This is a genomic window from Kitasatospora sp. NPDC058190, from assembly GCF_042883685.1.
Taxonomy (GTDB): Bacteria; Actinomycetota; Actinomycetes; order Streptomycetales; family Streptomycetaceae; genus Kitasatospora.
Genome location: NZ_JBHVVI010000003.1, coordinates 112,737 through 168,039 on the forward strand (window position 1 = coordinate 112,737; position 55,303 = coordinate 168,039).

Sequence of the window (55,303 nt, forward strand, 5' to 3'; positions counted from 1 at the left end):
TGAAGGTGGTGACGGCCCGCCCGGGGTCGATCCGCACCCAGCTGCCGAGCACCGTGCCGTCGGTGCCGAACGGGGTCTGCTCCAGGCCGGGCAGCAACGGCAGCAGTCGGGGGCTTCCGTCGGCGAGTCGGCCGGCGGCGGCGGTGGCGGCGATCACGGGCGGTTCGGCGGCGCGGCCGAGGGTGCCGGTGAGCGGGTCGAACTCGTGCAGGACGAGGCCCTGCCCGCCCGGGCGCGGCGTCCAGTAGCCCGTGCCGTCGCTGAGGACACGGTGCTCGGCGGGCAGCCGGGTGTCGCCGGGGTGCAGCGGCCGCTCGCCGGTGGTGCGGCCGCCCCCGGGCAGCGGGAGGGACGGGGCGGCCGGCTGGTGTTCGCCGTAGCGGTAGCCGGCGATGGTCTCGCCGCCGAGTGCGACGGTCTCGTCCGGACGGCTGGACCAGTAGCCGACCTGCTTGCCGTCCTGGTGGTAGGCCACCAGGAGTTCACCGTCGACGAAGCGCAGCCGGGGCCGGTTCCAGTTCTCCAGCTTGGGCACGCGCAGGGTGTGCTCCAGCACGATGCCCTGGGGGCCGACCACCACGGCCTTGTCGAGGCGGGCGAGGATCAGGTTCGGCCAGGCGTCCTCGACGATCAGGCCGGTCAGGCCGGTGGTGCGGTAGCCGGGGGCGTCGTTCTGCCCGCCGGTCTCGGGGTCGTTGGGGTCGGCCGGGTCGGCGAGCTTGGCGAGCGCCTCCTCCAGGGCGGGCCAGCCGAGTTCGTCCAGGATGCCGGCGCCGAGGGCCCGGGCGAGCAGCCCGGCGACGTCGAGCGCGGCGATCTTCTCGGCGGCGGCCGGGGCGACCGCGCGGATGGCCGTGCGGTACTGGGTCAGCGAGCGGACCAGGTCGGCGGCGCCGGCCAGGCCGCGGGCGGCGGCGAGTTCCTCGGCGCGCTCCTCGGCCCACTCGGCGAACAGCTGGCGCATCAGCCGCAGCGCGGGCACCTGGCGCTTGACGGCCGTCTCCCACGCGGGCGGGGTGGCCTGGCGCAGCAGCGGACGGAAGCGCGGGTCGGCGGCGACGGCGGCCAGGCGGGTGCTGTCGGGGCCGCACTGCTCGACCCAGCCGCGCAGGTCGGGTTGGTCCCTGGGCGACGGGTCGGCGACGGGCACGCCTGCGGCCAGCAGCAGGTCCAGCAGGCCGGGTTGGGTGTGGCTGGCGCGGATGCCGGTGAACAGGTCGACCGGGACGGCGTCGGCGCGCAGCCGCTCGGCCATCCGACCGGCCAGGGCGATGGTGGCGGGGCAGCTGGGCCGGGCGCGCCAGCCGCGGCCCAGGTGGTGGCACCAGCGCTGGAGCCAGGCGGCGGCGGGCTCGGCGTCCTCCGCGCGCGGGCCGGTGAGCAGCTGCTCGGCGCCGGTCTCGGCGAGCACCTCCAGCCAGGCCGCGTCGTGCGGGGCGGCGTCGGAGCCGGCCGGGTCGGGCAGCAGCTCCAGCAGACGGGCCCGGACGGCGGCGTCCTTCCGGCCGAGCGCGACCAGCGGGCCGTGCCAGGACTTCCAGAAGGCGGCGGGCGCCCGGTTCACCGCCGGGGAGTCCAGCAGTTCGGCGAGCAGCTCGTGTTCGTGCTCGGCGCGGTCCAGCCCGGCGGCCCGGATCAGCGCACGGGCGTCCTCGGCGACCCCGGCGTAGGGGGCCATGCCGGCCGCGGAGCGCTCGGTGCACAGCTGGCGGAAGCGCTGCCAGGCCGTCAGCGGATCGAGCCGCTGGGCGAGCTCCTTGACGTACTGGCGCAGGGACTTGACGGTGAGCGCGCCGGCCAGGGCGAACTCCAGGAAGACGGCGCGCAGCCGCTCCTCGTCCACCGCCAGGTTGTGGGTGCGCTCGGCCTCGCGGGCCTTGCCGAACCAGGCGGCGGCGTAGCTCTGGTTGCCGTGGGCGAGGAAGATCCGACCGACCTCCTCGCAGAAGGTGGGAAGGAAGTGCGGCACGGCGCGGCCGAGCCGGGTGGCCAGTTCGTCGAAGCCGTCCTTGGCGGCGCCGGGCTTGGACCTGGCCTGGCGGGCGAGCCGCTCCAGCTCCTTGACCAGGGCGAGCGCGTGGTGTCCGTTGGCCGGGTCGTGGACCAGCGCCCAGGCGGGGAAGCCGAGCGCCTCCTGGCGGACCTGGCCGACCTCGGCGGGCTCCCCCTCGGGGACGAGGCCGAGGAACTCCAGGGCGAGGTCCTCGGCCCGGCCGAGCGCGCCGGGGACCAGTCGGACGATCCGGCGGCCCTCCAGGGCGGGGTGGGCGTAGCCGCGGGCGGTCAGCACGTCGGCGGAGCTGCCGGGGCGGCCGGCGCCGGGCAGGGTGCCGGACGGGAGCACGGCGCCGGCGTCGAGCAGGGCCTCGGGCGTGGCGGTGTCCTGGTTCGGGACGGTGGTGGTCATGCGGCTTCCTCCCCTTCGATCGTGCGGCCCGCGTACAGGGCGGCGGCCATCCGCATGCCCTCGGACCAGGCCACCGGTCCGACCTCGGCGAGCGGCAGGGCCCGGCCGTCGGGGCGCGCCCAGCTGAGCGCGCCGGTCTCGCAGGCGTCGTACTCGTAGTAGTCGCCGACCCACACCCGGGCCTCGACGGTCCGGCCGTTCTCGGTGATCGGCTGCACGGCGGAGCCGCCGCGGACCCGGCACCCGAGCCGGTTGCAGCGGCCGACCAGTTCGCGCAGTTCGCGGTAGCGGCCGCCGGCGTAGGTCGTGACCTCGGTGCCGGCCGACGGCTCTTCGGGCCGGTGCCAGACCTCGCGGTAGAGCTGCTGGACGCGCTGGGAGACGCCGAGTTCGACGGCGAACTCGCGCAGCTCGTCGAGGTCCTGGAGCAGCACGGGGTGGGGTATCAGGACCTCGCCGTCGGTGAGGCGCACGGTGTCGCCGTCCAGGTCGACCAGGCCGAGGCCGCGCTCCGGGTCCGCTCCGCGCAGGAAGCCGGCGACGGCGCCGTCGGGGCCGGTGACCACGAGGTCGCGCAGGACGGCCTGCCAGGCCTCGTCCGGCCAGACGGCGGTGATCACGGCGGCCGGCACCGGCAGCGAGCGCACCATCCACCGCTCGACGTCCTCCTGGCAGCGCCGCTCGTGCGCGGCCAGCCACTCGGCGAGCTGCTTGAGCTGGGCGACCACAGGGTCGTCACCGAGCTTCGACGGCAGGGACTTGAGCTCGCGGCCCGCCGCGTTGCGGCACACCACCTTGCCCTCCCCGTCGAGCGTGACGCGGTACCCTCCCGCGCCCGTCTCCACCCATGCCACAGCCGTGCTCCTCCCACCCGGGGACGTCGCTCTGATCACCTGCTGACCAGCGATGCGAGGAACGTAGCGAGGGCCACTGACAGCGCGACGGGCGGGGCGGGGACGGGTGGTGGGCCGCAGCGATCAAACCACTCGAACGGGTGGTCGAGACCATGGCCAGGGGAAACACCGGTAGGCGGCACCACCCCGCAGGGAGTGGCGCCGCCCGGCACGGCCGCAGTGTCGTCAGCCCAGCGGCGCAGTGTCGTCGGCCCAGGGGCGCGGCGCCGTCAGCCCGTCGGCGCCCTGGGGACGATGACCGGGGCACCGTCGCCCGGGGCGGTGAGCACATGGCTGTCGATGTCGTACAGCGCCCGCACCAGCGGCGCGTCCACCACCTCGCGCGGCGGCCCGCAGGCGACCACCGCGCCGTCCCGCAGCGCGACCAGCAGGTCGGCGTAGCGGGCCGCCGCCGCGAGGTCGTGCAGGACCATGACGACCGTCCGCCCGCCCGCCGCGACCTCGCGGACCAGTTCCAGCACCTCCACCGCGTGCCCGAGGTCCAGGGCGCTGGTCGGCTCGTCCAGCAGCACGACGGGGGCGTCCTGGGCGAGGACCATGGCGAGCCAACAGCGTTGGCGCTGGCCGCCGGAGAGCCGGTCGAGCCGGCGGTCGGCGAGGGCGTCCACCCCGGTGGCCCGCAGGGCCTCGGCGGTGAGCCGTTCGTCGTCCGGCGACCACTGGCGGAACAGGCCCTGGTGCGGGTGGCGCCCGTAGCGCACCAGCCCGGCCACGGTGACCGCCTCGGGTGCCTGCGGGCTCTGCGGCAGCAGGGCGACCCGGTGGGCGGCCCGGCGCGGGCGCAGCCTCCAGACGTCCTCGCCGCCGATCAGGACCCGACCGCCGTCGGGCCGGTGCAGCCGGGCGACGGCCCGCAGCAGGGTGGACTTGCCGCAGCCGTTCGGCCCGACCACGGCCACCACCCGCCCGGCGGGCACGGTGAGGTCGATGCCGCCGAGCACCGGGCGGCCGGGGCCGTAGCCGACGGTGAGGCCCTGGATCGTCAACTCCATCTCAACTCCCGCGGATCGTCCGGAACTCAGGACGCGGAGAGCGCCTTGCCGAAGTCGCCGATGACCACGTCGGCCGCGAGCGGACCGCCCCGGGTGGACCAGACCGAACCGTCCACGGTGACGGTGCGGTTGTTCTTCACGGCGTTCAACTCCTGGTAGGCGGGCTTGGACTGGACGTCCTTGAGCGCGGCCTTGCCGTCGTCGGTGAGGGTGGACAGGAACAGCCAGTCGCCGTCGATCTCGGAGAGCTTCTCCAGGCTGAGCGCGGGGCTGTGGGCGTTGCCGTCCTTGTCCTGGGCGGTCGGGCGGGTGAGGCCCATGTCGAGGGCGACGCCGCCGGCGAACTGCTTCTTCTCCATCCAGCTCGGGCCGGTGGGGTTCCAGCGGACGATGGAGACGGCGGCGCCCTTGTTCCTGCCGAGGTCGGCGCCGGCCTCGGTGGCCTTGGCCTGGTAGTCGTCGATCACCTTGTTCGCCTGGTCGAGCTTGTTGACGGCGTTGCCGATGCCGCGGAAGGCGAGCTTCCAGTCGTCGGTGGGCGCCATGGTGACCAGGGTCGCGGGGGTGATCTCGCGCAGCTGCCTGAGCATCTGCTCGTCCTGCATGTCGCCGGCCAGGATGAGGTCGGGCTTGGCGGCGATCACCTTGTCCATCACCGGCTGCAGCAGGTTGCCGACCACCGGCACGCCCTGAACCCTGTCCTTGAGGTACGCGGGCGGCTCGTTGAGCCCCTGGCCGTTGGTGATGCCGACCGGCTTGACACCGAGGGCGAGCACCGCGTCGAGGTCCTCCTGGGTGAGGGTGACGATCCGCTCGGGCTCGGCGGGGACCTCGACGGCCTTGCCGGTGGCGTCCTTGACGGTGCGCTTGTTCGCCGAGTTCCCGGAACCCGAGGAGTTCGCGGAGTTCGCGGAGTTCGCGGAGTCTCCGGAGTTCGAGGAGCCGCAGCCGGCGAGCAGGAGGGCGGCCGCCCCGGTGACGGCCAGCACCCGGGCCGCACGGCGGCGGACGGGGCTGAGCGGGCTCTGGGCGTACGGCATGGGTGCCTCCGGGGCAGGGGTGGTACGGGAGTTGGGCGGCGTCCGGGCAGCTCGGCACGACGGCGGTGCCCCACGGGACGCCCCGTTCATTAGGTTAGCCTTACCTTATGACATCGTCGCAAGCGGGCGTCCACGAAGCGTCCGTCGCCAGCGCGCCCGACGCTCCTCCCCCGCCACCGCCGGCCCGCCACCGCAGCGCCTGGCCGGTCGCCGTCGGAGCGGTCGCGGTGCTGCTCGCGCTCGCCGCGCTCTCGCTGTCGGTCGGCGCCGGGGAGGTCGGCCCCGGAGGCGTACTGGACTACCTGCTGAACCGCGACGGCGCCCGCGCCGACCACCGGCTCGCCCTGGTGATCGGCGACCTGCGACTGCCCCGCACCCTCACCGCCCTGCTGGTCGGCGCCGCACTCGGCGTCGCGGGCGCCCAGTTGCAGTCCGTCACCCGCAACCCGCTCGCCGAGACCGGCCTGCTCGGCGTCAACGCGGGCGCCTCACTCGGGGTGGTGCTCGGCATCGCCGTGCTCGGCGTGCAGACCTCCTACGGGTACCTCGCCTTCGCCTTCGGCGGCGCCGTCCTCGCCAGCGCCCTGGTGCTGCTGATCGCGGGCAGCCGCGGCGGGTCCCCGATGCGGCTGGTGCTCGGCGGCTCCGCCGTCGGCGCGACCTTCGGCGGCATCACCGGCGTCCTGATCGTCAACTCCCCGGAGGCATACGATCGTTACCGGGTCTGGGTGCTCGGCTCGCTGGCCGGGGTGCAGGGCTGGACGACCCTGCGCCAGCTCGCCCCCGTACTCGGCGCCGGGTTCCTGCTCGCCCTGCTCACCACCCGCCCGCTCAGCGCGCTGGCCCTCGGCGACGACCTCGCCCGGGGCCTCGGCCACCGGCCCGGCGCCACCCGCGCGACGGTCGCCCTCGCCGTCACCCTGCTCACCGCCTCGGCGGTCGCCCTGGCCGGGCCGATCTCCTTCCTCGGCCTGCTCGCCGGGTTCCTGGCCCGGGCGGTCGCCGGGCCGAGGGTCGGCCGACTGACGCTGCTCGCCGGCGCGTTCGGAGCCGCCGTGCTCACCGGCGCGGACGTGCTGGCGCGACTGGTGGCCCGGCCCTTCGAGGCGCCGGTGTCAGTGATCGTCGCCCTGATCGGCGCCCCCGCGCTGATCGCCATCGTCCGCTCCCGCCGCTCCGCCGCCCTGACGCCGGCCGACCCGGCCGAGGACGCGATGACTTCCGTACGACGGGCCGAACCGGCGCCCGCCAAGCCCGACTTGGCGCTTCGGTACGGCGCTTGGTCGCTCCTGATCCCCCGCCGCTCCCTGCTCGCCGCGCTCGGCCTGGCCGCCACGCTGCTCGCCGCCGTGGTGGTCTCCGCGCACGCCGGGCAGAGCGAGCTCGACCTCGGCCGCACCCTCCAGGCCGTGTTCGGCTACGGCGAACGGCTGGACGTGCTGCTGGTGCAGAAGTTCCGGCTCGGCCGGATCGTCGCGGGCCTCGCCGCCGGCGCCGCCCTCGGCCTGGCCGGCTGCCTCACCCAGACCCTGGCCCGCAACCGACTGGCCACCCCCGAACTCCTCGGCGTCAACGACGGCGCCACCGCCGCCGTGCTGATCTCCGCCACCGCCTCGGGCTCCTTCGGCGCGTGGTGGGCCGGGCCGCTCGGCGCGCTGGCCGCCGTCCTGGTGGTCACCCTGGTCTCCGGCGGGCTCGGCGCGCGCGGCTACCGGGTGCTGGTGGTCGGGCTCGCGATGTCCGCGCTCGCCTCGGCGGTCATCCAGGTCGCCATGGCCCGGCGCTCGCTCAACTCGGCTGGCTCGCTGTACGTCTGGACCTCCGGCAGCCTCAACGGGCGCGACCACGCCGTCGCCGCGCCCGTCCTGATCGGGCTCGCGGCGCTGGTGCCGCTCGCCCTGGTGGTGGCCCGACGGCTGGCGGTGCTGCGCTTCGACGACAGCGTGGCCGCCTCGCTCGGCGTCGACCCGGGCCGGGTCCGGCTCGCCTGCCTGCTGCTGGCCGTGGTGCTCGCCGGACTGGCGGTCGGCGTCTGCGGGCCGGTCGGCTTCGTGGCGCTCGCCGCGCCCGTCATCGCCGGGCGGCTGGCCGGGCCGACCCGCGTGCCGGTGCTCGGATCGGCGCTGACCGGCGCGCTCCTCGTCGTGCTCGCCGACACCGTGGGGCGGGTGCTGATCGGCGGGGTGGAGATCCCCGTCGGCATCGTGACCACCGTCCTCGGCGGGCCCTTCCTGCTCTGGGTGCTGCTCGGGCGCCGCCAGGGTGCCGTCTGACCTGTTTGAGGAGTAACCGTCTTGAAGAACCACCCGCTCGTCGCGCCCGATCCGGACGACCCCCGCTACCGCCTCGTCACGTTCATCCACCGGGGCCGGGACTGCGACGGCGTCCTCGCATTGCTGCACACCGTCACCGACAAGGACCGGCACGCCGGGGACCTCACCCCGCACCTGATGGCCCGCGAGGGCGAGCAGTGGCGGCTCACCTACCGGCTGCGCGCCGACCACCGGGCCTCCTACCAACTCCACCCCTTCCGGGGCGAGACCCCCGGCACCACACGGGCCGACTGGCTGCGCGTCCTCGACCAGGCCCGCCCCGACCCGTTCGACGGCGAACCCCGACTGCCGGCCCGCGACGGACGCCATCCGTCCTCGGTGCTCAGCCTGCCGGAGGCGCCCGCCCAGCCGTACGTCCAGCGGCGGGACGGCGTGCCGCGCGGGCGCACCCTCGCCCACACGGTCGCCGGGCGGCGGGTGGACGTCCACCTCCCGGCCGGGCACGATGCGGGGCCGTACCCGGTGGCGGTGCTGCTGGACGGCGAGATGTGGGGCGGGGTGCTGTCCGTCGGCGACACCTTCGACAACCTGACGGCGGACGGCGTGATCCCGCCCACGGTGGCGCTGCTGGTCCACACCATGGGCCCGGCACGGCCGGCGGACCTGAGCTGCAACCCGGCCTTCGTCGACCTGCTCGCCGACCGGCTCCTCCCCCGGGCGGCAGTCGAGTTCGATGCCGCGCTGGCCCCGGCCGCAACCGTGATCGCCGGCCAGAGCGCGGGCGGCCTCACCGCCGCCTTCGCCGCATTCCGGCGGCCGGACCGGTTCGGCAACGCGCTCTCCCAGTCCGGCTCGTTCTGGTGGCCGGACGGAACGGAGTTCGACGCGGGCAGCGAGTGGCTGACCCGCCAATTCGCGGCCGGGCAGCGGCGGGCGGCGCGGTTCTACGTCGAAGTCGGCCTCCAGGAGTGGATGCTGCTCGCGCAGAACCGGCACCTGCGCGATGTCCTCACGGCCCGGGGGTACGAGGTCGAGTACCGCGAGTTCAACGGCGGCCACGACTACGCCTGCTGGCGCGGCGGCCTCGCTGATGGCCTCGCGCACCTGCTGGGGTCACCCACAAGGACCATTTAGGTCGATTCGCATACCTCCCAGACCCTTGGGGATCTAGCGTCGGAACCCACACCGAGTGACCTGGGGGGTCAGCGATGAACGCGTCCTCGTCCGCCACGCCGCCGCCGATGTCATGGCTGTACTGCGGCAACCAGATCAAGCTCTGGCGCACCCGCGCTGGAGTCAGCCGCGAGGACCTGGCGGCTCGGGCCGGGTACAGCTACGAGAGCCTCCGATCGATGGAGGCCGGGCGGCGCAAACCGTCGCTGCACCTGCTACAGGTGGCAGACGAGTTCTGCGACGCGAAGGGGCTCCTCGTTTCGGGGGCGGACTACCTGAAGCCCGAGAAGTACCCGCACTTCGCTGAGGACTACATGCGATACGAGGCAGAGTGCATTGTCATCAACTGGTTCGCAACACTGCTCATTCCGGGCCTCCTACAGACGGAGGAAACCGTCCGGGCCCTCCTCCTCTCGAACTGGCCACCGCTGGACGACGAGACCGTCGAGGAACGCGTCGCAGCACGGCTTGAGCGCCAGGTCCTGTTGAAAACCCAAACCAAGTCGTTCAACTTTCTGATCAGCGAAGCAGCGCTCCGCCATCCGATCAGTAGCCTTGACGCACACAAGCGCCAGTTGCTCCACCTGCTCACTGCAGGCAATCCACGCCACATCGAAATCCAGGTAGTACCAAGCTGCGGCGCGCACCCCGGCTTGAACGGACCATTCATTCTGCTGGACACTGCGGAGCATCAGCGGCTCGCCTATGAGGAAGGCCATGCAATGGGGATGCTCCACGCCGACCCGGGAAAGGTGGAGCTCCTGAGCCAACGCCATGCAATGATCCTTCGGCGAGCCCTCAACCCCGGGGCCTCGGCAGAGTTCATCGGCAAGTTGGCGGAGGAGCTATGAACACCCAATTGACCTGGTTCAAGTCCAGCCACAGCAGCACCGAGGGCGGCGCCTGCGTCGAGATCGCCCTCACCCCAGCCGCCGTCCACGTCCGCGACTCCAAGGACAGGACTGGCCCACAGCTCTGCTTCACCCCTGAGGCGTGGACCGACTTCGTCCAGCTCGCCCGAGACGTTTCTCCTCTGGAGCGCTGAATCCACCGGTAGAGCCGAGGGATTCCGATACGAGCGTCCACTCCGCTCGTGCTAGCGTCCCCGGGGCGGCGCAGCGGCACCGCCCCGGACGAGATGTGCGCCGTACCCGGTCCGCCAAGACGACGCACTCAGGGAGGCGTCATGGCTGTCGGTGCACCGGTCGCTCGTCCGCTAGACGTGCGGTGGATCCACGGCTCGCCGTCCGCGAAGCACAACACGGACGCGGACATCCAGGTCCACGAGTACGACGAGCACACCGTCATCCTCCGGCAGAACAAGGCGGTCAACTACGAGGCGCCGTTCCTGTTCCTGCTCTTCGGGGCGGAACGTGCCGTGCTGATCGACACCGGGGCGACGGCGGAGTCCGAGTACTTCCCGTTGCGTGCGACCGTCGACGATCTGATCGCGAAATGGCTCACCCGCAACCCGCGGGACGAGTACCGGCTGCTCGTGCTCCACACCCACCCGCACGGCGACCACATCGCCGGCGACGGCCAGTTCGCCGACCGGCCCGCAACCACCCTGGTCGGTGCCGATCTTCCCACGGCCTGGCCGTACTTCGGCTTCGACCGGGACGCCGAGGCGGTGGCCCGGGTCGACCTCGGCGGCGGGCGGGTGCTGGAGTGCCTGGCCACCCCGGGGCACCACGAGGCGGCGGTCACCTACTACGACCCGTGGACGGGCTTCCTGCTCACCGGCGACACCGTCTACCCCGGCCGGCTCTACATCAACGACTGGCCCGCCTTCGGTCGCACCGTCAAGCGGCTGGTCGAGTTCAGCGAGAGCCGCCCGGTGACGTACGTCCTCGGCTGCCACATCGAGATGACCCGCACCCCGGGCGTCGACTACCCGATCCGCGCCACTTACCAGCCCGACGAACCCCCGCTCCAGCTCACCGTCGACCACCTGCACCGCATCCGCGCGGCCGTCGCCGAACTGGGCGACCGGCCGCGCCGCCACCCGCTGGACGACCTGATCCTCTGGCCGAACGGCTGAGGCGGGTCAGTCCCGATAGGGAACGAGCGCCGACACGTCCAGGTCGAAGTCGAACGGCTCGGGGATGTGGATCCGCTCGCCGAATTCCCTTTCGGTCCTGGTGTGGTAGCGATCGCGATTCGGCTCGGAGAACAGGGTGACTGTCTTCTGCCGTGGGTCAACGATCAGATAGAGCGGGAAGCCCATACGAGGGTAGTCGCGGACCTTCCCGGCCCAGTCGTTGTCCGGGTTCGACGGGGAAACGATCTCGACCGCGATCAGAGCCAGTTCCGCAGGGATGTTGTGCCCGGCAAGGTCGACGACGTCTACGGGCAGGTAGGTGAGATCCGGGTTCCTCACGGCTCCGACCTCTGACGAGAACAGGTCGCGGTTGCCGGTCGGAAAGTACCCGGCCGGACAGTGGGCCTCGAACTGTCGTTGGACGAGGGCGAGGTTCAGCTGGTGAATCGACGACGAAGACGCCTGCATGACGATGACGTCGCCGGACAACTCGACCTTGTAGCCGTCGGGAAGGCTCCGTCGGGCCTCTTCGAGAAGACGGTAGCGCTCGGGATTCATGCGATCTCCTCCAGTGCTCCAGCCACCGTACGACAGCAAGGGCAGACCGGGAGGACATCACATCCCCTGCCCAAACGTGTCTTGACTGGAATGCTGGCCGACATGACTAAAGATCACGTTGGCCGGCTCGTCGGCGCTGGCTTCGGGCTCGTCTTCATCGAGGCCAACGCGGGAGCACTGCCGGCAGGGGTGGCCATCCCCCTGCGCCTGATCGGTGTGGCCACGTTCCTCGGGCTCGTCCTCTTCGGACGGCGCCGGCCCCAAGCGACCGAGAGCGGTGGCGGATCCACGGGCACGAGCTTCGGCGGACGGTACTGGCTGGTCGTCCTGGCCGAGGTGGTGGCGGTCGCCGCCGGGCTGGCGGTGATCAACCGAGTGCTGCACACCCCACAGGCGACGGTGGGGTGGATCGCCGTGGTGGTCGGCGTGCACTTCGTCGGGCTCGCGACCGTTTGGCGCAGGCCTGAACTGCGCACGCTCGGTGGCGGGATGGCGGCCTGCGGGGTGGTCGGCCTGGTGCTGGCCTTCTGCGGCGCCGCCGCCGCGCTCGTCGCGCTGGTGGCCGGGATCGCGCCCGGCGTGCTGCTGCTCGGGTCGGTGTGGTGGTCCGGCCGGGCGGCGGTTGCGCCCGGCCGGACGAGCTGAGGTCAGTCGGACGGGGGTTGGGCGGGTAGCCGCGCGGCCAGTAGGGCTCCGGCGGCGACCAGGGCTCCGGCGAGAGCGAGCGCGACACGGTAGGGAGCGGGGTCCGGGCCCTCTGCGAGGGCGCCGAGCAGGGCGGCCGTGGCGGCGATTCCGAGGGCGCCGCCGAGGGTGCGGAGGATGGTGAAGAGGGCCATCGCCCGGCCCATGGCGAGTGGGGGGACGTCGGCGAAGCCGGCGATCTGGACGGTGAGTACGGCGGTGCCCAGCACCAGCCCGACGGCGAACATCAACGCCCGTACCACCCAAGGGTCTTCGGCGAAGCCGAGCGAGGCCAGCACCAGCGCCGCCAGCAGCAGCGCGGGCAGCGCGAGGCGGCGCGGCCCGAGCCTGGGCAGCAGCCGGTCGACGACCTGGGAGGCGGCCATCAGGCCGATCGCCTCCGGGAAGACGCTCAGCCCGGCGTCCAACGCCGAGGCCCCGCGGGCGGCTTGGTAGAGCAGTGGGAGGACGAAGAGCGCGCCCATCAGCCCGGCCGAGGTGAGCAGGGCCAGCCAGCTCGCCGTGCCGAAGGTCCGGTCGCCGAGCAGTCGCAGGTCCACCAGCGGTGCGGCGGAGCGGAGTTGGGACCGTACGGCGGCGCCCAGCAGGACCGCCCCGAGGAGGCCGCCGAGCGCCACCCCGGGCGAGCACCAGCCGTGCGCCGGACCGAAGCCGAGGGCGTAGGTGAGCAGGCCCAGGCCCGGGGTGGCGAGCAGGAACCCGGTGGTGTCGAAGCGGCCGGCCGGGGGTTCCTGCGCGGCCCGCAGGCCGAACAGCCCGATCAGCACGGCCGCCGCGCCGATCGGCAGGTTGACCAGGAACAGCCAGTGCCAGGAGAGGTGTTCGGTGAGGAAGCCGCCGAGCGGGGGGCCGAGGGCGGGCATCAGGGCGGTGGGCACGATCAGGATCCGGCCGAGGCCGGCCCGCTCGTGCGGTTCGAAGGCGCGGAACAGCAGGGTCATCCCGACCGGGGTGAGCAGTCCGCCCGCGATGCCCTGCACCGCCCGGGCAGCGGCCAGCGGGCCGAGGCCGGGCGCGGCCGCGCACAGGGCGGAGGCGAGGGTGAAGGCGGTCAGCGCGCCGAGGAAGACCCGCTTCACGCCGTACCGGTCGCCGAGCCAGCCGGCCACCGGCAGGCCGAGGGCGAGGCCGACCAGGAAGGCGGTCTCCACGGAGTTGGCCGCCGAGACGGGCCGGCCGAAGTCCTCGGCGATGCGGTACAGCGCGGGATTGACGATGGTCGAGTCCAGCCCGTTCATGCACATCGCGGCCGTGTGGACGACGACCACCGCGGCACGCCCCGCGAGCAGGGCGCGCGCCGGGGACCGGACGGCCGGATGGGTCACCGGTCGGTCCAGTGCGCGGTGATCCATGCCAGCGCGTCGGAGCGCTCGCACGGGCCGTGCGCGACGCCCCAGCCGGCCGGGACGGCGGCGAAGGCGGGCCACAGGGAGTGCTGGCCCTGGTCGTTGACGAGGGCCAGGAACTCGCCGTCGGCGTCGAAGGGGTTGGCGGGGGCGTCACTCATCGGGAGCTCTCCAGTCGGTCGGCGATCACGCTCGCGATGTGCGCGATCGGGGCGGGCAGGGTCATGTCCTTGTGGGAGCAGGCCACATCGGTGCTGACGATCCGGCCGGAGACGTACGGGGCCCAGAGTTCGGGCACCAGGGTGTCGTCGACGGTGTCGACGGTCGCGCGGAAGAACAGCACGTCGCCGTCGAAGCGGCGGTGGTCGTAACCACGGACCAGGTGGTTGGTGTTGAGGTAGATCTCGTTCAGTGCCGTCACGGTGACCTCGTCCAGGCCGGCCAGCGGGCTGCCCTCGCGACTCAACAGATCGATGACGGCCTCGAGTTCGAGCGGTTGGCCGTCGAGGTCCGCGGGCCCGAAGCCGCCCATGGTGAGCAGCGCCTCCAGCGCCTCGGCCTGGTCGGGGACGGGCAGCGCGCGGAAGCCCTCGGCCGGGTAGGCGTCCAGGATGGCCAGCAACTCGACCTGCCGGCCCAGCTCCTGGAGCCGGACGGCCACGGCGTGCGCGATGATCCCGCCGGTGGACCAGCCGAGCAGCCGGTACGGGCCCTCGGGCTGGATCTCGCGCAGCCGGTCGGCGTAGTGGGCGGCCAGCTCCTCCATGGTGGCGGGCAGCGGTCGGCGGGCGGTGGCGGCGCCGACGCCCTGGGCCTGGAGGCCGTAGATCGGCACGTCCGCCGGGAGGTGGCGGATCAGGCCGGTGTAGCACCAACTCAGGCCGCCCGCCGGGTGGACGGCGAACAGCGGGCGCTTTCGCCCAGGGGCGACGGGACGCAGCGGAAGCAGCACGTCCAGCGCGTCGGCGTCCTCGGTGGCACCTGACAGTGCCGCGTCGAGCGCGGCCACGCTGGAGACCTGGAACAGGGTGCCGATGCCGACCTCCAGTCCGAGCACCTCGCGGATCCGGCCGGCCAGGCGGACCACCAGCAGCGAGTGGCCACCGAGCGCGAAGAAGTCGTCCTCGACCCCGACCGACGCCAACCCCAGGACCTCGCCGAAGAGTTGGCACAGCTGCTGCTCGCGCGGGCTGCGCGGCGGCCGTCCGGCCCCGGCCGGCGGGGCCTCGGGGGCGGGCAGGGCCCGGCGGTCGAGCTTGCCGTTCGCGGTGAGCGGCAGGCGGTCGAGCAGTACGACGGCCGAGGGCACCATGTGGGCGGGCAGTTCGGCGGCGGCGTGGGCGTGCAGTTCCTCCGGCCCGGCGGCGCCCACCGCGTACCCGACCAGCCGCTTGTCGCCCGGGACGTCCTCGCGGACCACCACGGCCGCATCGGCGACTGCCGGGTGGGCGGCCAACACCGCCTCGATCTCCCCGAGTTCGATCCGGAAGCCGCGCAGCTTGACCTGCTGGTCGGCGCGGCCGAAGTACTCCAGGACGCCGTCGGCGCGGCGGCGGGCGAGGTCGCCGGAGCGGTACATCCGGGTGCCGCGCTCGCCGAACAGCTCGGCGTACGGGTCGGCGACGAAGCGGGTGGCGGTGAGCTCGGGGCGGCCGAGGTAGCCGCGGGCCAGGCCGGCCCCGGCCACGTACATCTCGCCGGTGACGCCGGGCGGGACGGGCTGCAGCTGCTGGTCGAGGACGTAGACGCGCAGGTCGGGGATGTTGACGCCGATGGTGCTGCTGCTGGTCGCGGCGGCACCGGCCCGGTCGAGGGCGATGTACGAGACGTGCACCGTGGTCTCGGTGATGCCGTACATGTTGACCAGGGTGGGCGCGTTCTCCGGGTGGCGCGCGTACCAGTCCTCCAGTCGGGCGAGTTCGAGCGCCTCACCGCCGAACACCACGTAGCGCAGGGCGAGTTCGGTGCCGGGTCGGTCCCGGTCGGCGGCGCTGAGCTGGTAGAAGGCGGACGGGGTCTGGTTGAGGACGGTGACGCGCTCGCGGGCGAGCAGGTCGAGGAAGGCGGCCGGGTCGCGGCTGACCAGGTGCGGGACGACGACCAGGCGGCCGCCGTACCGCAGGGCGCCCCACAGCTCCCAGACCGAGAAGTCGAAGGCGTAGGAGTGGAAGAGGGTCCAGACGTCCTCGGCGCCGAAGCCGAACCAGGGGTCGGTGGAGCCGAACAGCCGCACCACGTTGCGGTGGGTGACGGGCACGCCCTTGGGTCGGCCGGTGGAACCGGAGGTGTAGATGACGTACGCGATGTCGTCGGCGCGCAGCGGTCGGGTGCGTTCGTGCTGGGCCAGTGGGACGGCCGGGTGGCGATCCGACTCCGACCCGTCGACGAGGAGTCGGGGCACCGCGTGGGCGGGCAGCCGGGGTGCGGTGGCCCGGTCGGTGAGCAGGGCGGCCGGGGTGGCGTCGGCCAGCATGTAGGCGAGGCGGTCGGCGGGGTAGTCGGGGTCGAGCGGGAGGTAGGCGGCGCCGGACTTGGCCACCGCGAGCAGGGCGACCACCAGCTGGACGGAGCGCGGCAGGGCGAGGGCGACGATGGCGCCGGGGCCGATGCCGTTGGCGGCCAGCTGCCGGGCCAGGCGGTCGGCGCGGGCGGCGAGTTCGCTGTAGTCGAGCCGCTCGTCGCCGCAACTCACGGCGACGGCCGACGGGTTGACGGACGCGGCCGCCTCGAACAGCTCGGGCAGGGTGGCGTCGGTCGGGGCGCCGACCGGGTCGCCGTTCCACTCGACCAGGGCGCGCAGCCGCTCCTCCTCGCTGATCAGCGGGAGTCGGCCGATCGGGGTGTCGGGGTCGGTGGCGGCGGCGGTCAGCAGTCGGGCGAGGCGTTCCCCGAGCGCGGCCACGGTGGCGGCGTCGAAGAGGTCGGTGCGGTACTCCAGGAAGCCGCCGATGCCGCCGCCGGGCAGCTCGCCCGCGTTGAGGGTGAGGTCGAACTTGGCGGTGCCGCTGGGGATCGCGGTGAGCTCGGCGGTCAGGCCGCCGCCCAGTGCGGTGGGCTCGTCGGGGCGGCTCTGCCAGGCGAGCATCACCTGGAACAGCGGGTGCCGGGCGAGTGAGCGCGGCGGGTTGAGCTCCTCGACCAGGCGGTCGAAGGGCAGGTCGGAGTGCTCGTGGGCGGTGAGGACGGTCTCGCGCACGCGTTCGAGCAGGTCGCGGAAGGAGGGGTCGCCGGACGTGTCGGTGCGCAGGACGACGGTGTTGACGAAATAGCCCACCAGCTCGGCGGTTTCGGCGTCGTCCCGACCGGCCACCGGGGTGCCGACGGGGAGGTCGGTGCCGCAGCCGTGCCGGGTGAGCAGCGCGACCAGCCCGGCCTGGACGGCCATGAAAACGGTGCTGCCGGAGGCCTGGGCGAGCCCGGCGAGGGCGGTGTGCGCCTCGGCGTCGAGGGTGAAGGGCACGGTGGCGCCCTGGTGGCCGGCGACGGCCGGGCGGGGGCGGTCGGTGGGCAGGTCCAGCTGGTCGGGCAGACCGGCGAGGGCGGCGCGCCAGTGCTCGGTCTGCCGTACGGCCAGCGGGGTGGGCCCCTCGGCGGTGCCGAGCAGCTGCCGCTGCCAGGCGGCGTGGTCGGCGAACTGGATCGCAAGCGGCGGCAGTTCGGGCGCGCGTCCGGCGAGCCGGGCGGTGTAGGCGGTGGCCAGGTCGCGGACCAGCGGGGTGGTGGAGGCGCCGTCGCTCGCGATGTGGTGGAGCAGCAGGAGCAGGGTGTACCGCTGCGGCCCGTGCGCGAACAGGGTGGCGCGCAGCGGAGGTTCGGCGGCGAGGTCGAATCCGTGGCGGACGGCCTCGGTCAACCGGCCAGCGCCGTCGTGCAGTTCGACCGGTGCGGCGGGCAGGATCCGCTGGTAGGGCGTGCCGTCGGGCTCCTCGCCGTAGACGGTGCGCAGGACTTCGTGCCGGGCGGTGAGGTCGCCCAGGGCGAGGGTGAGCGCGCGGCGGTCGAGGGGGCCGGTGAGGGTGAGCGCGAGCGGGATGTTGTAGGTGGGGCTGGGGCCCTGGAGGCGGTGCAGGAACCAGAGGCCGCGCTGGGCGGGCGAGAGCGGCATCCGTTCGGTGCGTGGCACGGGGAGCAGGGCGGGGTGCGGTTCGGGGACCAGGGCGGGGTGCGGTTCGGGCGCCGTGCCGACCCGCTCGGGCGCCGTGCCGGCCTGGAGGAGGCCGGCAAGGGCGGCCGGGGTCGGGTGGCGGAAGACGTCGGCGAAGGCCACCGGCGCGGCGAAGGTCTCGCGCAGTCGGGCGGCCAGGCGGCCGGCGAGCAGGGAGTGACCGCCGAGGTCGAAGAAGGAGGCTTCCCGGCCGGGTGTGGTCGGCAGTCCGAGGACGTCCGCGAACAGCCCGCAGACCAGCTCCTCCTGCGGGGTGGCGGCGGCCGTGCCGGTGGCGGCGGCGGGCTCGGGCAGGGCGCGGTGGTCGAGCTTGTCGTGGGCGGTGCGTGGTAGTTCGTCCAGCAGCAGGACGGCGGCCGGGACCATGTGCGCGGGCAGCCGGGCGGCGAGCGCGGCGCGCAGCCCCTCCGGGTCCGGGGTGCTGCCGGGCGCGGGGACGGCGTAGCCGAGCACCCGCTTGCCCTGCGGGCCCGGGCGGGCGATCACCACGGCCTGGGCGACGTCGGGCAGTTGGGCGAGGACGGCGGCGATCTCGCCGGGTTCGATCCGGAAGCCGCGGATCTTCACCTGGTCGTCGGCGCGGCCGAGGAACTCCAGGGTGCCGTCGGGGCGGCGGCGGGCGAGGTCGCCGGTGCGGTACATCCGGCTCCCGGGCGGGCCGAAGGGGTCGGCGAGGAAGCGTTCGGCGGTGAGGTCGGGGCGGCCGAGGTAGCCGCGGGCCAAACAGGCGCCGGCAACGTACAGTTCGCCGGTGACGCCGTCGGGGGCGGGGCGCAGCGAGCCGTCCAGGACGTAGGCGCGGGAGCCCCGCACGACCCGGCCGGCCGGAGCGCCGGCGGGGCCCGGGGTCCAGGCGTAGGCGTCGACGGTGGTCTCGGTGGGGCCGTAGAGGTCGATCGGGTGCAGGCCGGGGACGGCGGTCAGGCGTTGCCAGAGGGTGGGCGGGGTGGCTTCGCCGCCGACCGCGAGGACGGCGGGGCGGTACCGCTCCTCGTCCAGGATGCCTTCGGCGAGCAGGACTTCGAGGTAGGAGGGGGTGAGGTCGAGGTAGTCGATGCGCTCGCGGTGGAGGTGGGCGGCGAGGGCGGCCGGGTCGCGGTAGGTGGCGTCGTCGAGCAGGTGCAGTTCGTGGCCGTGGACCATCCACAGCACCGGGTCCCAGGAGGCGTCGAAGGCGAAGGAGGCGCTGTGGGCGATGCGCAGCCGCTCGCGGCCGGTGCGGCGGACGGCGGGGACGATGTGGTCCTCACCGAGGCCGGCGTGCAGGTTGGCGAGCGAGGCGTGGGTGACGACCACACCCTTGGGGCGGCCGGTGGAGCCCGAGGTGTGCAACACGTAGGCAGGATCGTGGATTTGGGGCGCCGGCGGGGCGGTCTCCGGCTCGCCGTCGACATCCTCCGGCCGTACGGCGGGCAGGCCGGGCGGCAGATCGAGGGCGGCGAGCGTCTCGGGGGTGCCGAGTGCACAGACCGGGCGGGCGTCGGCCAGGACGACGGAGAGCCGTTCGCGCGGGTGGGCGAGGTCGAGGCTGACGCAGGCGCCGCCGGCCTTGAGGACGGCGAGCATCGCGACCAGGGTGTCGGCGCCGCGCGGCAGGGCGAGTGCGACGGGCGAGCCGGCCCGGACGCCGAGGGTGGTCAGGCGGTGGGCGAGACGGTTGGCCTTGACATCAAGTGCGCGGAAGGTGAGGGAGGTTGAGCCGCAGCGGACGGCGACGGCGTTCGGCGTACGGGCGGCCTGGGCGGCGAACAGCTCGGGTACCGTCTGCTCGACCGGAGGCTCGGTACGGCCCTCGGTGACGCGGCGCTGCGCGTCGGCGTCCAGCAGGTCGATCCGGGCGATCGGCGTCCGCGGAGCGGTGAGCAGCAGCTCGGCGAGGGCGTCGAGGTAGCGCAGCAGGCCGTCGCGGTGTGCGGCGAGCGAGGCGGCGCCGTGGCGGGCCGGGTCGGCGTCGAGGACGAGGCGCAGGGCACCGTCGGGGCCGGGCGAGACGTTCACGGCGAGGTCGTCCACCGGACCGGCGGCCAGGTTCCGGACGGTGCCAGGCAGGCCCGCCAGGTCGAGGTCGCCTTCGAAGGCCTTGATGTTGACCACCGGGCCGAACAGGGCGCGGCGTTCGCCGGTGAGCCCGAGGTCGCGGTGCAGGTCCTCCAGAGGGTAGCGCTGGTGGCGGCGCGCGGTGCGCAGCTCGCGGACCACCTGGCGCAGCAGCGCCTCGGCGGTGTCGGCGGGGCGGACGGTCAGGCGCAGCGGGAGGACGTTGGCGGTGGCGACGGGGGTGCGCAGGGCGACCGGGCCACGGCGGTTGGCGAGCGGGAGGCCGAGCAGGACGTCCTCGGCGCCGGTCAGGCGGTGCAGGTAGCCCGCGGTGGCGGCGAGGAGCAGTTCGGCCCAGGTGGCGCGGGCGGCGGTGGCGGCGCGGTCCAGGCGCTCGCGGGTGCCGGCGGGGAGGTCGGCGGTGAGGCGCAGCGGGACGGGGGTGCCCGTGGAGGTGGTGGTGGCGGCGCTGGAGGAGGTGGTGGCGGTGGCGGTGGAGGCGTCGGCCGGGGCGTCGGTGTGGGTGTTGGGGAGCGTCGCGGCGGCGTCGGTGCCGGCGAGGTGGGCGGACCAGTGGGCGCGGTCGGCCCGGTACTCCTCGCCGTCCCGGTAGGCGGCCTCTTCGGCGACGGTCTCGGCGAGGGCGGCGAAGGGGCTGGGGCCGGGCTCGACGCCGGTGACGAGTGCGGTGTAGTGGGCGGCGACGCGTTCGCCGAGGAGGGTCAACGCGTAGGCGTCGACGGCGAGATGGTGGATCCGGCGGTACCAGAGGTGGCGCTCGTCGGCGAGCCGGATGAGGGCGTGGGTGAACAGCGGGCCGGTCGCGAGGTCGACCGGGCGGGCCAGGTCGGCGCGCATCCAGGCCTCGGCCTCGGCGTCCGGGTCGTGGGCGGCGCGCAGGTCGAGGTGGTGCAGCGGCCAGCGGTGGCCGGGGCGCAGCCGCTGGCGCGGGGTGCCGTCCGAGCCGGTGACGACGACGGCGCCGAGCGCCTCGGCCTCCGCCACCGTCCGCCGCAGGGCCGCCTCGAAGGCCTCCTCGTCCAGCGGGCCGGCGATCTCAACGGCGTCGCCGGTGTTGTAGACCGGGCTGGCGGGGTCGAGCGACTGGGCGTACCAGATGGCGGCCTGGGCGGCGAGCAGCGGGATGTCGACGGGCTGCGTCGCGCCGGCCCGGGGCTCGTCGGCCCGGAGTTCGTCAGCCTGCGTCGCGAGGGTCTGGGTTTCGGCGGCCTGGGTTTCGGCGGCGGGCATGATGCGGAGATCTCCTCGGAAATTCGGAACGAGCGGTGCCGGGCGGCGTGGTGGCGATGGCGTGGACGGCGGCGGGCCTGGCGGGGGCCGGACGAGCGGGGGACCGGGCGGGCCGGGGCCGGTCAGGCGGGGGCCGGTCGGTAACAGCGCACAGGCAACAGCCGACAGCTTTCAGCAAACAGATTTCATCATCTGTTCGCTGAAAGCTGTTCGTTGTTCGCTGTTCGCTGTTCGCTGCCTGCCGCCGTCCGCCGTCACCCGCCCGTCAGCACCACCGCCGCGCCGGTCCGCAACGGCCAGAGCAATCCCCAGTGCGGCAGCCTGAGCTGCAGCACCCGGTCCCCCGGCCCGAGCGGATAGGCGGCCTGCAGCTCGCGCACCCGCCGGTCCGCCTCACCGTGGGTCAGCCGGACGGCGACCGGGCGCCCGCCCGGCCCGTACCTGACGCAGAGCAGGTGCTGCGGGGTGAGCGCGCGCGGCGGATCGGTGTCCAGTTCGGCCTCCGTGTCGAGCCCGGACAGCGCCCCCAGCGCCCCCGGTACCCCCTCCCCCAGCACACAGACCGGCTCGTTCTCCGCGAGCAGCCACTCCCGCCGCCCGGGCGGATCCGCCGGGTCCAGCCACAGATACGCCGCACCCGCCTTGGCCACCGCCAGCAACGCCGTCAGCAACTCCTCCGGGCGGCGGGCCGGTGCCAGCCCGACCACCGCCCCCGGTCCGGCACCACGTCGGGCCAGGGCGCGCGCCAGCCGGTTGGCCGAGGCGTTCAGCTCCCGGTACGTCACCACCGCACCGTCCACGAGCACCAGCGCCGGCGCCTCCGGAGTCCGTGCCGCCTGCGCCTCGACCGGGCCCACCACCGTGGTGGCCGGGTACTCGACCACCGGGCCCGGCCGCGTCGGCCCCGCCAGGACGAGCCCCTCCGCCGAGACGCCCGCCGAGAGGCCCGCCGAAACCCCCGCCGGACAGCCCGCCACCTCGACCCCCGCAGCCTCTGCCCCCGCCACCCTCTCGCCCGTCTCCCTCTCGCCCGTCTCCCCCGAGCCCGTCTCCCCCGAGCCCGTCTCCGGTACGACCGCCGCCATCAGGCCGCGCCCAGCAGCCCGGCCCAGGCCTCGATGGCCGGACGCGCCGCGAGCTGGACGAAGGTCACCTCGGCGCCCTCGGCCCGCCAACGATCGGCGAGCGACATCAGCCGGATCGAGTCCAGGCCCCAGTCGGCCAGGTTCTCGTCCAGCGGAATGTCCGCCGGGTCCTCGCCGAGCAGGTCGGCGACCTCGGCTCTGATCCGCTCCACCGTGAAGCCCACGCCCGTCACTTCCCCTCCGTCCCTTCCAGCGTCCCGATCACGGCCTCCGCCGTCGTGACCACCCCGCAGCGCCCGGCGATCCACTCCAGCGCCGCGCGGTGCTCCGCCGGCCCGAAGTCGGCGACCGCGTCGGCCACCACGAAGGCCTGCAGGTCCCGCATCCAGGCGTCGCAGGCAGTGGCCTGCACGCCGATGTGCGCGTAGACGCCGGTGATCACCAGCTGGTCCCTGCCCTGCTCCCGCAGCAGCCGCTCCAACTCGGTGCGCACGAAGGCGCTGTACTTCCACTTGGTGAGCACCGTGTCGCCCGGCGCCGGGGCGACGGCCTCGGCGATGGCCGTGGCGCGCGGGTCGTCCGGGATGCCCGGCCCCCAGAAGTCCTGTTGGAGCCCCCGCTCGGCCGGGCTCTGTCCGCCCGGCTGCGCCGTGTAGACGACCGGCACGCCGCGCGCGCCCGCTGTCCTGGCCAACGCCGCGACGTTGCCGAGGAGTTCGGGCACGGGAGCGGCCTCGCTGCCGAAGGCGACCAGGAAGTGGTTCTGCAGGTCGTGCACCAGCAGCACGGCGCGCGCCGGGTCCACCGTCCAGGAGACCCGGTTGGCGGGCAGCTCCGCGACGAGCGGCATGGGATAGCGGGGAATGCGGGGCAGGCCCACGGTGGTCGTTCCTTTACGGCTGGAAGTGGGGAGATCAACTGGCGTGCAGGGAGGCCGCGATGGCGGCCCGCAGGTCCTTCTTGCTGACCTTGCCGATCCCGGTGGCGGGGAAGGCCTCGACGAACTCCACCCGGTCCGGCACCTTGTAGTCGGCCAGCCCGCGCCGGCGCACGAAGCGCTTCAACTCGACGCCTCTCGGCGGCTGTTCGTGGCGCTCGGCGCGGAGCACCACGTACGCGCAGGTACGCTCGCCCAGGTACGCGTCGGGCATCGACACCACCGCCGCGTCGTGCACGGCCGGGTGGGCGAGCAGGTGGTTCTCGATCTCCTCGGCGGCGACCTTCTCCCCGCCCCGGTTGATCTGGTCCTTGGCCCGCCCCTCGACCACCAGGTGGCCGGTGGGCAGCCGGCGGACCAGGTCCCCGGTGCGGTAGAAGCCGTCCGCCGTGAAGGAGTCGGCGTTGTGCCCGGGCGCGTTCCAGTAGCCGCGGATGGTGTACGGGCCGCGGGTGAGCAGGTGCCCGGTGGTGCCGTCGGGCAGGTCGCGGTCCTGGTCGTCCACCACCCGGACCTCGTCGTCCGGCGAGATCGGGCGGCCCTGGGTGGTGGTGACCAGCTCCTCCGGGTCGTCCAGGCGGGTGTAGTTGACCAGCCCCTCGGCCATCCCGAACACCTGCTGCAGCGCGCAGCCCAGCACAGGGCGCACCCGACGGGCCGCCTCCGTACTGAACTTGGCGCCGCCGACCAACAGCACCTCCAGGCTCCCGTAGCCGAGCGCGCCGCGCTCGGCGGCGTCCAGCCAGAGCAGCGCCAGCGGCGGCACCAGGCCGGTGATCGTCACGCCCTCGCGCTCGATCAGCGGGAAGGCCGTCTCCGGGCCCGGCTGCGGGCAGAGCACCACCCGGCCGCCCGCGTACAGCGTGCCGAGCGAACCGGGCGAGCTGAGCGGGAAGTTGTGCGCGGCGGGCAGCGCGCACAGGTAAACGCTGTCCGCGTCGAGGGCGCACAGTTCGACCGAGCCGCGCAGCGAGTAGATGTAGTCGTCGTGGATGCGCGGGATCAGCTTCGGCACGCCTGTGCTGCCGCCGGAGAGCTGCAGGAAGGCGACGTCCCCGGGCTCGGGTTCGGCGGCAGGGCCCGGCCCGTCGCAGGGCACGTCCGCCAGCCGTTCGTGCTCCCCCGCGTCCTCTCCGGCCACCAGGACCAGCCGCAGCGAGGGGTTCTCCGCCCGTACCCGGCAGGCGAGTTCACGGTAGTCGAAGCCGCCCTCAACAGCCGGGACGACGTACCCGACGGCCTCCGTGAAGGAGCAGAAGTAGCCGATCTCGGCGTAGCGGTGCGCGGGCAGCGCGAAGACCGGCAGCGCGCCGATCCGGAACAGCGCGAAGACCACCTCGAAGAACTCGGCCGCGTTGGGCAGTTGGACCACCACCCGATCACCGGCCCGGATGCCCCGGGCGAGCAGCCCGGCCGCCATCCGGTCGGCGCGGCGGTCGAGTTCGGCGTAGCTCCAGCGCCGCTCCCGCCCCGCCGCCGAGTGCCCGCCCGGGTCGACGAGGGCGATCCGCTCGCCGTGCGCGGCGGCGCGCTCACGCAGCATCCGCCCGAAGGTCTCGCCGCGCCAGTACCCGGCGGCCCGGTAGCGCTCGGCGAACTCGGCGGGGTACGGGGTGAATCCGTCCGGGGGCGTCACCGGGCCACCCCCGCCGCATCCAGGAAGGTGCGGAACTTGGCGCTGGTCTCGGCGAGTTCGTCCTCCGGCAAGGACTGTTCGACCACCCCGGCACCCGCGTACACCCGCAGCGTCCGCTCGTCGGCCTCCGCGCAGCGGATGGTCACCACCCACTCGCCGTCGCCGGTCTCGTCTCCCCAGCCGACCATCCCGGTGTACAGGCCCCGGTCGAAGGGCTCGACCTCGGTGATCACCCGGCGCGCGAGGCCTGTCGGTGTCCCGCAGACCGCCGGGGTCGGGTGCAGCGCGCACGCCAACTCCAGGGCGGAGAGCGCCGGATCGGCCAGCTCGCCGGTGACCGTGGTCGCCAGGTGCCACATCGCGGCGGTGCGCACCAGGGTGGGCCGCTCCGGCACCTCCAGGTCGCGGCAGTACGGCGCCAGCGCCTCGCGAACGGCGTCCACCACGACGGCGTGCTCGTGCAGGTCCTTGGGCGACTCCAGCAGCGCGGCGGCGCGCCGCACGTCCTCGCCGAGGTCCTCGCCGCGTGGCACCGAACCGGCCAGCGGATTGGCCAGCACGGCCGTTCCCCGGCGGGAGAGCAGCAGTTCGGGGCTCGCGCCGATCAGGGTGCGGCCACCGCCGGCCGGCACCGCGAAGGTGTAGCCGCCCGGGTCGCGGCGGGCCAGCCGTTGCAGGATGGCGGGCAGGTCCAGTGGCTCGTCGGCGGTCAGCTCCAGCGTGCGGGCCAGCACCACCTTGCTCAGCTCCCCGTCGCGCAGCCGGTCGACGGCCGCCGCGACGCCCGCCCCGTACGCGTGCGGCTCGGGCACCGGGCGCACCCGCCACTCGGCCCCCTCGGCCGGCGGTGCGGGCAGCGCGATCAGCGGGTCGTCGCGCAGCGCCCCGGCCGCGCGGACCCGGGCGGGGACGGCGAGTTCGGCCCGGCTGTCCCGGTCGAAGGCCACCGCCCCGACCACCAGCGGCCGTTCGACCCCGGCGCGACGCGCCTCGGCCAGCGTCTCGGCGACCCGCACGGGCAGCGGACGCGCGTCCTGCGGCACCCGGGCGTGGACCCCGGCGGCGAGCAGGGTGCGGGTCGGCGAGGCGAAGAAGGCCTCACCGGCGGCGGCCCGGTACTGCCCGAGCAGGCCGCTGGCCGCACCGATGACGGCGTGGTCGGGGCCGTCGGCGGGCGGCATCCCGGCGGCGGGCCCGACGGGGGCGTGGTGCACCGTGGTCACGGTGTTTCTCCAGTCTGGGACGGTCTCTACGGTCTACGGAAGGCGACTCAGGCGCGCAGAGTCGCGCCGCCGTCGACATACAGGTCGTGCATGGTGATGTGCCGGGCCCGGTCGGAGGCCAGGAAGACCACCGCCTCGGCGATGTCGGCGGGCGCGGCGATCCGGCCGAGCGGGATCCCGACCCGCCAGGCCCCCAAGTCGCCCTCGATCACCCGTCGTTCGGCCGCCTCGGCGTCCTCGCCCCACAGTGCCCGCTGCATCGCGGTGTCGGTCGACCCGGGTGAGACGATGTTGCAGCGCACCCCGGAACGGGCGAGCTCCAGCCCGAGGCAGCGGGTGAACACGGTGGCCGCCGCCTTGGACGCCGCGTACGCGGCCATCCCGGCCCGCGGCACCCCGGCGGCGTTGGAGCCGACGGTCACGATGGCACCACGCCCGCGCGCGGCCATCCGCCGCCCGACGGCCCGACCGGTGTGGAACACCCCGGTGGCGTTGACGGCGAAGGTCTCCGCCCAGTCCTCATCACTGAGTTCGACGGCCGAACCGGGCCGCAGGACCCCAGCGACGTTCACCAGTACACCGACCCGGCCGAGTTGACCTTCCGTCACCTCGACGGCACGGTCGACGGCTTGCGAATCCGCGACGTCCAGCACGTACGGGTGAACGGCGGAGGACTCCGCAGCCAGCTCGGCGAGCGGACCGGAGTCCCGGTCCAGCGCCGCGACCACGGCGCCCTCGGCGGCCAGTGCCCGGGCCACGGCCGCACCGATGCCCTGCCCGGCCCCGGTGACCATCGCGACGACACCGGCGAATTCGGACTGCTGCACAGGACATCCCCTCCGACCAGCTTTGTTAGGCAAGCCTAACCTAACACAATTGTTCGCCTACGCCGAGATCCTGTGCGACAACGTCAACTCGCCCCGGATGCACGGAACCGGATACACGGAAGCCGCCCGACCCCGGCAGGGGACGGGCGGCCTGAGATGCCGAGTCGGTCGACCGGGCGGCGCGACTACCGGCTCTCGGGGAGGTTGCCGGCGTAGATCCAGTCGTAGCCGTCGTAGCCCGGGCCGTCCAGGTGTTCCGCCCGGCGCAGACCGGCGCGCAGGGCGACGTGCTGGGAGGGAAGGTTCTCGGGGCGGACGCGGGCGATGAGCGATAGCCCGGGCACGGCGGAGACGGACCACCCCACGACGGCCGTGGCGGCCTCGGTCGCGAAGCCCCGGCCCCACGCGGCGGGGGCGAAGCGGTAGAAGAGGTTGAGGATGGGCCGGCCCGCCAGCTCCACGGGTTTGACGCCGCAGAAGCCCAGCACCGGCGAGGCGTCGCGCTCGCGGACCGTCCAGTAGCCGTAGCCGCAGGCCTGCCACCCGGCGTCCCAGCGGGCGTAGCGCTCCTCGGCCTCGGCGCGGGAGGTCAGCACGTCGGAGGGGTTGTGGACGCAGGTGGCCGGGTCCCGGTGGATGGCGAGGACGGCGTCCAGGTCACGAGCCGAGGGGCGCCGCAGCGACAGCCGACTGGTGGTCAGTTCCTCGTGTCCGCTCATGCGGTGATGGTACGGACGACATCAACGGGCAGCCGGCGGCGGGGTGAGTCCGGCGCAGCCGCGGAGGCCGTCGCGGCGCTTGAGGGCGGCTTCGGCGGTGGCGCCGGTGACCGGTTGGGGGATGCCCTTGTCGTCGATGGTGGCCGGGGCGAAGGCCTCACCGGTCACCTTGCCGTCGGCGGCGAGGGTGAGGGTGGTGACACCGGTCTCGTTGGAGTTGGGGTAGTTGGAGGTGCCGTACCAGAGGAAGTTGCCGAAGCCGTAACCGATGTAGGTGTTGCCGAGCATGCCCGAGCCGACCATGGTGTGGGCGTGGGTGCCGACCACGGCGGTGGCCCCGACGGAGGCGAGCTTCTTGGCGACGGCGGTCTGGGCGCCGGTCGGGCAGGCCTTGCCCTCCTCGCCCCAGTGCAGGTAGACGAGCACGACCGGGGCCTGCTGCTTGGCCGACTCCACCGCCTTGACCAGGGCAGGCACGTCCAGCGCCGAGGCGATGCCCGGCTTGTCGGCGCCGGCCCGCCACTTCTGGTTGGTGATGTCCTCGACCTGGCTGGCGGCGACCACCGCGACCTTCACCCCGCGCACCGTAGTGACGTACGGGGCGTACGCCTCCTTGGCGTTGTGCCCGACGCCGATCACCGGGATCGGCGAGGAGTCCTTGGCGGCGAGGGTGTCGGCGAGGCCGTCGGCGCCGAAGTCGACGGCGTGGTTGTTGGCCATCGAGACGATGTCGACGCCGGAGTCCTTGAGCACGGACAGCGCCTTGGGCGAGGTGCGGAAGGTGTACGTCTTCGGCTCCGGCGCGCCGCGGCCGGTGATCGCGGTCTCCAGGTTGAGGACGGACAGGTCGGCGTCGGCGAGGGTGCGGGACATCGGGCCGAGTGCGGGCTCGGGCGGCTGGACGGACAGCCGGGCCTCGGTGCGGCCCTCGAAGTGGACGTCCCCGGCGAAGGCGACGGTGATGCTGCCGTCGGGCCGGGGCGCGGAACTCTTGCCGGGGGTCGAGGCGGGGGCCGTGCCGGAGGGCGTACCGGGGGGCGCGGCGGCCGCGGCACCGGAGGGGGCCGCCGGGGCGGGCGCCGGGTCGTCCGGCCCGCAGGCGGCGACGGCGGTCAGCCCGACGAACAGCGCGACGGCGGCCGCGGCACGGCGCATGAGTGGTTCCCCCCGAGAACGATGCAAGAGCGGTCAGCCTACGCCACCGAATCACCACGGCTCGGGCCCGCACCCACAACATTCCGGACACAAAAGCGCACCGACAGCCCCGGTCGCCGCACCGACGACCACGCCGACGACGACGCGGGCGGCCGGATCGACAGCCGCCCCGCCCGTTGGCCCACCCGTCCCAATCCCCCGCCCCACCCGGCCACCGCGTCCCTGGCGCCCCGGCCGGTCGGCGCGCAGCGTGGAGGGGAGGCGGCAGATCCACGCCGGAGGTGGTACGTGATGGGCAGCAACCAACCCGCCGGCAACCAACCCGCCGGCACCCGACCGGTGGGCATCCGGCCCGTCGGCTCCCAACCCGCCCCCGGCCGGGCGCGCCGGATCGTGGTCGGGGTCGACGGTTCGGCGCCGTCCAAGGCGGCGCTGCGCTGGGCGATCGGGCAGGCGGTGCTCACCGGGGCCACGGTGCACGCCGTGGCGGCCTGGGAGTACCCCTCGCTGTACGGCTGGTTCGCACCGATGGTGGACGACGGCTTCGAGCAGACCGCCCGCCGGACGCTGTCCGCCGAGGTCAACGAGGTGGTCGGCCCGGAACGCTCGGTGGAGGTCCGGGAGAGCCTGGTCCTCGGACACGCCGCCGAGGTGCTGCTGGAGGCGGCCGAGGACGCGGACCTGCTGGTACTGGGCAGCCGCGGCCGCGGCACCTTCGCCCGGACGCTGCTCGGCTCGGTGTCGACCCGCTGCGCGGTGCACGGGGTCTGCCCGGTGGTGATCGTCCGCGCCGACGGGACGGCCTCCGCGCCGCCACCGCCGGAGGCGGCGGTCGGGGAGCAGGCCCCGGGCGCCGTCCGCACCAAGGACTGGCAGCTCAGCCTGCACGTGGTCGAGGACCGCGACACCACCCGGGTGCACGCCGTGCTGGACGCCGACGGCAACGTGCTGCACAGCGACGCCCTGGCCCGCCGCAACCCCCACGACACCCCGGCCCCGGCGGTCGGCGACGAGTTCGCCGTCGGCCGCGCCCTGGTCGACCTCGGCCACCAGCTGCTGCGCGCCGGCGTGCACAGCGCCACCGGCCCCGCCGAGGAGTGAGCCAGGCGAGCGAGCACGGGGAACGAGCACGAGCACCGGAGCACGGAGGACTGCGCAGCACCCGGGCGGGTACGCCATGCTGAACCGCGACACCCCGAACCGGAGGAGCCGCACCCCGGCCATGAACACCCCGCCACCGAACAACGCACCGGCGAACACCCCGCCGCCGAACACCCCGCCGAACACCGCGCCGCCCGCCCCCGACTTCACCCCGGTCCAGCGCGCCCGCGGCCGCGCCCTGCGCCGAGCGCAGCTGCCGTGGGCGCTCGGCGGACGGCTGGCCGGCCTGGCGCTGCCCCTGCTGCTCGGCCTCACTCCGGCCGGCGCTGCCCTGGTGACCGCCACCGGCCGCTGGTTCGGCGGTTCCCGCACCGCCGCCGTCCTGGCCGGGGCGGCCGCGCTGATCCTGCTCGGCCAGGCCCTGCAGCTGCCGTTCGGCGCCCGGGTGCGCTCCGTGCGGGCCCGGTACGGCCTGGTGACCCAGGGCTGGGCAGGCTGGGCACTGGACGTTCTGCGCGGGCTCGCGCTCACCCTGGTGCTGCTCCTCCCGCTCCTGTTCGGCCTGTTCGCCCTGACGGACTGGTCGCCGCGGCGCTGGTGGCTCCCGGCCGCGGGCGCGGCGGCGCTGCTGACCGCCGCCCTCTCCTTCCTCCACCCGCTGCTGATCGAGCCGGTGTTCAACCGCTTCACCCCGATGCCCCCGGGCGAATTGCGCACCGCCCTGCTGGCGCTGGCCGCGCGGGACGGCGTGCGGGTGCGGGACGTCCTGGTGGCGGACGCCTCCCGACGCACCACCGCGCTGAACGCGTACGTCTCCGGGCTGGGCGCGACCCGCCGGATCGTCGTGTACGACACCCTGCTCTCGACTGCCGACCCGCGCGAGGTGGAGCTCGTGGTGGCGCACGAGCTGGGGCACGTCAAGCACCGCGACGTGCCACTCGGTACGGCGCTGGGCGCGGTCGGCGCGGCTGTCGCCGTGGCCGTCCTCGGGCTGCTGAGCACCTGGCGTCCGCTGCTGGACGCCGCCGGGGCGCGCGACGCGGCCGATCCGCGGGCGCTGCCGCTGCTGGCCGCGCTCGCCTCGCTGATCGGTGCCCTGTCGGGCCCGGCGCAGTGCGCGGTGAGCCGCCGGATCGAGGCCAGGGCGGACCGGCACGCGCTCGAACTGACCGGGGACGCCGAGCAGTTCGTGGCGATGCAGCGCAGACTGGCACTGGCGAACGTCTCCGATGTCGACCCGCCGCGGGTGCTTGAGCTACTGTTCGCCACTCATCCGAGTGCGACCCGCCGGATCGCGGCCGCCCGCGCCTGGCAGGCCGCACCGGGACGGCCGGCGGGCGAGGCGTCGAGCGGGACGGCGGGCGACGCCGCCGACGAGCCGCGCGCGACCCCGGGTGAATCCGTTGTATAGTGCAACAAATTCCGAGGAGGTAGGAACGCCGTGCCCGGCCGCCAGTCGTCCATCGACACCATCCAGCGCGAGCTGACCGCCTTCGCCCGCCGTGCCCGGCACAAGGCCTCCCAGCTGCACCCCGACCTCTCCCTGGTCACCTACAGCATCCTCGACCTGATCACCGAGCGCGGCGGCTGCCGGGCCGCCGACGTGGCCGCGCACTTCATGCTCGACAAGTCCACCGTCAGCCGCCAGGTCACCGCCCTGGAGAAGCTCGGCCTGCTGCGCCGCGAGGCCGACCCGGACGACCAGCGGGGCCAGATCCTGCGCGCCACCGAAGCCGGGCTGACCCTGCTGCGGGACGCCAACGAGCAGCGCCGGATGGCCTTCACCACCCGCTTCACCGACTGGTCCGACGAGGACGTCGCCCGCTTCGCCGCTTACCTGGCCCGTTACGGCGAGGAAGGCTAGCCCGGCCCACGGCACCGCCGGACACCACACCCGACGACACCCCCGACACCGCCGGACACCACCCCCGACACCCCCCGGGGTGCGCCCCACCGCCCCCACGGTGTACAGAGGAGAGGTGCCCCTCCGGCAGCGTGCCGAACAGCCGCGTCCCCGCGCCCGCCGCCGCGCCTGGCGGCCCGACCGCCGAGTGCTGACGGCGCTGTCGCTCGCGCTGATCATCCTGATCACCGTCGTCGACATCCTCTCCCCGCCGGAGATCCACCTCGGCCCGCTGCTGATCGTCGCCCCCGCCCTCACCGCCTCCTTCGCGGGCGCCCGCGCCACCGCCGGGGTCGCCCTACTCGCCCTCGGCGCGCTCACCTTCATCGGCGCCGTCCGGGACGGCCTGACCAGCGCCAACATCGAGACCCAGCTCGGGGCGCAGGTCGTCGTCTCGGCCCTGATCGTCGGCCTGCGGGTGCTGCGCGACCGGCACGAGCGTGAGCTGGCCCGGGTCCGCTCGGTCTCCGAGGCCGCCCAGCGGGTGCTGCTGCGCCCGCTGCCGGAACGGATCGGGCCGCTGCACCTGGCCTCCGTCTACCTGGCCGCCGAGGCCGAGGCGCAGGTGGGCGGCGACCTGTACGCGGCCGCCCGCACCGCCACCGGCACCCGGCTGCTGGTCGGCGACGTGCGCGGCAAGGGCCTGTCCTCGCTCGGCGACGCCGCCCTGCTGCTCGGCGCCTTCCGCGCCGCCGCCCACCTGCACGCCGACCTGCCGGACCTCGCCGCCTACCTGGACGGCAGCGTCTGCTGGGACCTCGCCCAGCTGGCCGAACAGTCGCGGCAGGCCCGGCTGGCCCGCCCGTCCCTGCGCCCGGGGGTCCACGAGGCCCCCGACGAGGGCGGCGAGTCCTTCATCACCGCCGTCCTGCTCGACATCCCCGACGACGGCTCGCCGGTCCGCCTGATCGACTGCGGCCACCCGCCCCCGCTGCTGCTGCGCCCCGAGGGCATCACCACCATCGTCGCCCCCCACCCGGCGCCCCCGCTCGGCCTCGGCGAGCTCACCCCGGTGGAATACGAGGTGGAGGCCTTCCCGTTCCGCCCCGGCGACCGGCTGCTGATCTACACCGACGGCGTGATCGAGGCCCGCGACGCCCAGCGCCGCTTCTACCCGCTCACCGAGCGGGTCACCGACTGGCAGGCCGAACGCCCGGCCGCCCTGCTGCAGCGGTTGCGCCGCGACCTGCTCGCCCACGTCGGCGGGCGGCTGGACGACGACGCGGCGATGGTCCTGGTCGAGCGGCTGCCGTAGGAGCCGGCTCGACGGACGTCAGGGCCTGTACGGCAGCTGCGGCACGTCGAAGCGGGTCGCGGTCATGGCCGGCACCTGGTCCACCCCTGGTCCGTACCGCCCGATCGTCCGGTCGGCACCTTCTCCCAGACGGTGACGCCCGGCCCGGGCGGCGAACTCTCCGACAAGTCGGCACCGTTCGCCATGACCTCCCCCACCGACGGCAAACGGGTCGTCAACTTCCGGCCCCCGCCCTTGTTGCCATGACCTCGCCCTCACTACCGTCGTCGGGCCCGCGCCGCCCGACCCCCAGGCGGCCGTGGGCAATTCCCGACGCACTGCCCCAGGTTCACCCCCAGACCGCAGGAGGCATCACGTTGCGCAATCGCAGACTCGCCCTGCTGCTCGGCCCGGCGCTGCTCGGCCTCTCCCTCCTCTCCCCCTCCTCCTCCGCCGCGACCGGGGGCCCGGCCCTGCCCCAGGGCACCCAGAGCGACTCCGCGTACGCGGCGAGCCAGGCGGCCAACGCCGTCAGCAACGTCGAGGCCACCACCGCCCGGACGAGCTGCTTCCGGCCCGAGGTGCCGTACGCCGCCGACAGCGGCCCCGCCGAGGGCTACAGCGGCATGACGCCCTGCCCGGCGGGCGGCGCGACCACCGGTGAGGACACCGGCGCGGCGGGCCCGTACGCGTCCCAGGCCGGCAGCAACCCGGGGTACCCGGCGGCGACGCCGATGCTGGTCAAGGGGCACTCGGAGTCCGACCTGCGGGTCGACCCGACCAACCCGAGCCACCTGATCGGCGCCTCCAAGTGGGTGGCCAGCGCGGAGGGTTACAACCACCTGCTCGGCTTCTTCGAGTCCTTCGACGGCGGCCACAGCTGGCCGGTGCAGGGCCACATCCCCGGCTACGAGGGCTGGACCGACAACACCGACCCGGTCGGGGCCTTCGACACCTGGGGCAACTACTACTCGCTGCTGCTGCCGTACCAGTTCGTCTACGACGCCGACGGCTCCCACGACTTCGTCCCCGGCACCGCCCAGGAGGCCGACCCGGCCGTCCCGTCCCAGGTCATCTCGGTGTCGGTGCGCCCGCACGGCGCCACCACCGCCACCCAGTGGCTGAGCACCCACGGCGGCCACCCGGACTACGTGGCGACCTACGACAGCGTCGGCAACGGCCCCGACAAGCAGTGGATCGCGATCGACACCAACCCCGGCAGCCCGCACCTGAACCGCATCTACGCCATGTGGGTGGACTTCCACAGCAAGACGGCGGTGCCGTACGTCGCGTACGCCGACGCCCGCCCGAACGGCACCCACACCGACTGGTCGACCCCGCAGGCGCTGCCCGAGCCGCCGAGCACCCCGCAGGGCGCCACCTACCTGCTGCCCCACGTCGCCCCGGACGGGACGGTGTACACCACCCTCACCAACTCCGACCCGGCGCACCGGTTCTGCTGCGACGCGATCGTCCTGGACGCCTCGCACGACGGCGGTCGGACCTGGTCCACGGTGTCCGGCCTGCCCGGCACCATCACCCCGCCGCCCGGCTCGTACGCCAACACCACGTTCCGCGACGGCATCGAGGACACCTTCACCCTGGGCAGCCGGCCGGTGAACGGCCACTACCCGCTGTACGTCGCGTACGAGGACTACGCCACCGGCGTGGTCAACGTCCTGCTGACCGCCTCCTACGACGGCGGCGCGAGCTGGAGCGACCCGGTCCGGGTCAACGACAACGCCGCCCCGGTGGACGAGTTCCAGCCCAACCTGGCCACCGGCCCCGACGGCACGGTGAGCGTCGCCTTCTACGACCGGCGTCTCGCCTGCCCCGCCGCCGGCACCGCCGAGGCGCAGGCCGCCGGGCTCGCCCTGGACACCGCCAACCCCAAGCACCCCGGCGCGCCTTACGGCGCCACCGACTACTGCGTGGACACCAGCGTCCAGTTCTACGACCCGACGCTGAACCCGCTGGGCCACAACCTCCGGCTCAGCGCCCACTCCTTCGACCCGCAGCTCGACGCCCCGGTCGAGGGCTCCGACACCTTCATCGGCGACTACTTCGGCAACACCATCGGCGGCACGACGGACTACACGACCTCGGTGACCACCTACGACGACGGCACCAACCCGGCCCACCTGCAACAGCAGCAGGTCACGGCGGTGGCGGTCCCGCGCCACTGACCCGGCCCACCCGAACGGCCTGGCCCCCGGCGTCCGCCGCACCGGGGGCCAGGCCTCGCCCTACGGCTGGTACACGTACGGCGTGGTGGTGCTCAGCCGCGCGAAGCCGAGACGCTCCAGGATGGGGCGGCTCTGGTCGCTCGCGTCGACCTGGAGGTACTCGTAGCCGAGGTCGGCGGCGAGGCGGGCGCGGTGGGCCACCAGGGCGCGGTAGATGCCGCGGCCGCGCCAGCCGGGCACCGTGCCGCCGCCCCACAGGCCCGCGAAGCCGGTGCCCGGGGTCAGCTCCATCCGGGCCTCGCTCACCGGCTGGTCGCCGGCCATCGCGAGGACCATGAGGACCGTCTCCGAGTCGTGCCGCAGGGAGTCCAGCATCCGCTCCCGCAAGGCGGGGAACTCTCTGCCGAAGGCCTGCTCGTGGACCGCCACCATGAGGTCCACCCCGGCCGGGTCGGTCACCGCCTCCAGCCGGACGCCCTCGGGCAGCGCCGGGTCGGTGGGCAGGTCCGCGATCCGGGCGATCATCAGCGCCTCGTCCGGTTCGGCCGTGAACCCGGCCGCGAGCAGCCGTCGGCCCAGGTCGGCGGGGCGGTCATGGGCGTAGGTCTTCCACTCGAACTCCAGCCCCAGTTCGGTGAAGTAGCGCACCTGGGCGGCGATCGCCGCGTCCGCCCCGGCCTCGTCGAGGCCCGACCAGACGATGCCGTTCCAGTCGTGCTCCCCGCCCACCTGGCGCACCACGGCGCCGTCACGCTCGACGCGGACCCCGGGGCCGTCGGCCTGCGCGTCGCGCCGGATCCGGTCGTCGAACAGGGCGAGTACGTGATCATGATCCATCCGATCACTCCAGCACGGCCGGCCGGTGCGCGCCACCGGTTTTCCGTCCCGTCGCGTCGGCCCTCGGCCTGCGGATCAGCTCGCTCGGCGCCTGCGCGCCCATGATGGCGTCCAACAGCGCCCGCGCGGCCGCGAGTTCGTCCAGCTGCCGGGTGATCCGGGCTCGCTCCCGGGCCAGACCGTTCAGCAGCTCCGGGCAGGTCGGACCAGGGCGACGACGCCCCGGCAGCGGCAGGCCCGGGAGGATCTCGGCGATCACGGCGCTGTTGAGGCCGGCCGCGAGCAGGGTGCGGATGCCGTGGACGGTGTCCACGTCCCGCTCGCCGTACTCGCGGTAGCCGCTGGGGCGGCGCTCGGGGGCGAGCAGCCCCTGCTCCTCGTAGTAGCGCAGGGCGCGCGGGGTGACCCCGGTCCGCCGGGCCAGCTCTCCGATCCGCATCACGGCACCTCTCCCCTCAGCCCACAACCTGTGGCTTCCGGCCTTGACTCTGCCGTCGGCGTGAAGGTCTAGCGTAACCGCCATGCCGAACGAACAATCTTCCTCAACCCCCCTTTCCGGTACGGCGGTTGCCGTCCTCGGCCTGGGCCCGATGGGCCGGGCACTGGCCGCGGCGCTGCTGGCCGCCGGCCATCGCGTCACCGTCTGGAACCGCACCCCGGGCCGGGACACCGAACTGCTCGCCCTCGGCGCGCGACCGGCTGCGAGCACCGCCGGGGCCGTGGCGGACGCCCCGCTCGTCCTGCTCTGCGTCCGCGACCAGCCGGCCGCCCGAGCCGTACTGGACACCGCCGGGCAGGCGCTGCGCGGCCGCACCGTCGTCAACGCCACCTCGATCGCACCGGAGGACGCCCGGGCCAACGCCACCGACGCCGAGGCCCGGGGCTACCGGCTCCTCGACGCCGCGATCCTCACCCCCGCCCCGACCATCGGCCGCCCGGAGGGCGCCGTCGTGCTCAGCGGCGACCCGGAGGCCTTCACCGCGCACGAGGCGACGCTCCGGGCCCTCGGCACCGTACGCCACGTGGGCGCGGACCCGGGGCGGGCGGCGGCCTTCGACACGGCTCTGCTGGACCTGTTCTGGACCACCGTGCACGGCTACCTCCACGCCCTGGCGCTGGCCCGCGCCGAGGGCGTCAGCGGCACTGAACTCGCCCCGTACGCCCAGGGGTTGCCGCGCATGCTGCCACCGCTGATGGAGGACTTCGCCCAGCGCGCGGACGACCGCCGCCACCCGGGCGACCGCAGCAGCGTGGCCTCCGCCGCGGCCGGGCTGGAGCACGTCGCCCACACCGCCCGCAGCCGCGGCCTGGACACCTCCGTCCTGGACGCCGCGCTCGCGGTCACCCGGCGGGCGGTGGCGGCGGGGCACGGCGCGGACGGGGTGTCGGCCCTGGTCGAGCTGTTCGGCCGCTAACTGTCGGACACGGCCTCGCCGTTCACGCTCCAGGTGCCCTACTGTGCCAAGTACCCGCCGTCGACCGGCAGCACCGCCCCGGTGATGAAGGAGGCGTCGTCCGAGGCGAGGAAGAGGACGGCGGCCGCGACCTCGGCCGGGTCGCCGAGCCGCCCCATCGGGTGCAGCTTCTCGATCGCCTCCAGGTACTCGGGCCCGCCGGGCTCGTCCCGCAGCCGGGCCACCCGCTCGGTGGAGATGGTGCCCGGAGCGACGGCGTTGACCCGGATCCCGCGGTCGGCCCACTCGACGGCGAGGTGCTTGGTCAGCCCGGAGGCGACGAACTTGGCGGGCCCGTACACCGCCTGGCCGCGCTGGCCCGCCTCGCCGGAGATCGAGGACAGGCACACGATCGAGCCGCCGGGCCGCTCCTGCGCGGTCATCGCCTGGATCGCGTACTTGCAGGTGAGGAACATGCCCCGGCCGTCGACGGCCATCACCTGGTCCCAGTCCTCGGCGGTGGCCTCGGTGATCTCCATCAGCGGGATCACCCCGGCGTTGGCCACCAGCACGTCCAGCCGCCCGTGCCGCTCGACGGCCGCGTCGACCATCCGCCGGGCGTCCCCGTCCCGGGACACGTCGCCCACCACCGTGCTGACGGCGCCCGGCAGTCGCTCCGCCAGCCGGCGCAGCCCCTCGGCGTCCACGTCGGTGGCGACCACCGACGCGCCCTCCCGGACGAACCGCTCGGCCACGGCCTTGCCGATGCCACTGGCCGCCCCGGTCACCACGCACGAGCGCCCGGCCAACCGCCCCGCCGCGTTCAGAGTCACCATGGGCGGGACTCTACCGACCGCGGCGGGGGGAATCGGGGTTCCGCGACGATCCCGCGCTCGGTGCGTCAGCGGCGCCGTACGAGGGAGGTACGGGCACGGCACGGGCGGGCACGGGCGTGCGGACGGGTCAGACCGTGAGGACGATCTTGCCGCGCAGGTGCCCGTGCTCGCTGACCCGCTGCGCCTCGGCCGCCTCCGCCAGCGGGAACACCCGGTGCAGCGGCAGCCGCAGGGTGCCCGCCTCGTGCAGGGCGAGCGCGGCGGCGTAGCCGCGCCGGTGGTAGGACTCGACGCCCTCGGCGCCGCCGGTGAAGCGGACGCCGTGTTCCTCCGCGCCCGGGATGTCGGCGATCGTCAGCACCCGGTCCGCACTGCCCGTCAGCTCGACCGACAGCGGCAGCACCCCGCCCCGCCCGGCCGCGTCCAGCGCCCGGTCCACCCCGCCCGGGGCGGCCGCCCGCACCCGCTCGGCCAGGCCCTCGCCGTACGCCACCGGGATCGCGCCCAGCTCGCGCAGATGGGCGTGGTTGGCCTCGCTCGCGGTGCCGACCACGGTGATCCCGCGCTCCCGGGCGAACTGCAGCAGCAGAGTGCCGACCCCGCCGGCCGCGCCGTGCACCAGCAGCGTCTGGCCGGCCCGCACGCCGAGCAGGTCGAGAACGCGCTCGGAGGTCTCGGCGGCCACCGGGATCGCGGCGGCCTTCTCCCAGCTGAGCGTGGCGGGCTTGGCCGCCAGCTGGTCCGCGGCCACCAGCGCGTGCTCGGCGTAGCCGCCGCCCATCAGGGCGCCGAACACCTCGTCGCCGGGCTCGAAGCCGGCCACCTCGGCGCCGACCGCCTCCACCACGCCGGACAGCTCGTAGCCGGGCACGGCGGGGAAGGTGACCGGGAAGAGCGCGTCCAGCTCACCGCTGCGCACCTTGTGGTCCAGCGGGTTGACGCCCACCGCGCGGACCGCGACCCGCACCTGGCCGGGGCCGGGGGCGGGCAGTTCGATGTCGATCGGGCGCAGCACGTCCGCGCCGCCGTACTGCGGGAAGGCAATCGCCTTGGTCATGGAATGTCCTCGGGGTTTCCGGGAGTTGTTGCTTCCGACGACTCCATCCTGCGGCGCCGTCGACGGGCGCCCGGCCCGCCCTTCGGACAGTTCGACCTGGCCGAACGGACGGGCGGCCGACCGCAGCTCCCGGATTAGGCTGGACGGCATGGACGAGACGTGGCAGGAACACTGGGGCCGCCCCGAGGACGCGCTGGCGCGGGCCGTCGAGGTGCTGCGCGCACCCCGGCCGGATGTACTGCCGCGCCTGTCGGAGGTGGTGCGCACTCTGGTCCCGCACGCGGCGATCGCGCACCTCAGCGGCATCTGCACCTTCTCGCCCACCCACAGCTACGGCCCGCCCGAGCTGACCGAGGGCATCAGCGGCCTGGAACTGGCCCAGCTGGCCGACCGCGCGGCCGAAACGACCGCGACCGGCAGGCCCTGGCAGGGTGAGGCCGAACTCGCGGGCCGCACCCGGCCGGTGGTGGTGGTCTCGGCGGCGCCGGGCGACGGCAAGGGCGCGGTCCTGGTGCTCGTCCGGACGAACACCGAACCGGTGGCCCCGGGCGCGCTCGCCGTCCTCCAGCAGCTGTGCGACCTGGTGATCACCCACTCCGACCACCGCGCCACCGACGCCGACCCCAGCCGTGCGGCGGTCTCCCGTGCCGCCGCCAACGCCCGCGCCCGGGCCATCGCCGAGTTCACCGGCACCCACAGCGCCGCGCTGAGCGCGATCCTGGCGCCGCTGCGCTCGGCCGACCTGGACGACGCGGCCGCCCGCCGCGCCGCCTCCGAGCTGGCCGTCACCGCCCTGCTCGACCTGCGCCGGGGCGCCGACCTGGACCGCACGCTCAGCGAGGAGCCCGCCGACGCCGCCTTCGCCCGGCTCGCCCGCGAGCTGCGCCCGTTGCTGCGGCACACCCGGGTCCGGCTGGACCTCGCACCGCCGGCGGAGGCCACCCGGTCCGTCCCTGCGGACACCGCGCACACCGCGCGCGACGCCGTCCGGGTCGCCGTCCTCCTGATGCTGGAACAGGACAAACCGACCCGGCTGCACGTGAGTTGGCAGTTCACGAGCGGCGGTTCGCTGCGCGCCGTGGTCCGTGACGACGGCCCCGGCCTGCTCTGCGCCGACGCCCTGACCGTCCACCGCACCGCCGACCGGATCGCCGCCCTCGGCGGCCACCACACCGTCGAGGCCGTCCCCGGCTGGGGCACTACCGTCACCGTCGACCTGCCGCTCGCCCTGCCCTCGCCCTCGGTGGCCACCGACCCGTTGGAAGGTCTCCAGCCGCGCGAGCTGGAGGTCCTCGACCAGCTGGCCCAGGGCCGCCGCAACCGGGACATCGCCGCCGCACTGCACATCAGCGAGTCCACGGTGAAGTTCCATGTGGCCAACATCCTGGCCAAGTTGGACGTCGCCTCGCGCGGCGAGGCGGCCGCCCTCGCCCACCGGGCGGGCCTGCCCGGCGCCGCCCGGCTCCACGTGGCATCCTGACCCGGTCGCGCCGCCACTTCCGATGACAGGAGCCCCCATGACCCCGGCCCGGACCGGCCACCCCGGGATCTGAGATGACCGACCAGCCGCCGCCCACCACCTGGGACCCCGCCGCCCCCGGCGTGCTCCGCCTGCCCTCCGGCCGCCTGCTGCGCGGCCGCGGCCTGAGCAACCCCCTGCCGCCCGGCCCCCGACCCACCTTCGGCGTCTACCTGCTGGGCCGCCCACCCAAGGCCCTCGACTGGCGGACCCGGTGGGTCCGCTGGCCCGACTTCCGGCTGCCCGCCGACCGCGCCGACGCGGCCGACGCCTTCCGCGAGGCCTGGGAGCGCTGCGCCGTCGACCGCGTCGAACTCGCCTGCGCCGGCGGCCGCGGCCGCACCGGCACCGCGCTCGCCTGCATCGCGGTCCTCGACGGTGTCCCGGCGGCCGAGGCGGTCGCCTACGTCCGGGAGCACTACCGCCCGCACGCCGTGGAGACGCCCTGGCAACGCAAGTTCGTCGAGCGCTGGAGCGGCTGACCCGGGTTCGCTCACGCCTCCCGGACGAGCGAGTCCCCCGTCATCGTGAAGCGCAGCTCCGCCCCCGTCTCCTCCGGCCGCCACCCGGCGGCCAGGCCGGAGCGGACGAGGTCGGCGGTGAGCGCCGGGGTGACGGGTTCCAGCTGGAACACCTCGGCGATCCGCTCGGGCGGGGCCGTCAGCAGCACCCCGTAGTGCAGCCACGGGTCGTCGAAGCGCCGGGTGACGGCCAGGACCCGGCCGCCACGGCCGGGCTGGTCGAGCCAGACGCGCACGACCACGTGTTCGCCGTCGCGGAAGCGGACCACCCAGCGGTAGTCACGGCCGTCGACGTGGATGCCGCGCGGTGTCCTCTGTGCCACCCCGCGACGATACGCCCCCGGCCCCGGGGACCAGCACGGCCCGATCACGCCAGGCCTGTTCGAACCGGCGGGTCATCCCGGGGTAGACGACGTGGTGGCGGAACGGGGCGATGAGGTCCATGTAGCGGCGGCCGAGCCAGCCGTTGGGCTTGACCAGGACGGCCATCCGCAGCTCGTGGCCGCCGCCGGCGAGGGGGACCCAGCCGAGGTGCATCAGGCCGTGGACGGTGCGGTTGGCGATCTCGGCGACGTACTCGGTGTGGGTTCGATAGACCGGGGTGAGCGGCGAGCCGACGGGGTCGACGGTGTCGCGCAGGTCCTGCGGCAGGCGCTCGCGCAGGGACGGGACGCGGCTGCCGAGGCCGGTGGCGGGGTCGTCCCAGCCGAGGACGGCGCCGAGTTTCCAGCGGACGGCGAAGAGGATGCGGGCCGGGAGGTCCTGGGCGGAGGGTCCGCGACCGGCGCGGACGGCGGCGAGCGCCGTCGGGAAGTCGTCCGGGCCGGCGCCCGGGGTGCGGTAGGACCAGACGTCCTCGATCCGGAAGTCCCCGGCGAACTCGTGGATCCGCCAGGGCTGTCGGGCGTGTGCTGCGTGTGGAAGCCGCATGGTGGCCACCCCCTTCACCGGACGAGGCTAGGCCTCCTTATCCGTTCACAGTTCCCAGGGCTGCTCGGCCGCCCACTCCTCCACCGTCTGCCAGTGGATTCCCGGGTGGGCGGCGTGCAGGGCGACGGTGTCGACGTCGAGGCCGGGCTCCTGGAAGTAGCGGAACATCGCGGCCAGGTCCTCGGAGTAGGTCTCGACGACGGCGAGCGGCACCTCCTCGCAGCGGATCGGGCGGCCGCTCGCGGCGGCGATGGCGGCGGCGATCTGCTCACCGGTGCACCACTGGGAGGCGATGTCGATGCGTCGGCCCGCGTAGTCCTCGGGGTGGGTGAGGACGTGGGCGGCGAAGGCGCCGATGGTCTGGGCGGCGATCACCGGGAGGGGGACGCCGGGCGGCATGGGGAGGTGGTAGACGCCCTCGCGGAGGGACTGGAGGGTCCAGTCGTTGGCGTAGTTGTCGAGGAAGGCGGCCGGGCCGAGGACGGTCCAGGGCAGGTCCAGGCCGGCGAGGTGCTGTTCGATGCGCTGCTTGGTGTCGAAGTGCGGGATGCCGGTGGAGCGGTCGGCGTTGGTGGCGGAGGTGAAGACCACGTGCCGTACGCCGGCGGCGGCCGCCGCGTCGAGGAGGGCGATGCCCTGGCGGACCTCGGTGTCGAGGTCCGTCCCGAACGGGGTGGACATCGCGAACAGCGCGCCCGCGCCGTCCAGGGCGGCGGCCAGCGAGGCCGGGTCGTCGAAGTCGGCGCGCACCAGGTCGGCGCCGAGGGCGGAGAGTTCACGGGCGGCCGGGGAGTCGACGGCACGGGTCAGCGCCCGGACGGGACGGCCCGCGCGCAGCAGTGCGCGGGCGGTGGCTCCGCCCTGGGCGCCGGTGGCACCCGTGACGGCGACAGGAAGCCCAGTTATCTGCGTCATGCAGATAAAAATAGGGAACGACGCCTGCGTCGCGCAACTATTTATCGGGAACCCGGCTACCCTTCCCCCCATGACCACCCGCGACGAACTGATGGCGCAGCTGTGGCCGGTCTCGCGCCGCTACCTGGCCTCCTACGTGCTGTTCAACCAGGCCGTCGCCGACCACCTCGGCATGCACCCGACCGACGTCCAGTGCCTGAACCTGCTCACCCTGGAGGACGGACCGGTCACCACCGGACGGATCGCCGAGCTGACCGGCCTCACCAGCGGCTCGGCGACCCGGCTGGTCGACCGGCTGGAGAAGGCGGGCCTGGTGGCCCGGCAGCGGGACGAGGCGGACCGCCGCCGGGTGCTGGTGGCCGTCCTCCCCGAGGCGCTGGAGCGCTTCGGGGAGGTGTGGCGCGCCCTCAGCACCGACTGGGTGGCGATCTTCGCCGAGGACAGCGAGGACGAACTCGCCTTCCTGCTCAAGCACATGAACCGCACGGTGGACCTCAGCCACCGGCAGATCGCCCGCCTCGCCGACAAGGACCTCTAGGTCTTCCGCAGTTCCGGCGCCGGAACCCCGATCAGCAGCCGCCGCACCGCGTCCCACGCCGTCCGCAGCGCGGCCGCGCAGACCCGGGAGTCCGAGCCGAGCAGTCGCAGCCAGGCACCGCCGTCCTGCGGCAGCACGCTGACCCCGTACAGCAGGCCGCGACCGGCCAGCGCCTCGTGCAGCACGTCCGCGATCCGCGCCGCCGGGGCGAGCGGGCTGAGCACGTACAGGCTGGACATCACATCGTGCCCGCCGAGCACGGCCGGACCGGCGACGCCGCCGCCCGCGGGCTCCAGCCGCACCGTGTCCAGGGCCACCAACTCCCCGTCCGGCCGCCGCACTTCGAGGTCCGAAGCGAACACCTGGTAGGCGTTCCGCTCGCCCCGGGCGAGCCGGCCGGCGAGCAGGCTCTCCCCGGCGACGACGGTCGCACCGGCGTCCACGGTCAGCACCGTCCGCTGGTAGAACCGCGAGTCGACGAAGGGGATCACCGGCTCGGGCAGGTATTCGACGTAGGAGCCCGGCCCGGCCGAGAGATTGACGAGCTGGGTCGCGTAGTCGTGCTCCATCCGGTAGACCTTGGTGGCCGCCTGGGTGGTCAGGTGCACCGCCGTGTCGGCGCCGCAGCGGATGTCCGTGCGCAGCCGGTCGGCCTGCAGGATGCCGCCGCCGGTGGACATCAGGAAGGTGACGGCGAGGTCCGGGCGGGCTGGATCGAAGTAGAGCGGGCGCATGATCTGCAGCGGCGACTTCTGGTAGTGGCCGGTGAGTTCGGTGCGTCCGCCGATCCGCTCGAAGGCCAGCTCCAGCAGCCCGACCTTGCCGGGTCGCCCGACCGCGAGGGTGTCGGGCGTCCCGGCGTGCCGGCGGACCTCGTACGGGACGCGGGCCGGCTCGTAGTGGCGGGGGTCGAGCCGGGGCACCGACCCCTGCGGGGGCGCCGACCCCTCCGCCAGGACGGTCACGCCGGGACCTTCCGGAAGGTCTCCAGGAAGCTCGCGATCTCCTCCAGCCCCTCCCCCGTCAGGCAGTTGGTGAGCACCACCGGCCCGCCCTCCCGGACCCGCCGGGCGTCGGACTCCATGATGCCGAGGTCGGCGCGGACGTACTGGGCGATGTCGATCTTGTTGATGACCAGCAGCTCCGACTCGGTGATGCCCGGGCCGCGCTTGCGGGGCATCTTCTCGCCCTCGGCGGTGTCCAGGACGAACAGGAAGAGGTCGACCAGCACCGGGCTGAAGGTCAGGGTCAGGTTGTCGCCGCCGGACTCGTACAGCAGGGTGTCGACGTCCGGGAAGCGCTCCAGCATCTCGGCCCCGGCCGCCAGGTTCATCGTCGGGTCGTCCCGTACGGCGGTGTGCGGGCAGGCACCGGTCTCCACGCCGACCACCCGCTCCGGGTCGAGCACCCCGGCGAGGGCGCGGCGCACGTGCTGGGCGTCCTCCTGGGTGTAGATGTCGTTGGTGATGACCGCCGGGCGGTGGCCGCGCGCGATCAGCACCGGGACGAGCGCCTCGATCAGCGCCGTCTTGCCGGAGCCGACCGGGCCGCCGACGCCCACCCGGAGCACGTTCTCGGTCATGCTGTCTGGTCTCCTCTGCTTGCTTGCGTACGAAGGGGGTTCAGCTCGCGAACAGCCGGGCCTCGGCCCGCTCGTGCCGCCCGGACATCGCGTCCGCGACCGGCACGCAGCCGCCGAGGTCGGCCGACTCCCGCACCAGGGCGGCCGCCACCACCTCCCGGATCACCGGCGCCACGGCCCGCAGCACCACCTGCGCCTTGCGGTGGTCGGTCAGCCGCAGCCGCAGCGCGGCGCCGACGAAGCTGGCGCAGAAGGCGAACAGGTCGCTGGCGACGGCCTGTTCGACGGGGACGGCGGCCGAGGCGTAGACGACCCCGGCCGCCACCGCCTGGCAGCCGGGGGCCCGCTTGGCGGCCACCAGTTCGGCGTACCGCTCCAGCGGCTCGCCGCCCACCGACTCCCGGGCGATGTCCAGGAGTTGGCGCCCGGTACGGGTGGCGGCCAGCCGCAGCTCGCGGTTGAGCTTGGTGGCGTGCAGCCGCTGGTCGGTCTCGGCCAGCAGCTGCCAGTCCCCGGCCGAGGCGGCCCGGTGGGCCAGCGCCAGTGCCGTGGCGTCGGACGGTCCGACGCTGTGCCGCAGCAGGTCGGCGAGCAGCTCGGGCATGGTGTCCGGGGTGACGGCCTTGGCCTGGGCGTAGCCCTCCAGTCCGTGCGAGAGGGTGTAGAAGCCGCTGGGGAAGGCGGAGTCGGTCAGCTGGAGGCTGACCAGCAGGGCGTCCAGGCCGTTGCCCGGGGCCGAGACCGACTCCGAGGCCGGGGCCGAGGCCGAGGCCGAGCGCGAGGTGATGCTCATGCGAGGTAGAACAGGTGGTTGAGCGGCAGCTCGCGGGCGGGCTCGATGGTGGCCGGTTCGCCGTCCAGGGTGACCTTGTACGTCTCCGGGTCGACCGCGATCTTCGGCAGCGCGTCGTTGCGCACCATGTGCTGCTTGCCCACCGAGCGGCACCGCCGCACCGGCAGCACCCGGCTGTCCAGCCCGAGTCGGTCCGGGACCCCGAGGTCCACGGCGGCCCGGGACATGAACGAGACCCGGGTGGCCTGCTTGGCCCGCCCGTACGCGCCGAACATCGGGCGGTAGTAGACCGGCTGCGGGGTGGGCAGCGAGGCGTTCGGGTCGCCCATCAGGGCCCAGTTGATCACGCCGCCCTTGATGACCATCTTGGGCTTGGCGGCGAAGGAGTTGATCGGCCAGAGCACGATGTCGGCCAGCTTGCCGGGCTCCAGCGAGCCGATGTGGTCGGCGGTGCCGGAGGCGACGGCCGGGTTGATGGTGAGCTTGGCGAGGTAGCGCAGGACGCGGAAGTTGTCGTTGCGCTCGGTGTCGCCGGCCAGCTTGCCGCGCTGCTCCTTGCAGTGGTGAGCGGTCTGGAAGGCGCGGGTGAAGGACTCCCCGATCCGGCCCATGGCCTGCGAGTCGGAGGAGAAGATCGAGATCACGCCCTCGTCGTGCAGCACGGTCTCGGCGGCGATGGTCTCGGCGCGCACCCGGGAGTCGGCGAAGGAGACGTCCTCGGGGATGTCGTGGCTGAGGTGGTGGCAGACCATCACCATGTCCAGCAGCTCGTCCACCGAGTTGACGGTGTAGGGCAGCGTCGGGTTGGTGGAGGACGGCAGCACGTTGGGCTCGCCGGCGATCCGCATGATGTCGGGGGCGTGGCCGCCGCCCGCGCCCTCGGTGTGGAAGGTGTGGATGGTGCGGCCGTCGATCGCGGAGAGGGTGTCCTCGAAGTAGCCGGACTCGTTCAGGGTGTCGGTGTGGATGGCCACCTGCACGTCGTACTCGTCGGCGACGCCCAGCGCGCTGTCGATCGCGGCCGGGGTGCTGCCCCAGTCCTCGTGCACCTTCAGGCCGCACACGCCCGCCTCGACCTGCTCGCGCAGCGCGCCCGGCAGCGAGCCGTTGCCCTTGCCGAGCAGGCCGACGTTGACCGGGAGGTCCTCGACCGCCTGGTACATCCGCCCGATGTTCCACGGGCCGGGGGTGCAGGTGGTGCCGTTGGTGCCGTCGGACGGGCCGGTGCCGCCGCCGATCAGGGTGGTGATGCCGTTGCTCAGCGCCTCCTGGACCTGCTGCGGGGCGATGAAGTGGATGTGGGTGTCGATGCCGCCGGCGGTGGCGATCAGGTGCTCGCCGGAGATCACCTCGGTGCCGGGGCCGATCACCAGCCGGGGGTGCACCCCGCTCTGGGTGTGCGGGTTGCCGGCCTTGCCGACGGCGGTGATGAAGCCGTCCTTGACGCCGATGTCGCCCTTGACGACGCCGAGCACCGGGTCCATGACGATCACGTTGGTGATGACCAGGTCGAGCGCGCCCTGCACGGAGGTGGCGGCCGGGTCCTGGGCCATGCCGTCGCGGATGCCCTTGCCGCCGCCGTAGACGGCCTCGTCGCCGTAGTGGCCCTGGTTGTGGTCCTGCTCGATCTCGACCACCAGGTTGGTGTCGGCGAGGTGGAAGCGGTCGCCGACGGTGGGGCCGAAGAGGTCGGTGTACTGCTTGCGGGACAGGATGGCCATCAGCGGTCGCCTTCCTTGCGGCTCTCGCGGTTCTCGGTGTTCTCGTGGTTCTCGCGGTCCTCGCGGCTCTCGGTGTGGAAGTCCGCGCGGGGGTGGTCTTCCTTGAGATCGAGGTTGGTGCCCTTGAAGCCGAGGGCGATCGCCCGGTCGATGGCGCGGGCGCGGGTGGCGGGCGCGGTGGTGCCGCCGTCCACGAGGTTGCTGAAGCCGACCAGACGACGGTGGCCGCCGAACTCGGCGAGCGTGACGTCCTTGGTGTCGCCGGGCTCGAAGCGGACGGCGGTGCCCGCCGGGATGTCGAGGTGCTTGCCGAAGGCCGCGTTGCGGTCGAAGTCGAGGGCGCGGTTGGCCTCGAAGAAGTGGTAGTGGGAACCGACCTGGATCGCCCGGTCGCCCGTGTTGCTGACCGTGATGACGGCCTTCGCGCGGCCGGCGTTGATCTCCACCGGGTCGTCGCCGTACAGGTACTTGGCGCCACCAGACATGGCTGGCCTTCCTCTCTGCCGGTTCAGTGGGGGGTGTGTGCGGGGGTGTGTGCCTGGGTGCGGGGGTGTTGGTGCGTGTGGGGGTGGCTGTGGGAGTGCGCCTCGCCGGGCCCGTGGCTGTGCGCGTAGCCGTGCCCGTGCTCGGCGTCGAGGCCGGCCGCGATGCCGTCCTCGCCGTGGCCGAGCAGGTGCAGCGCCGCCGCCGTCCGGGCCGCGACGACCCCGGCGATCGCGGACGGCCGCAGCAGCGGCCCGCCGTCCCGTACACCGGGCAGGGCGGTGCGCAGCGCCGGCCCGAAGGAGGCCGGGACGGCCGTCACCTCCGCCGCCCCGAGCAGGCGGCAGCGCTCGGCGCCCTCGGCGGGGTCCGGGTCGCCACCCGCGAGGGCCACCTCGACCCAGCGGTGGCGCCCGTACTGGCGGACCAGGCGGGCGATCCGGAACAGTTCGGCGTCCTCGAAGGGGCCGGCCGCCGGGGCGGTGACCAGGACGGCGCCCTCGCCGCCGGCTCCGGCCGCGGCGCGCAGCCAGCCGATCAGGTGCTCGGCGGCGCCGAAGGCGGCGGTGAGCGCGAGGCGTCCCCGGCCCTGGTCGGCCGCCAGCCAGCGCAGGGCGCGGGCGGTGTCGGCGACCAGCCCGGGGTCGCGTCCGAGCGTCATCGGCACGACGCACACCGGTCCGTCGGTGGCGGCCAGCGCCGACCGTACGGCCTCGGACAGTGGGCGGCCCACGGCGGCGACGGCGTGCACGGTGGGCCCGTTCGCCGTGGATCGCGGCTCCACCAGGGCGGCCAGGTCACGTCCGCCGTCGCTCTCGTGGCCGCCGGCCAGCACGACGGTGGCGGGCCCGATCCCCGCGGCCTGTCGTGCGGTCATGGCTCAGGCACCCACCGGGTCGTGACAGGAGACCAGCTTGGTGCCGTCCAGGAACGCCGCCTCGACCTGGAGCAGCGGCAGCATCTCGCGCACGCCGGGCATGACGTCCGCGCCGCTGACGACCTGCTTGCCGATCTCCATGCACTCGGCGACGGTGCGGCCGTCCCGGGCGCCCTCCATGATCGCCTCGCTGATCAGCGCGCAGGCCTCGCTGTAGTTGAGCTTGACGCCGCGGTCGCGGCGTTTACGGGCCAGATCGGCCACGACGTAGATGTAGAGCTTGTCCATCTCACGCGGGGAGAGATTCACGGGAATCACTCGTCCTTTCCGAGAATCCGATGAAATGCAAGGGAGTTGGACGGAGGAGAACCGGGTTCGACGCCTACCGCGCTCAGACCCGACGCAGCCGGGGAATCGCCGGTACCGCTGCCAGGAAAAGCATGGTGGTCAGGACGAACGGCCAGGTGAAGGCGTGGCCGCCGAAGGGCGCGGAGATCGCGCCGAGCGCCGGGGTCAGCACGGTCGCGGCGGCCGCGCCGAGTACGGCGTAGGCCGCGCTCCAGCCGCCGGGCGCGACGAACACCCCGCACAGCGCCGGCGCCACCAGCACGCCGCTGCAGCCGAGCAGCCCCTGACCGACGGCGGTGGAGACGGCGCTGCCGAGCAGGCCGTGGAGGCCGTACTGCCAGCCGGCGGCGAACAGTGCGGCGACGAAGAGGAGTCCGCACACGGCGGACGGCATGAAATCGACCTGGGCGACACCGCGCAGGACTTCGGCGACTGACTTGACGGATATCGGACGGGCAACCCCGGCGGCACCTTCGGAGGTTTCACCGAAGACACCTTCCCCACCCTTTTGTTGAGCCATACAGCGCACCAATTCCCGGTACGGCCGAGGGGGCTCGGGAGATTGCTCGGGAGCCCGTTCGGCGATTCGTTGGGAACCGTACTCCTGCGGATTGCCGATCGGGACAGGCGCGTGGCGTTACACCAAATCAACCGTGAGTGACCGACAGGCCGCTGAGCTGCAACATTCTGTTGAAGATTCGCCCCCGGCGAGTGGTTGAAGAGGGCGATTCTTTGCGAAGTTTTACTTGCCGGTAACGGACCCCGGAATGTGCCCATGCCAACCAATCCGTGACAAATTCCCCCCACCGCGGCAATACGGACACCCCAAGCTGTGGGAATCCTGTGAAACGGGATGCCGATGCGGCGGAAACGTGTTCGATCCGGGATGTGCTCGCGCGGGCTTCCGTCAGTCGGCTGCACGCGCCTGCGCGCCGAGCTTCCGGAGCAGGAACCGCTCCGAGGAGTCCAGCTCGAAGTCGGGAACCGCCAGATGGCCCCCGGGATTGGCGTGCAGCGTCCGCTCCGTCGATCCCAGCGCGCCGTACACCGCCAACGCGCTCTCGCGCGGCACGAGTTCGTCGTCCCACTGCAGCACGAACCGCACCGGCACCCCGACCCGCCGAGCCGCCTCCAGCTGGGACGCGTGCCCGGTCAGCCCGAACACCGCCGCGGTGATGCGGGGTTCGGCCGCGACCAGGGGGATGCCGATCACGCTGCCCAGCGACAACCCCCAGTAGCCGACCGGGCCGAGACCGCCGGCGGCCTTGTCCAGCGCGTCCAGCACCGCCCGCCACTCGGGCACGGCCCGCTCCGCGAGCGCCGCCGTGTGCCGCGCCACCCACGCGCTGATCGGCCGCCCGGCCGCCAGCAACTCCCCGATCTCCGTGGCGAATCGCTCGTCCTGCGCGGTGCGCTCCCGCTCGCCGTGCCCGGGCGCGTCCAGCGACACCGCCGCCCACCCGTACCGCGTCACGCATCTGTGGGCCCGCTCCACCACGCCCGGCCCCAGCTTGTGCTGCCCGCCGCCGTGCCCCAGCAGCACCAGTGGCCTCGCACCAAGGGCGGATCCGTCCGGCTGCCAGAGCACGCCGGGTACGCCGTCGAGGGTGAAGCGGTGCTGCGTGACGCCGTTCGAGGAGGTGTGAGAGGTGAGGTGCATCCCCTCATGATGGTGCCCGACACACGTTCGAGTCCTGCCTTTTCACCGCCCTGGCCAATAGTCACCACGCGGTGGGCGCATCGGGGGCCAGGGCGGGGAAGGCTGCTTCGGATCCCGCCTTCGGGCCTCGCCTACGAGTCACGCCTACGAGCCGCGCCTTCGGGCCCCGTCAGCGGACCACGTCGAAGACCTGCTTCTGCAGGCCGTTGCTGTAGACCGCGTGCTCGACCAGCTTCAGCTTCTGGGTGTCCTTGTCCGTGCTGCTGAACAGGCGCTTGCCGGCGCCGAGCAGCAGCGGGTAGACGAGCAGGTGGTAGCGGTCGATCAGGCCCGCGTCCGAGAGGGCCCGGTTCAAGGTGGCACTGCCGTGGACGATGATGGGGCCGCCCTCGGTCTCCTTCAGGGCGGCGACCTCGTCCAGCGAGCGCAGGATGGTGGTCTCACCCCAGTCGGAGACCAGGGCGTCGTCGGTGAGGGTGGTGGAGACGACGTACTTCGGCATCGTCTTGTAGCGGGCGAACTCCGCCATGTCCGGCCACACCGGGCTGAACGCCTCGTAGCTGACACGGCCCATCAGGATCGCGGTGGCCTCCTGCTGCTCCCGCTCCTTGATCTCGTAGGCCTCGGGGACGAACTCGACGTCCTTGAAGGTCCAGCCGGAGTTGCGGTAGCCGGGTTCGCCGCCGGGGCCCTCGACGACGCCGTCGAGCGAGATGAAGGCGGTGCTGATCAGGGTGCGCATGAGTGGTTCCTCGGTTCTCGTGTGTCTACTGGTGTACGTGTTCGGGGCTCAGCCGAGGAGCCCGGCCAGCCACCGCTGCCAGGAAGCGTCGATGCCCTCCGGCGCCGGACCGAACAGGTGATGGAACATCAGGACCATGCCGCCGCCGTGGTGGAAGGTGTGGATCGCGTCGGCGGAGCGGACCTCGAAACGCTCGTCGTCCGCCCAGACCACCTCACCGTCCAGCGGCGGCAGGCCGGCCGGCGCGGCGTGGACCGGCGCGCCCGCGGTGACCGGGAGCGGCAGCGCGAGGGCGTCGGCGAGCGCCGCCCGCACCTCCGGATCCGCCCGCCCGCCGGACGGCGCGGCGGCGAACACCGGTACGGCGGTGCGCCCTTGAAAGTGGGTGAGGTACTCGCGGAGCGTGTTGAGGTGGAACGGCCAGCCGCGGCGCAGCGCGTCGTACTCGTCCTGCCAGTCGTCGCCGAGCAGTCCGCTGTGGACGACGCGGAGCACGGTGCTGCCGCCGTCCCGCCCCTCCACCAGGTACTCGAAGGCCATGAACCGGCCGTCCTCGCCGGTGGCCGTACGGGTGGCCAGGCGCTTGCCGGGTTCGTAGGCGGTGATCACCGCCTGCTCGCGGTGGCCCCCGATGTCCATGACGGCGGCCCCGCCCTCACGCGGGTCGAGCTCGTTGCGGCCCATGAACCAGGAGTCGAGTCCCGGTCCGGTGGCGATCGCCTCCCAGACCTCCTCCGGACTCGCCGGCAGGGTCGTCTTCAGCTCGATCTCGAACGGGTGCGTCATCGGGGGTTCTCCTGTTCCGGTTCGGTCCCGGCATCCTCGGCCAGGTCGGCCGACACCGCGTCGGAGGACGCGGCGTCGGGGGCTGCGGCGTCGGGCGACGCGGGTGGCGCCGCGGGGATCTGATGGAGCCCGACGACCACCCGGTGGCCACGGCCCCCGGGGGCGGACTCGTCGTGGTAGCGGCTGACCAGCGTCGCCACCGCCTGGGACAGCTCCTCGGCGAAGGCCGCCCGGTCGGCCGCCGAGGCGAACCGCACCTGCGCGTCGATCCCGAAGGTGGCGACCCGCTTCCTGGCCCGGGAGGCCCCGGTCAGCAGCGCCCCGACCTCCTGCACCAGCCGCGACCCCAGCGCCAGCAGCCAGCGGGCGGAGAGCTGGTCCGGCGAGCGCGAGGGGTCCGGGCTCACCGCGGCCAGGACGCTCGGCGAGATCACGTACGAGGCGGCGGTGGCCCGGTACACCCGTTCGGTGACGTTGCCCTTGCGCCGTTCCTCGGCGAGTTCGACGAGCTTGTGCCGCTCCAGCTCCTTCAGGTGGTAGTTGACCTTCTGCCGGGGCAGCCCCAGGCGGGAGGCCAGCATGGCGGCCGAACCGGGTTCGGCGAGGGCGGCGAGGATCCGGGCCCGTATCGGGTCCAGGGAGGCCTCGGCCGCGGCGGGCTCTTCGATCACGGCGACGTCCAGCATGGTTCCAGAATCACTCCGACAAGAAAATTTGTCAAGGACAGAATTCTTGTCGGCTTCGGAATCGCGAGACGCCCGGGGCAGGAAGTCGGCCCGGTCGACTTCCTGCCCCGGCCCGTCCCTACCGGCCTGCCAGCGACTCCCGCAGGAAGTCGGTGAGCAGCGCCGTCACCTCGGCCGGGCGCTCGAGGTTGGGGAGGTGGCCGGCCCAGGGCAGTTCGCGGTGGCGGGCGTTCGGGAGCAGGGTCGGCAGGGAGGCGGCGATCTGGCGGAAGTCGGGGAGGTCGTGGGCGCCGGAGAGGGCCAGGGTGGGAGCGGTGATCCGGGTGAGGTCGACCTCCTCCTTCCGCGGGCCGACCTGTGCCGTCAGCTGCACCTCGAAGTTGTGCCGCTGCATCCGGCGGACCAGCTCGCGGGTCGCCTCGTCGGCCTCCGGGCCCAGCCAGGTCCGGACGTTGAGTTCGACGGCGCCCTCGATGTCGCCCGCCGTGAGCAGTTCCTCCTCCTGGGCGTCGAAGGCGAGGAGGGTGTCGCTCGGCTCGTGTCCGGACTTGGCCGCGCCGAGGAGGGCGAGCGCGGTCACCGCCGTCGGGCGGAGGGCCGCGACCGTCAGGGCGATGCGGCCGCCGTAGGAGGCGCCGATGAGGGCGGTGGTCTCGATGTCGAGGTGGTCGAGCAGGGCCAGGACGTCGGCTGCGACGCCGTAGGGGGCATCGGCGAGGGGCGTGTCGCCGAAGCCGCGGAAGTCGCAGCGGATCACCCGGTGGCCGGCGTCGAGCAGGGCCTGCCACTGCGGGTCCCACATCCGTCGGTCGCACACCGAGGAGTGCAGGAGGACAACGGCGGGTCCGGTTCCGGATACGTCATGAGAGATGATCATTCGGCGGATCGTAACGAGCGCGGTAGCCGGGCGCGCGGGAATTGGGGACCGGCGGCGGCGCGGAGTAAGCGCTTTCGTCCCCGCCCGGGCTCTGGGTGGGTGAGGAGGTGCTCATGGGAGATCCGAGGAGTGCGCGGGACGAGGAGTTCCGGGCGTTCATCGTCGGGGTCTGGCCCCGACTGGTACGGACGGCGTTCCTGCTGGCCGGAGAGCAGTACGCGGCGGAGGACCTGGTGCAGTCCGCGGCGGAGAAGGCCTGCGCGGCCTGGCCGAAGGTACGGCGGGCGGACGATCCGTACGCGTATGTGCGGCGGATCCTGGTCAACCAGCACGCCCGGCGTTGGCGCCGGCGCCCACCGGAGCTGCTGGTGGACGCGGTGCCGGACACGGCGGGGGTGGAGGACGGTTTCGCCCGCTCGGACCAGCGCGGGCCGCTGCTGGCCGCGCTCGCCACCCTGCCGCCGCGTCAGCGCGAGGCCGTGGTGCTGCGGCACTGGGAGGACCTGAGCGACAGCCAGACGGCCACGGCGATGGGCTGCTCGGTGGGCGCGGTGCGCAGCCATGCGGCGAAGGGCATCGCGCGGCTGCGGCAGGTCTCGGCGCTGGTGGAGCTCAAGGACAGGACACAGATCGGAGGGGCGGTATGAGCGCGAACGCGGAGAAGGACACTGACCTGTGGGTCGGCCTCGGCCTGGCCGAGGCGGCGGCGGGGGCGAAGGTGGGACCGGCACCGGTGGCGGACATCCTGGCGGGCGGGCACCGGATCCGGCGGCGTCGCCGGACGGTGGTCGGCGCGCTGGCGCTGGCCACGGCGGTGGTGCTGTCGGGCGGGGCGCTCGCCGAGCTGCGCCCGGAACCGGCGGCCTCCCACCCGCTCGTCCCGGCCGGTGCCGGGCTCGGCTCCGGCACCGGCGGCCCGCCGTCGGCCGTGGCGACCACCCCGGCGGTGCGGGACCCGTTCACCCCGATCCGGGTGGTGCTCGGGCAGGGCACCACGCCGGACGGCAAGGAGTGGCAGCTGTGGCGGGCGCTGTGGCCGGTGGCGCCGAAGGAGCGGGCGTACGAGCAGGCGCTGGCGGTGTGGCAGGAGCGCGGCCCGTACGACCCGGCGGTCAGCAAGCCGACGAAGGAGTTCGTCGACCAGTACTACGACCCCAACTCCGATGTGATCAACACCTATTTCACGGTGGACGGAGTGCGCCTGGGCCACGACGCCGAGGGCATCACCCCGTCGCCGGGCAAGCTCGACCCCCGCGACGGGGCCTACATCGCCGGCGGCCTGGTCGGCCACCG

The 55,303-nt window shown here is 73.9% G+C and carries 52 protein-coding genes, 1 pseudogene and 1 riboswitch (2 of these 54 only partly in view); of the genes and pseudogenes, 17 read left to right on the forward strand and 36 right to left on the reverse strand.

The features are described from left to right. From ACFVWU_RS02380 to ACFVWU_RS02395, 4 genes are all read right to left on the reverse strand, one after another. Positions 1-2,407, reverse strand: the start of a protein-coding gene (locus ACFVWU_RS02380) for a hypothetical protein (RefSeq protein ID WP_387614340.1). Its footprint begins 2,663 nt before the window's first position; 2,407 of the gene's 5,070 nt are visible here — the first part of the coding sequence; it begins with the start codon at positions 2,405-2,407; its stop codon lies beyond the left edge, outside the window. After that, positions 2,404-3,261 carry a DUF4132 domain-containing protein gene (locus tag ACFVWU_RS02385; RefSeq protein ID WP_387614343.1) on the reverse strand — a complete coding sequence of 286 codons (858 nt, stop codon included), beginning with the start codon at positions 3,259-3,261 and terminating at the stop codon, positions 2,404-2,406. The genes ACFVWU_RS02380 and ACFVWU_RS02385 overlap by 4 nt, the downstream gene beginning before the upstream one ends. A gap of 269 nt (positions 3,262-3,530) precedes the next feature. Then, positions 3,531-4,313: an ABC transporter ATP-binding protein gene (locus tag ACFVWU_RS02390; protein WP_387614345.1), complete on the reverse strand. Its 783-nt coding sequence runs from the start codon at positions 4,311-4,313 to the stop codon at positions 3,531-3,533. A 26-nt stretch (positions 4,314-4,339) separates the two neighbouring features. Then, positions 4,340-5,353, reverse strand: a complete 1,014-nt coding sequence (locus ACFVWU_RS02395; protein WP_387614348.1) for an ABC transporter substrate-binding protein — start codon at positions 5,351-5,353, stop codon at positions 4,340-4,342. Between the two features lie 107 nt (positions 5,354-5,460). On the opposite strand from ACFVWU_RS02395, the gene fhuB reads away from it, so the two are divergent. The 5 genes from fhuB to ACFVWU_RS02420 all read left to right on the forward strand — a co-directional run bounded on the left by fhuB (position 5,461) and on the right by ACFVWU_RS02420 (position 10,840). Beyond that, on the forward strand, positions 5,461-7,626 hold the full coding sequence (gene fhuB, locus ACFVWU_RS02400) for a Fe(3+)-hydroxamate ABC transporter permease FhuB (RefSeq protein WP_387614351.1): 2,166 nt from the start codon (positions 5,461-5,463) through the stop codon (positions 7,624-7,626). Between the two features lie 21 nt (positions 7,627-7,647). Then, positions 7,648-8,760, forward strand: a complete 1,113-nt coding sequence (gene fes, locus ACFVWU_RS02405; protein ID WP_387614354.1) for an enterochelin esterase — start codon at positions 7,648-7,650, stop codon at positions 8,758-8,760. Between the two features lie 74 nt (positions 8,761-8,834). Further along, complete coding sequence (locus tag ACFVWU_RS02410; protein ID WP_387614357.1) at positions 8,835-9,650, forward strand: Scr1 family TA system antitoxin-like transcriptional regulator; 816 nt, start codon at positions 8,835-8,837, stop codon at positions 9,648-9,650. Then, the gene (locus ACFVWU_RS02415; protein ID WP_387614359.1) at positions 9,647-9,844 is read left to right on the forward strand and encodes a DUF397 domain-containing protein; all 198 of its coding nucleotides are present in this window, start codon (positions 9,647-9,649) and stop codon (positions 9,842-9,844) included. Before ACFVWU_RS02410 ends, ACFVWU_RS02415 begins: the two co-directional genes overlap by 4 nt. A 62-nt stretch (positions 9,845-9,906) precedes the next feature. After that, positions 9,907-9,973, forward strand: a riboswitch (guanidine-III (ykkC-III) riboswitch). Between the two features lie 12 nt (positions 9,974-9,985). Beyond that, the gene (locus ACFVWU_RS02420) at positions 9,986-10,840 is read left to right on the forward strand and encodes an MBL fold metallo-hydrolase (protein ID WP_387614361.1); all 855 of its coding nucleotides are present in this window, start codon (positions 9,986-9,988) and stop codon (positions 10,838-10,840) included. A gap of 6 nt (positions 10,841-10,846) precedes the next feature. Here the strand turns inward: ACFVWU_RS02420 and ACFVWU_RS02425 are convergent, their stop codons facing one another. Further along, entirely contained in the window at positions 10,847-11,398 is a 552-nt protein-coding gene (locus ACFVWU_RS02425) for a Uma2 family endonuclease (protein WP_387614363.1), read from the reverse strand. Between the two features lie 90 nt (positions 11,399-11,488). Between ACFVWU_RS02425 and ACFVWU_RS02430 the strand changes: the two genes are divergently transcribed. Further along, positions 11,489-12,043 (forward strand): hypothetical protein, encoded by a 555-nt coding sequence (locus ACFVWU_RS02430; RefSeq protein ID WP_387614366.1) that lies wholly within the window; start codon positions 11,489-11,491, stop codon positions 12,041-12,043. Here ACFVWU_RS02430 and ACFVWU_RS02435 read toward each other — a convergent pair. The 11 genes and pseudogenes from ACFVWU_RS02435 to ACFVWU_RS02485 all read right to left on the reverse strand — a co-directional run. Continuing rightward, positions 11,970-13,455 (reverse strand): annotated as a pseudogene (locus ACFVWU_RS02435) (DHA2 family efflux MFS transporter permease subunit); the annotation flags it as partial. The gene ACFVWU_RS02430 and the pseudogene ACFVWU_RS02435 overlap by 74 nt on opposite strands. Further along, positions 13,425-13,610 (reverse strand): MbtH family protein, encoded by a 186-nt coding sequence (locus ACFVWU_RS02440; RefSeq protein WP_387614369.1) that lies wholly within the window; start codon positions 13,608-13,610, stop codon positions 13,425-13,427. The pseudogene ACFVWU_RS02435 and the gene ACFVWU_RS02440, both read right to left, overlap by 31 nt. Then, entirely contained in the window at positions 13,607-20,902 is a 7,296-nt protein-coding gene (locus ACFVWU_RS02445) for an amino acid adenylation domain-containing protein (RefSeq protein ID WP_387614372.1), read from the reverse strand. Before ACFVWU_RS02445 ends, ACFVWU_RS02440 begins: the two co-directional genes overlap by 4 nt. A gap of 254 nt (positions 20,903-21,156) precedes the next feature. Further along, positions 21,157-21,909: an AMP-binding protein gene (locus tag ACFVWU_RS02450; RefSeq protein WP_387614375.1), complete on the reverse strand. Its 753-nt coding sequence runs from the start codon at positions 21,907-21,909 to the stop codon at positions 21,157-21,159. 77 nt (positions 21,910-21,986) lie between these two features. Then, positions 21,987-22,220, reverse strand: a complete 234-nt coding sequence (locus ACFVWU_RS02455) for a phosphopantetheine-binding protein (RefSeq protein ID WP_387614378.1) — start codon at positions 22,218-22,220, stop codon at positions 21,987-21,989. Beyond that, a complete protein-coding gene (locus tag ACFVWU_RS02460) occupies positions 22,217-22,867 on the reverse strand; it encodes an isochorismatase family protein (protein ID WP_387614381.1) in 651 nt (216 codons plus the stop codon). Before ACFVWU_RS02460 ends, ACFVWU_RS02455 begins: the two co-directional genes overlap by 4 nt. A gap of 34 nt (positions 22,868-22,901) precedes the next feature. Further along, positions 22,902-24,560 carry a (2,3-dihydroxybenzoyl)adenylate synthase gene (locus ACFVWU_RS02465; protein ID WP_387614384.1) on the reverse strand — a complete coding sequence of 553 codons (1,659 nt, stop codon included), beginning with the start codon at positions 24,558-24,560 and terminating at the stop codon, positions 22,902-22,904. Then, a complete protein-coding gene (gene dhbC / locus ACFVWU_RS02470; RefSeq protein ID WP_387614538.1) occupies positions 24,557-25,741 on the reverse strand; it encodes an isochorismate synthase DhbC in 1,185 nt (394 codons plus the stop codon). The genes ACFVWU_RS02465 and dhbC overlap by 4 nt, the downstream gene beginning before the upstream one ends. An 89-nt stretch (positions 25,742-25,830) precedes the next feature. After that, positions 25,831-26,610 (reverse strand): 2,3-dihydro-2,3-dihydroxybenzoate dehydrogenase, encoded by a 780-nt coding sequence (locus ACFVWU_RS02475; protein ID WP_387614387.1) that lies wholly within the window; start codon positions 26,608-26,610, stop codon positions 25,831-25,833. Positions 26,611-26,795: 185 nt separating this feature from the next. After that, entirely contained in the window at positions 26,796-27,329 is a 534-nt protein-coding gene (locus ACFVWU_RS02480) for a GNAT family N-acetyltransferase (RefSeq protein ID WP_387614389.1), read from the reverse strand. A 21-nt stretch (positions 27,330-27,350) separates the two neighbouring features. Continuing rightward, a complete protein-coding gene (locus tag ACFVWU_RS02485) occupies positions 27,351-28,484 on the reverse strand; it encodes a CapA family protein (RefSeq protein WP_387614392.1) in 1,134 nt (377 codons plus the stop codon). 291 nt (positions 28,485-28,775) lie between these two features. Here ACFVWU_RS02485 and ACFVWU_RS02490 point away from each other — a divergent pair, with 291 nt between their 5' ends. The 5 genes from ACFVWU_RS02490 (at position 28,776) to ACFVWU_RS02510 (ending at position 34,908) form a co-directional block, all read left to right on the forward strand. Beyond that, positions 28,776-29,585 carry a universal stress protein gene (locus ACFVWU_RS02490; RefSeq protein ID WP_387614395.1) on the forward strand — a complete coding sequence of 270 codons (810 nt, stop codon included), beginning with the start codon at positions 28,776-28,778 and terminating at the stop codon, positions 29,583-29,585. Between the two features lie 121 nt (positions 29,586-29,706). Beyond that, a complete protein-coding gene (locus ACFVWU_RS02495) occupies positions 29,707-30,996 on the forward strand; it encodes a M48 family metalloprotease (protein ID WP_387614397.1) in 1,290 nt (429 codons plus the stop codon). Between the two features lie 30 nt (positions 30,997-31,026). Further along, on the forward strand, positions 31,027-31,449 hold the full coding sequence (locus tag ACFVWU_RS02500) for a MarR family winged helix-turn-helix transcriptional regulator (RefSeq protein ID WP_380609575.1): 423 nt from the start codon (positions 31,027-31,029) through the stop codon (positions 31,447-31,449). Positions 31,450-31,564: 115 nt separating this feature from the next. Then, a complete protein-coding gene (locus ACFVWU_RS02505; protein ID WP_387614400.1) occupies positions 31,565-32,743 on the forward strand; it encodes a PP2C family protein-serine/threonine phosphatase in 1,179 nt (392 codons plus the stop codon). Between the two features lie 356 nt (positions 32,744-33,099). After that, entirely contained in the window at positions 33,100-34,908 is a 1,809-nt protein-coding gene (locus ACFVWU_RS02510) for a sialidase family protein (protein ID WP_387614403.1), read from the forward strand. A 60-nt stretch (positions 34,909-34,968) separates the two neighbouring features. Here ACFVWU_RS02510 and ACFVWU_RS02515 read toward each other — a convergent pair whose 3' ends face one another. Both ACFVWU_RS02515 and ACFVWU_RS02520 read right to left on the reverse strand, forming a co-directional pair. Further along, positions 34,969-35,745, reverse strand: a complete 777-nt coding sequence (locus tag ACFVWU_RS02515; RefSeq protein ID WP_387614406.1) for a GNAT family N-acetyltransferase — start codon at positions 35,743-35,745, stop codon at positions 34,969-34,971. A gap of 4 nt (positions 35,746-35,749) precedes the next feature. Beyond that, positions 35,750-36,184, reverse strand: coding sequence for a MerR family transcriptional regulator (locus tag ACFVWU_RS02520; RefSeq protein ID WP_387614409.1), 435 nt, complete (start codon positions 36,182-36,184; stop codon positions 35,750-35,752). An 82-nt stretch (positions 36,185-36,266) separates the two neighbouring features. On the opposite strand from ACFVWU_RS02520, the gene ACFVWU_RS02525 reads away from it, so the two are divergent. Further along, positions 36,267-37,160: an NAD(P)-dependent oxidoreductase gene (locus ACFVWU_RS02525; RefSeq protein ID WP_387614412.1), complete on the forward strand. Its 894-nt coding sequence runs from the start codon at positions 36,267-36,269 to the stop codon at positions 37,158-37,160. Between the two features lie 38 nt (positions 37,161-37,198). On the opposite strand, the gene ACFVWU_RS02530 is transcribed toward ACFVWU_RS02525, so the two are convergent. Both ACFVWU_RS02530 and ACFVWU_RS02535 read right to left on the reverse strand, forming a co-directional pair. Then, the gene (locus ACFVWU_RS02530) at positions 37,199-37,975 is read right to left on the reverse strand and encodes an SDR family NAD(P)-dependent oxidoreductase (RefSeq protein ID WP_387614415.1); all 777 of its coding nucleotides are present in this window, start codon (positions 37,973-37,975) and stop codon (positions 37,199-37,201) included. 127 nt (positions 37,976-38,102) lie between these two features. Beyond that, on the reverse strand, positions 38,103-39,032 hold the full coding sequence (locus ACFVWU_RS02535) for an NADP-dependent oxidoreductase (RefSeq protein WP_387614417.1): 930 nt from the start codon (positions 39,030-39,032) through the stop codon (positions 38,103-38,105). Between the two features lie 148 nt (positions 39,033-39,180). On the opposite strand from ACFVWU_RS02535, the gene ACFVWU_RS02540 reads away from it, so the two are divergent. Both ACFVWU_RS02540 and ACFVWU_RS02545 read left to right on the forward strand, forming a co-directional pair. Next, entirely contained in the window at positions 39,181-40,512 is a 1,332-nt protein-coding gene (locus ACFVWU_RS02540; protein WP_387614420.1) for a LuxR C-terminal-related transcriptional regulator, read from the forward strand. 74 nt (positions 40,513-40,586) lie between these two features. Further along, positions 40,587-41,033 carry a protein phosphatase gene (locus ACFVWU_RS02545; protein ID WP_387614422.1) on the forward strand — a complete coding sequence of 149 codons (447 nt, stop codon included), beginning with the start codon at positions 40,587-40,589 and terminating at the stop codon, positions 41,031-41,033. 11 nt (positions 41,034-41,044) lie between these two features. Here the strand turns inward: ACFVWU_RS02545 and ACFVWU_RS02550 are convergent, their stop codons facing one another. From ACFVWU_RS02550 to ACFVWU_RS02560, 3 genes are read right to left on the reverse strand one after another with little or no spacing between them, the layout of a single operon-like run. Beyond that, positions 41,045-41,395, reverse strand: coding sequence for a hypothetical protein (locus ACFVWU_RS02550; RefSeq protein ID WP_387614425.1), 351 nt, complete (start codon positions 41,393-41,395; stop codon positions 41,045-41,047). Beyond that, entirely contained in the window at positions 41,352-42,002 is a 651-nt protein-coding gene (locus tag ACFVWU_RS02555) for a DUF2867 domain-containing protein (RefSeq protein WP_387614428.1), read from the reverse strand. Before ACFVWU_RS02555 ends, ACFVWU_RS02550 begins: the two co-directional genes overlap by 44 nt. Before the next feature lie 45 nt (positions 42,003-42,047). Beyond that, the gene (locus ACFVWU_RS02560; protein WP_387614430.1) at positions 42,048-42,917 is read right to left on the reverse strand and encodes an NmrA/HSCARG family protein; all 870 of its coding nucleotides are present in this window, start codon (positions 42,915-42,917) and stop codon (positions 42,048-42,050) included. Positions 42,918-42,987: 70 nt separating this feature from the next. Here ACFVWU_RS02560 and ACFVWU_RS02565 point away from each other — a divergent pair, with 70 nt between their 5' ends. Then, on the forward strand, positions 42,988-43,455 hold the full coding sequence (locus ACFVWU_RS02565) for a MarR family winged helix-turn-helix transcriptional regulator (protein ID WP_387614433.1): 468 nt from the start codon (positions 42,988-42,990) through the stop codon (positions 43,453-43,455). Here the strand turns inward: ACFVWU_RS02565 and ACFVWU_RS02570 are convergent. The 13 genes from ACFVWU_RS02570 to ACFVWU_RS02630 form a co-directional block, all read right to left on the reverse strand. Beyond that, entirely contained in the window at positions 43,452-44,411 is a 960-nt protein-coding gene (locus ACFVWU_RS02570) for an urease accessory protein UreD (protein WP_387614541.1), read from the reverse strand. The two genes, ACFVWU_RS02565 and ACFVWU_RS02570, sit on opposite strands and share 4 nt — an antisense overlap. Positions 44,412-44,416: 5 nt before the next feature. Further along, the gene (ureG, locus tag ACFVWU_RS02575) at positions 44,417-45,037 is read right to left on the reverse strand and encodes an urease accessory protein UreG (protein WP_387614435.1); all 621 of its coding nucleotides are present in this window, start codon (positions 45,035-45,037) and stop codon (positions 44,417-44,419) included. A gap of 40 nt (positions 45,038-45,077) precedes the next feature. After that, positions 45,078-45,830 carry an urease accessory protein UreF gene (locus ACFVWU_RS02580; protein WP_387614438.1) on the reverse strand — a complete coding sequence of 251 codons (753 nt, stop codon included), beginning with the start codon at positions 45,828-45,830 and terminating at the stop codon, positions 45,078-45,080. Then, positions 45,827-47,551, reverse strand: coding sequence for an urease subunit alpha (gene ureC / locus ACFVWU_RS02585; protein WP_387614440.1), 1,725 nt, complete (start codon positions 47,549-47,551; stop codon positions 45,827-45,829). The genes ACFVWU_RS02580 and ureC overlap by 4 nt, the downstream gene beginning before the upstream one ends. After that, positions 47,551-48,036 (reverse strand): urease subunit beta, encoded by a 486-nt coding sequence (locus ACFVWU_RS02590; protein WP_387614443.1) that lies wholly within the window; start codon positions 48,034-48,036, stop codon positions 47,551-47,553. The genes ureC and ACFVWU_RS02590 overlap by 1 nt, the downstream gene beginning before the upstream one ends. Positions 48,037-48,059: 23 nt before the next feature. Next, positions 48,060-48,911, reverse strand: a complete 852-nt coding sequence (locus ACFVWU_RS02595) for a cobalamin biosynthesis protein CbiX (RefSeq protein WP_387614446.1) — start codon at positions 48,909-48,911, stop codon at positions 48,060-48,062. Positions 48,912-48,914: 3 nt separating this feature from the next. Continuing rightward, positions 48,915-49,220, reverse strand: coding sequence for an urease subunit gamma (locus ACFVWU_RS02600; protein WP_316524538.1), 306 nt, complete (start codon positions 49,218-49,220; stop codon positions 48,915-48,917). 82 nt (positions 49,221-49,302) lie between these two features. After that, positions 49,303-49,779 (reverse strand): urea transporter, encoded by a 477-nt coding sequence (locus tag ACFVWU_RS02605; protein WP_387614450.1) that lies wholly within the window; start codon positions 49,777-49,779, stop codon positions 49,303-49,305. A 387-nt stretch (positions 49,780-50,166) separates the two neighbouring features. Beyond that, a complete protein-coding gene (locus tag ACFVWU_RS02610) occupies positions 50,167-50,919 on the reverse strand; it encodes an alpha/beta hydrolase (RefSeq protein ID WP_387614453.1) in 753 nt (250 codons plus the stop codon). Positions 50,920-51,088: 169 nt separating this feature from the next. Continuing rightward, entirely contained in the window at positions 51,089-51,661 is a 573-nt protein-coding gene (locus ACFVWU_RS02615; RefSeq protein WP_387614456.1) for a dihydrofolate reductase family protein, read from the reverse strand. A gap of 48 nt (positions 51,662-51,709) precedes the next feature. Further along, positions 51,710-52,447 (reverse strand): SRPBCC domain-containing protein, encoded by a 738-nt coding sequence (locus ACFVWU_RS02620; protein WP_387614459.1) that lies wholly within the window; start codon positions 52,445-52,447, stop codon positions 51,710-51,712. Then, on the reverse strand, positions 52,444-53,133 hold the full coding sequence (locus ACFVWU_RS02625) for an ArsR/SmtB family transcription factor (protein ID WP_387614462.1): 690 nt from the start codon (positions 53,131-53,133) through the stop codon (positions 52,444-52,446). Before ACFVWU_RS02625 ends, ACFVWU_RS02620 begins: the two co-directional genes overlap by 4 nt. 118 nt (positions 53,134-53,251) lie before the next feature. Beyond that, positions 53,252-54,010 carry an alpha/beta fold hydrolase gene (locus ACFVWU_RS02630; protein ID WP_387614465.1) on the reverse strand — a complete coding sequence of 253 codons (759 nt, stop codon included), beginning with the start codon at positions 54,008-54,010 and terminating at the stop codon, positions 53,252-53,254. Positions 54,011-54,123: 113 nt separating this feature from the next. Here ACFVWU_RS02630 and ACFVWU_RS02635 point away from each other — a divergent pair, with 113 nt between their 5' ends. Both ACFVWU_RS02635 and ACFVWU_RS02640 read left to right on the forward strand, forming a co-directional pair. Continuing rightward, positions 54,124-54,657 (forward strand): SigE family RNA polymerase sigma factor, encoded by a 534-nt coding sequence (locus ACFVWU_RS02635; RefSeq protein WP_387614467.1) that lies wholly within the window; start codon positions 54,124-54,126, stop codon positions 54,655-54,657. Next, on the forward strand, positions 54,654-55,303 hold the 5' portion of the coding sequence (locus ACFVWU_RS02640) for a hypothetical protein (protein WP_387614470.1). 247 nt of this gene lie beyond the right edge of the window; 650 of the gene's 897 nt are visible here — the first part of the coding sequence; it begins with the start codon at positions 54,654-54,656; the stop codon falls past the right edge of the window. The genes ACFVWU_RS02635 and ACFVWU_RS02640 overlap by 4 nt, the downstream gene beginning before the upstream one ends.

Bases quoted from the DNA above. Each gene is read 5' to 3' on its own strand.
- ACFVWU_RS02525 (WP_387614412.1), top strand. From the start codon at position 36,267: ATGCCGAACGAACAATCTTCCTCAACCCCCCTTTCCGGTACGGCGGTT.
- ACFVWU_RS02530 (WP_387614415.1), bottom strand. From the start codon at position 37,975: ATGGTGACTCTGAACGCGGCGGGGCGGTTGGCCGGGCGCTCGTGCGTG.
- ACFVWU_RS02620 (WP_387614459.1), bottom strand. From the start codon at position 52,447: ATGACGCACCCGTTCGAGATCGAGCTGAAGACGACCCTGCCGGCGAGT.
- ureG (WP_387614435.1), bottom strand. From the start codon at position 45,037: ATGACCGAGAACGTGCTCCGGGTGGGCGTCGGCGGCCCGGTCGGCTCC.
- ACFVWU_RS02605 (WP_387614450.1), bottom strand. From the start codon at position 49,779: ATGGCTCAACAAAAGGGTGGGGAAGGTGTCTTCGGTGAAACCTCCGAA.
- ACFVWU_RS02610 (WP_387614453.1), bottom strand. From the start codon at position 50,919: ATGCACCTCACCTCTCACACCTCCTCGAACGGCGTCACGCAGCACCGC.
- ACFVWU_RS02580 (WP_387614438.1), bottom strand. From the start codon at position 45,830: ATGAGCATCACCTCGCGCTCGGCCTCGGCCTCGGCCCCGGCCTCGGAG.
- ACFVWU_RS02545 (WP_387614422.1), top strand. From the start codon at position 40,587: ATGACCGACCAGCCGCCGCCCACCACCTGGGACCCCGCCGCCCCCGGC.
- dhbC (WP_387614538.1), bottom strand. From the start codon at position 25,741: ATGCCGCCCGCCGACGGCCCCGACCACGCCGTCATCGGTGCGGCCAGC.
- ACFVWU_RS02485 (WP_387614392.1), bottom strand. From the start codon at position 28,484: ATGCGCCGTGCCGCGGCCGCCGTCGCGCTGTTCGTCGGGCTGACCGCC.
- ACFVWU_RS02520 (WP_387614409.1), bottom strand. From the start codon at position 36,184: ATGCGGATCGGAGAGCTGGCCCGGCGGACCGGGGTCACCCCGCGCGCC.
- ACFVWU_RS02565 (WP_387614433.1), top strand. From the start codon at position 42,988: ATGACCACCCGCGACGAACTGATGGCGCAGCTGTGGCCGGTCTCGCGC.
- fhuB (WP_387614351.1), top strand. From the start codon at position 5,461: ATGACATCGTCGCAAGCGGGCGTCCACGAAGCGTCCGTCGCCAGCGCG.
- ACFVWU_RS02495 (WP_387614397.1), top strand. From the start codon at position 29,707: ATGAACACCCCGCCACCGAACAACGCACCGGCGAACACCCCGCCGCCG.
- ACFVWU_RS02615 (WP_387614456.1), bottom strand. From the start codon at position 51,661: ATGCGCACCCTGATCAGCACCGCCTTCATCTCGCTCGACGGCGTCGTC.
- ACFVWU_RS02440 (WP_387614369.1), bottom strand. From the start codon at position 13,610: ATGAGTGACGCCCCCGCCAACCCCTTCGACGCCGACGGCGAGTTCCTG.
- ACFVWU_RS02410 (WP_387614357.1), top strand. From the start codon at position 8,835: ATGAACGCGTCCTCGTCCGCCACGCCGCCGCCGATGTCATGGCTGTAC.
- ACFVWU_RS02420 (WP_387614361.1), top strand. From the start codon at position 9,986: ATGGCTGTCGGTGCACCGGTCGCTCGTCCGCTAGACGTGCGGTGGATC.
- ACFVWU_RS02415 (WP_387614359.1), top strand. From the start codon at position 9,647: ATGAACACCCAATTGACCTGGTTCAAGTCCAGCCACAGCAGCACCGAG.
- ACFVWU_RS02560 (WP_387614430.1), bottom strand. From the start codon at position 42,917: ATGACGCAGATAACTGGGCTTCCTGTCGCCGTCACGGGTGCCACCGGC.
- ACFVWU_RS02630 (WP_387614465.1), bottom strand. From the start codon at position 54,010: ATGATCATCTCTCATGACGTATCCGGAACCGGACCCGCCGTTGTCCTC.
- ACFVWU_RS02480 (WP_387614389.1), bottom strand. From the start codon at position 27,329: ATGAGCGGACACGAGGAACTGACCACCAGTCGGCTGTCGCTGCGGCGC.
- ACFVWU_RS02515 (WP_387614406.1), bottom strand. From the start codon at position 35,745: ATGGATCATGATCACGTACTCGCCCTGTTCGACGACCGGATCCGGCGC.
- ACFVWU_RS02425 (WP_387614363.1), bottom strand. From the start codon at position 11,398: ATGAATCCCGAGCGCTACCGTCTTCTCGAAGAGGCCCGACGGAGCCTT.
- ureC (WP_387614440.1), bottom strand. From the start codon at position 47,551: ATGGCCATCCTGTCCCGCAAGCAGTACACCGACCTCTTCGGCCCCACC.
- ACFVWU_RS02430 (WP_387614366.1), top strand. From the start codon at position 11,489: ATGCTGGCCGACATGACTAAAGATCACGTTGGCCGGCTCGTCGGCGCT.
- ACFVWU_RS02445 (WP_387614372.1), bottom strand. From the start codon at position 20,902: ATGCCCGCCGCCGAAACCCAGGCCGCCGAAACCCAGACCCTCGCGACG.
- ACFVWU_RS02395 (WP_387614348.1), bottom strand. From the start codon at position 5,353: ATGCCGTACGCCCAGAGCCCGCTCAGCCCCGTCCGCCGCCGTGCGGCC.
- ACFVWU_RS02590 (WP_387614443.1), bottom strand. From the start codon at position 48,036: ATGTCTGGTGGCGCCAAGTACCTGTACGGCGACGACCCGGTGGAGATC.
- ACFVWU_RS02540 (WP_387614420.1), top strand. From the start codon at position 39,181: ATGGACGAGACGTGGCAGGAACACTGGGGCCGCCCCGAGGACGCGCTG.
- ACFVWU_RS02635 (WP_387614467.1), top strand. From the start codon at position 54,124: ATGGGAGATCCGAGGAGTGCGCGGGACGAGGAGTTCCGGGCGTTCATC.
- ACFVWU_RS02490 (WP_387614395.1), top strand. From the start codon at position 28,776: ATGGGCAGCAACCAACCCGCCGGCAACCAACCCGCCGGCACCCGACCG.
- ACFVWU_RS02390 (WP_387614345.1), bottom strand. From the start codon at position 4,313: ATGGAGTTGACGATCCAGGGCCTCACCGTCGGCTACGGCCCCGGCCGC.
- ACFVWU_RS02555 (WP_387614428.1), bottom strand. From the start codon at position 42,002: ATGCGGCTTCCACACGCAGCACACGCCCGACAGCCCTGGCGGATCCAC.
- ACFVWU_RS02625 (WP_387614462.1), bottom strand. From the start codon at position 53,133: ATGCTGGACGTCGCCGTGATCGAAGAGCCCGCCGCGGCCGAGGCCTCC.
- ACFVWU_RS02595 (WP_387614446.1), bottom strand. From the start codon at position 48,911: ATGACCGCACGACAGGCCGCGGGGATCGGGCCCGCCACCGTCGTGCTG.
- ACFVWU_RS02535 (WP_387614417.1), bottom strand. From the start codon at position 39,032: ATGACCAAGGCGATTGCCTTCCCGCAGTACGGCGGCGCGGACGTGCTG.